The organism is Streptomyces sp. WAC05374 (genome assembly GCF_004353505.1).
Classification (GTDB): Bacteria; Actinomycetota; Actinomycetes; order Streptomycetales; family Streptomycetaceae; genus Streptomyces.
The window spans coordinates 57071-114085 of sequence record NZ_SMNQ01000003.1 but is presented as its reverse complement, the minus strand read 5'-3'; the positions used below and the strand labels follow the sequence as shown (position 1 = coordinate 114085).

At 72.8% G+C, this 57015-nt stretch carries 50 protein-coding genes, 1 tRNA gene, 2 pseudogenes and 1 riboswitch (2 of these 54 only partly in view); of the genes and pseudogenes, 34 read left to right on the top strand and 19 right to left on the bottom strand.

The window, feature by feature from the left end; genetic code table 11:
- The 9 genes from E2B92_RS08150 to E2B92_RS08110 all read left to right on the top strand — a co-directional run.
- A protein-coding gene (locus E2B92_RS08150) for a cytochrome P450 family protein (protein ID WP_126887230.1) crosses the window boundary here: on the top strand, positions 1 to 375 show its 3' end. 879 nt of this gene lie to the left of the window's left edge; only the last 375 of its 1254 coding nucleotides appear in the window; its start codon lies off the left edge, out of view; it ends in the stop codon at positions 373 to 375.
- A gap of 180 nt (positions 376 to 555) precedes the next feature.
- Positions 556 to 1464: a LysM peptidoglycan-binding domain-containing protein gene (locus E2B92_RS08145; protein WP_235023730.1), complete on the top strand. Its 909-nt coding sequence runs from the start codon at positions 556 to 558 to the stop codon at positions 1462 to 1464.
- 253 nt (positions 1465 to 1717) lie between these two features.
- A riboswitch (cyclic di-AMP (ydaO/yuaA leader) is annotated at positions 1718 to 1893 on the top strand.
- A 4-nt stretch (positions 1894 to 1897) separates the two neighbouring features.
- A complete protein-coding gene (locus E2B92_RS08140) occupies positions 1898 to 2587 on the top strand; it encodes a LysM peptidoglycan-binding domain-containing protein (protein WP_126887228.1) in 690 nt (229 codons plus the stop codon).
- Positions 2588 to 2840: 253 nt separating this feature from the next.
- Positions 2841 to 4127 carry a phosphopyruvate hydratase gene (gene eno / locus E2B92_RS08135; RefSeq protein ID WP_126887227.1) on the top strand — a complete coding sequence of 429 codons (1287 nt, stop codon included), beginning with the start codon at positions 2841 to 2843 and terminating at the stop codon, positions 4125 to 4127.
- A gap of 95 nt (positions 4128 to 4222) precedes the next feature.
- Positions 4223 to 4693, top strand: a complete 471-nt coding sequence (locus E2B92_RS08130; protein ID WP_126887226.1) for an FtsB family cell division protein — start codon at positions 4223 to 4225, stop codon at positions 4691 to 4693.
- A 14-nt stretch (positions 4694 to 4707) separates the two neighbouring features.
- Complete coding sequence (locus E2B92_RS08125; RefSeq protein ID WP_126887225.1) at positions 4708 to 5244, top strand: DUF501 domain-containing protein; 537 nt, start codon at positions 4708 to 4710, stop codon at positions 5242 to 5244.
- Entirely contained in the window at positions 5241 to 6161 is a 921-nt protein-coding gene (locus tag E2B92_RS08120) for a Ppx/GppA phosphatase family protein (RefSeq protein ID WP_126887224.1), read from the top strand. The genes E2B92_RS08125 and E2B92_RS08120 overlap by 4 nt, the downstream gene beginning before the upstream one ends.
- Before the next feature lie 381 nt (positions 6162 to 6542).
- Positions 6543 to 7925 carry an NAD(P)/FAD-dependent oxidoreductase gene (locus E2B92_RS08115; protein ID WP_126887223.1) on the top strand — a complete coding sequence of 461 codons (1383 nt, stop codon included), beginning with the start codon at positions 6543 to 6545 and terminating at the stop codon, positions 7923 to 7925.
- Between the two features lie 289 nt (positions 7926 to 8214).
- Positions 8215 to 9519, top strand: coding sequence for an SAM-dependent methyltransferase (locus E2B92_RS08110; protein WP_126887222.1), 1305 nt, complete (start codon positions 8215 to 8217; stop codon positions 9517 to 9519).
- Positions 9520 to 9583: 64 nt separating this feature from the next.
- On the opposite strand, the gene E2B92_RS08105 is transcribed toward E2B92_RS08110, so the two are convergent.
- Positions 9584 to 12112, bottom strand: coding sequence for an ABC transporter permease (locus E2B92_RS08105; protein ID WP_126887221.1), 2529 nt, complete (start codon positions 12110 to 12112; stop codon positions 9584 to 9586).
- A gap of 75 nt (positions 12113 to 12187) precedes the next feature.
- Complete coding sequence (locus E2B92_RS08100) at positions 12188 to 12958, bottom strand: ABC transporter ATP-binding protein (protein ID WP_126889290.1); 771 nt, start codon at positions 12956 to 12958, stop codon at positions 12188 to 12190.
- 401 nt (positions 12959 to 13359) lie between these two features.
- Here E2B92_RS08100 and E2B92_RS08095 point away from each other — a divergent pair.
- Positions 13360 to 13441, top strand: a tRNA-Leu gene (locus E2B92_RS08095).
- Between the two features lie 170 nt (positions 13442 to 13611).
- On the top strand, positions 13612 to 14490 hold the full coding sequence (locus tag E2B92_RS08090) for a Bax inhibitor-1/YccA family protein (protein ID WP_126889289.1): 879 nt from the start codon (positions 13612 to 13614) through the stop codon (positions 14488 to 14490).
- A gap of 73 nt (positions 14491 to 14563) precedes the next feature.
- On the opposite strand, the gene E2B92_RS08085 is transcribed toward E2B92_RS08090, so the two are convergent.
- Positions 14564 to 14794 (bottom strand): DUF4287 domain-containing protein, encoded by a 231-nt coding sequence (locus E2B92_RS08085; RefSeq protein WP_126889288.1) that lies wholly within the window; start codon positions 14792 to 14794, stop codon positions 14564 to 14566.
- Positions 14795 to 14893: 99 nt separating this feature from the next.
- Between E2B92_RS08085 and E2B92_RS08080 the strand changes: the two genes are divergently transcribed.
- Positions 14894 to 15241, top strand: coding sequence for a hypothetical protein (locus tag E2B92_RS08080; RefSeq protein WP_126889287.1), 348 nt, complete (start codon positions 14894 to 14896; stop codon positions 15239 to 15241).
- On the opposite strand, the gene E2B92_RS08075 is transcribed toward E2B92_RS08080, so the two are convergent.
- From E2B92_RS08075 to E2B92_RS08065, 3 genes are all read right to left on the bottom strand, one after another.
- Positions 15225 to 16112, bottom strand: coding sequence for a hypothetical protein (locus E2B92_RS08075; RefSeq protein WP_185923801.1), 888 nt, complete (start codon positions 16110 to 16112; stop codon positions 15225 to 15227). The two genes, E2B92_RS08080 and E2B92_RS08075, sit on opposite strands and share 17 nt — an antisense overlap.
- A gap of 359 nt (positions 16113 to 16471) precedes the next feature.
- The gene (locus tag E2B92_RS08070) at positions 16472 to 17692 is read right to left on the bottom strand and encodes an acetyl-CoA C-acetyltransferase (RefSeq protein WP_126889285.1); all 1221 of its coding nucleotides are present in this window, start codon (positions 17690 to 17692) and stop codon (positions 16472 to 16474) included.
- Positions 17693 to 17981: 289 nt separating this feature from the next.
- Positions 17982 to 18983 (bottom strand): SGNH/GDSL hydrolase family protein, encoded by a 1002-nt coding sequence (locus E2B92_RS08065; RefSeq protein ID WP_235023729.1) that lies wholly within the window; start codon positions 18981 to 18983, stop codon positions 17982 to 17984.
- A 104-nt stretch (positions 18984 to 19087) separates the two neighbouring features.
- On the opposite strand from E2B92_RS08065, the gene E2B92_RS08060 reads away from it, so the two are divergent.
- On the top strand, positions 19088 to 20473 hold the full coding sequence (locus tag E2B92_RS08060) for a cystathionine beta-synthase (RefSeq protein WP_126889334.1): 1386 nt from the start codon (positions 19088 to 19090) through the stop codon (positions 20471 to 20473).
- A 367-nt stretch (positions 20474 to 20840) separates the two neighbouring features.
- Here E2B92_RS08060 and E2B92_RS08055 read toward each other — a convergent pair whose 3' ends face one another.
- Positions 20841 to 21263 carry a hypothetical protein gene (locus E2B92_RS08055; RefSeq protein ID WP_126889335.1) on the bottom strand — a complete coding sequence of 141 codons (423 nt, stop codon included), beginning with the start codon at positions 21261 to 21263 and terminating at the stop codon, positions 20841 to 20843.
- 150 nt (positions 21264 to 21413) lie between these two features.
- Here E2B92_RS08055 and E2B92_RS08050 point away from each other — a divergent pair, with 150 nt between their 5' ends.
- A complete protein-coding gene (locus E2B92_RS08050; protein WP_126889336.1) occupies positions 21414 to 22259 on the top strand; it encodes a MurR/RpiR family transcriptional regulator in 846 nt (281 codons plus the stop codon).
- A 189-nt stretch (positions 22260 to 22448) separates the two neighbouring features.
- Entirely contained in the window at positions 22449 to 23009 is a 561-nt protein-coding gene (locus E2B92_RS08045; RefSeq protein ID WP_185923804.1) for a hypothetical protein, read from the top strand.
- A gap of 13 nt (positions 23010 to 23022) precedes the next feature.
- On the opposite strand, the gene E2B92_RS08040 is transcribed toward E2B92_RS08045, so the two are convergent.
- From E2B92_RS08040 to E2B92_RS08015, 7 genes and pseudogenes are all read right to left on the bottom strand, one after another.
- Positions 23023 to 23397, bottom strand: a complete 375-nt coding sequence (locus tag E2B92_RS08040) for a hypothetical protein (protein ID WP_126889337.1) — start codon at positions 23395 to 23397, stop codon at positions 23023 to 23025.
- An 8-nt stretch (positions 23398 to 23405) separates the two neighbouring features.
- Positions 23406 to 23933: a roadblock/LC7 domain-containing protein gene (locus E2B92_RS08035; RefSeq protein WP_126889338.1), complete on the bottom strand. Its 528-nt coding sequence runs from the start codon at positions 23931 to 23933 to the stop codon at positions 23406 to 23408.
- Positions 23934 to 24306: 373 nt separating this feature from the next.
- A pseudogene (locus E2B92_RS33350) lies at positions 24307 to 24972 on the bottom strand (transcriptional regulator); the annotation flags it as partial.
- Entirely contained in the window at positions 24969 to 25388 is a 420-nt protein-coding gene (locus E2B92_RS33345) for a hypothetical protein (RefSeq protein WP_443070272.1), read from the bottom strand. The pseudogene E2B92_RS33350 and the gene E2B92_RS33345, both read right to left, overlap by 4 nt.
- Positions 25374 to 25613 (bottom strand): annotated as a pseudogene (locus tag E2B92_RS33340) (hypothetical protein); the annotation flags it as partial. The gene E2B92_RS33345 and the pseudogene E2B92_RS33340, both read right to left, overlap by 15 nt.
- Positions 25614 to 25777: 164 nt before the next feature.
- Complete coding sequence (locus E2B92_RS08020) at positions 25778 to 27130, bottom strand: APC family permease (RefSeq protein ID WP_126889515.1); 1353 nt, start codon at positions 27128 to 27130, stop codon at positions 25778 to 25780.
- Between the two features lie 38 nt (positions 27131 to 27168).
- Positions 27169 to 28491, bottom strand: coding sequence for a diaminopimelate decarboxylase (locus E2B92_RS08015; protein ID WP_126889516.1), 1323 nt, complete (start codon positions 28489 to 28491; stop codon positions 27169 to 27171).
- Positions 28492 to 28665: 174 nt separating this feature from the next.
- Here E2B92_RS08015 and hutU point away from each other — a divergent pair, with 174 nt between their 5' ends.
- The 4 genes from hutU to hutI are packed head-to-tail and all read left to right on the top strand — an operon-like array spanning position 28666 to position 34206.
- Positions 28666 to 30330 (top strand): urocanate hydratase, encoded by a 1665-nt coding sequence (gene hutU / locus E2B92_RS08010; RefSeq protein WP_126888949.1) that lies wholly within the window; start codon positions 28666 to 28668, stop codon positions 30328 to 30330.
- Between the two features lie 56 nt (positions 30331 to 30386).
- Entirely contained in the window at positions 30387 to 31577 is a 1191-nt protein-coding gene (locus E2B92_RS08005; protein ID WP_126888952.1) for an allantoate amidohydrolase, read from the top strand.
- Entirely contained in the window at positions 31568 to 32941 is a 1374-nt protein-coding gene (locus E2B92_RS08000) for a formimidoylglutamate deiminase (RefSeq protein ID WP_185923774.1), read from the top strand. Before E2B92_RS08005 ends, E2B92_RS08000 begins: the two co-directional genes overlap by 10 nt.
- Positions 32942 to 32958: 17 nt before the next feature.
- Positions 32959 to 34206 carry an imidazolonepropionase gene (hutI, locus tag E2B92_RS07995; protein ID WP_126888950.1) on the top strand — a complete coding sequence of 416 codons (1248 nt, stop codon included), beginning with the start codon at positions 32959 to 32961 and terminating at the stop codon, positions 34204 to 34206.
- Positions 34207 to 34360: 154 nt separating this feature from the next.
- Here hutI and E2B92_RS07990 read toward each other — a convergent pair whose 3' ends face one another.
- Complete coding sequence (locus tag E2B92_RS07990; RefSeq protein WP_126888951.1) at positions 34361 to 35224, bottom strand: immunity 49 family protein; 864 nt, start codon at positions 35222 to 35224, stop codon at positions 34361 to 34363.
- Positions 35221 to 38244 carry a hypothetical protein gene (locus E2B92_RS07985; RefSeq protein ID WP_133087441.1) on the bottom strand — a complete coding sequence of 1008 codons (3024 nt, stop codon included), beginning with the start codon at positions 38242 to 38244 and terminating at the stop codon, positions 35221 to 35223. Before E2B92_RS07985 ends, E2B92_RS07990 begins: the two co-directional genes overlap by 4 nt.
- A gap of 110 nt (positions 38245 to 38354) precedes the next feature.
- Here E2B92_RS07985 and E2B92_RS07980 point away from each other — a divergent pair, with 110 nt between their 5' ends.
- The 10 genes from E2B92_RS07980 to E2B92_RS33760 all read left to right on the top strand — a co-directional run bounded on the left by E2B92_RS07980 (position 38355) and on the right by E2B92_RS33760 (position 49741).
- Positions 38355 to 39467, top strand: a complete 1113-nt coding sequence (locus E2B92_RS07980) for a CapA family protein (RefSeq protein ID WP_126889218.1) — start codon at positions 38355 to 38357, stop codon at positions 39465 to 39467.
- Positions 39468 to 39530: 63 nt separating this feature from the next.
- Positions 39531 to 40394 (top strand): LLM class F420-dependent oxidoreductase, encoded by an 864-nt coding sequence (locus tag E2B92_RS07975; protein WP_126889219.1) that lies wholly within the window; start codon positions 39531 to 39533, stop codon positions 40392 to 40394.
- Between the two features lie 121 nt (positions 40395 to 40515).
- Positions 40516 to 42114 (top strand): ABC-F family ATP-binding cassette domain-containing protein, encoded by a 1599-nt coding sequence (locus tag E2B92_RS07970; RefSeq protein WP_126889220.1) that lies wholly within the window; start codon positions 40516 to 40518, stop codon positions 42112 to 42114.
- 23 nt (positions 42115 to 42137) lie between these two features.
- Positions 42138 to 42830 carry an aspartate/glutamate racemase family protein gene (locus tag E2B92_RS07965; protein WP_126889221.1) on the top strand — a complete coding sequence of 231 codons (693 nt, stop codon included), beginning with the start codon at positions 42138 to 42140 and terminating at the stop codon, positions 42828 to 42830.
- A gap of 239 nt (positions 42831 to 43069) precedes the next feature.
- Positions 43070 to 44155 (top strand): GNAT family N-acetyltransferase, encoded by a 1086-nt coding sequence (locus E2B92_RS07960; RefSeq protein ID WP_133087440.1) that lies wholly within the window; start codon positions 43070 to 43072, stop codon positions 44153 to 44155.
- A gap of 11 nt (positions 44156 to 44166) precedes the next feature.
- Positions 44167 to 45393, top strand: coding sequence for a glycosyltransferase (locus E2B92_RS07955; protein WP_133087439.1), 1227 nt, complete (start codon positions 44167 to 44169; stop codon positions 45391 to 45393).
- Positions 45390 to 46187 carry a polysaccharide deacetylase family protein gene (locus E2B92_RS07950; RefSeq protein ID WP_126889370.1) on the top strand — a complete coding sequence of 266 codons (798 nt, stop codon included), beginning with the start codon at positions 45390 to 45392 and terminating at the stop codon, positions 46185 to 46187. The genes E2B92_RS07955 and E2B92_RS07950 overlap by 4 nt, the downstream gene beginning before the upstream one ends.
- Before the next feature lie 140 nt (positions 46188 to 46327).
- Positions 46328 to 48208, top strand: a complete 1881-nt coding sequence (locus tag E2B92_RS07945; protein WP_235023728.1) for a hypothetical protein — start codon at positions 46328 to 46330, stop codon at positions 48206 to 48208.
- A 13-nt stretch (positions 48209 to 48221) separates the two neighbouring features.
- A complete protein-coding gene (locus E2B92_RS07940; protein ID WP_126889369.1) occupies positions 48222 to 48632 on the top strand; it encodes a hypothetical protein in 411 nt (136 codons plus the stop codon).
- The gene (locus E2B92_RS33760) at positions 48629 to 49741 is read left to right on the top strand and encodes a glycoside hydrolase family 26 protein (protein WP_185923806.1); all 1113 of its coding nucleotides are present in this window, start codon (positions 48629 to 48631) and stop codon (positions 49739 to 49741) included. Before E2B92_RS07940 ends, E2B92_RS33760 begins: the two co-directional genes overlap by 4 nt.
- Here the strand turns inward: E2B92_RS33760 and E2B92_RS07930 are convergent.
- From E2B92_RS07930 to E2B92_RS07920, 3 genes are all read right to left on the bottom strand, one after another.
- Entirely contained in the window at positions 49716 to 51773 is a 2058-nt protein-coding gene (locus E2B92_RS07930) for a lipopolysaccharide biosynthesis protein (RefSeq protein ID WP_235023756.1), read from the bottom strand. The genes E2B92_RS33760 and E2B92_RS07930 overlap by 26 nt on opposite strands.
- A 46-nt stretch (positions 51774 to 51819) precedes the next feature.
- On the bottom strand, positions 51820 to 52983 hold the full coding sequence (locus E2B92_RS07925; RefSeq protein ID WP_260604445.1) for a DegT/DnrJ/EryC1/StrS family aminotransferase: 1164 nt from the start codon (positions 52981 to 52983) through the stop codon (positions 51820 to 51822).
- Positions 52984 to 53111: 128 nt separating this feature from the next.
- Entirely contained in the window at positions 53112 to 54008 is an 897-nt protein-coding gene (locus E2B92_RS07920; RefSeq protein ID WP_126889144.1) for an RNA polymerase sigma factor SigF, read from the bottom strand.
- 240 nt (positions 54009 to 54248) lie between these two features.
- Here E2B92_RS07920 and E2B92_RS07915 point away from each other — a divergent pair, with 240 nt between their 5' ends.
- The 5 genes from E2B92_RS07915 to E2B92_RS07895 form a co-directional block, all read left to right on the top strand.
- A complete protein-coding gene (locus E2B92_RS07915; RefSeq protein ID WP_126889143.1) occupies positions 54249 to 54617 on the top strand; it encodes an STAS domain-containing protein in 369 nt (122 codons plus the stop codon).
- 149 nt (positions 54618 to 54766) lie between these two features.
- Positions 54767 to 55336: an ATP-binding protein gene (locus tag E2B92_RS07910; RefSeq protein WP_126889142.1), complete on the top strand. Its 570-nt coding sequence runs from the start codon at positions 54767 to 54769 to the stop codon at positions 55334 to 55336.
- A 134-nt stretch (positions 55337 to 55470) separates the two neighbouring features.
- Positions 55471 to 56127 carry a peptidase gene (locus tag E2B92_RS07905; protein WP_126889141.1) on the top strand — a complete coding sequence of 219 codons (657 nt, stop codon included), beginning with the start codon at positions 55471 to 55473 and terminating at the stop codon, positions 56125 to 56127.
- 4 nt (positions 56128 to 56131) lie between these two features.
- Entirely contained in the window at positions 56132 to 56929 is a 798-nt protein-coding gene (locus E2B92_RS07900; protein WP_133087437.1) for a COG1470 family protein, read from the top strand.
- On the top strand, positions 56926 to 57015 hold the 5' end (the start) of the coding sequence (locus E2B92_RS07895; protein WP_126886825.1) for a neocarzinostatin apoprotein domain-containing protein. The gene runs 966 nt beyond the window's last position; 90 of the gene's 1056 nt are visible here — the first part of the coding sequence; it begins with the start codon at positions 56926 to 56928; the stop codon falls past the right edge of the window. Before E2B92_RS07900 ends, E2B92_RS07895 begins: the two co-directional genes overlap by 4 nt.

The following is a 57015-nucleotide window of genomic DNA, read 5'->3' as shown; positions in this document are numbered from 1 at the left end:
GTGGAGCTGGCGACGTGGCGGTTCGCGACCGAGCCGCTCACCCTCGGCGGCGAGCGGATCGCGGCCGGCGACCCCGTCCTCGTCGTCCTCGCCGCCGCCGACCGCGACCCCGGGCGGTTCGACGAGCCGGACACGCTCGACCTGGCGCGGCGGGACAACCAGCACCTGGGGTACGGGCACGGCATCCACTACTGCCTGGGCGCGCCGCTCGCCCGGCTGGAGGGGCAGACCGCGCTGGCGACCCTGCTGACCCGGCTGCCCGACCTGAGGCTTGCGGTGGATCCGGCGGATTTGCGCTGGCGTGGCGGGCTCATTATGCGGGGACTGCGTACGCTCCCGGTCGAGTTCACCCCTTTTGCGAGCACCGCTGACTGACGGTCCGTCACTTCTGTGATCTTCGCGTAATCTCCGGTGCATCGACTTGTGACTGACGTTCGGATGCCGCTACGTTCACCGTCACCTCAGCAGTCACGCGAAAGGCAGCACCGCATGCGCTCCGGGAACGGCCGGCACCGACGACCCCGTCAAGCCCCCGCCATCGTTGTCGCGGCAGGGGTGACCGGATCCGCCATCGCGCTCCCGCTGCTCGGCGCGGGCTCCGCGTCGGCGGCCGACGCCGCCACGTGGGACCGCGTGGCCGAATGCGAGTCCGGCGGCCTGTGGAGCGCCGACCTCGGCAACGGCTTCTACGGCGGTCTCCAGATGTCGCAGGAGACCTGGGAGTCGTACGGGGGCCTGGCCCACGCCGCGCGCCCCGACCTCGCCAGCCGCGCCGAGCAGATAGCCGTCGCCGAGAAGGTCTACGCCGCCACGGGCGTGAAGTCCTGGGAGACCTGCGCCCCCATCGCGGGCCTCGGCGGCACCACCGCTCCGGACGCCGACCCCACCGCCACGGCCCCGGCCGCGCCCGGGACGACGGACCCGGCCGAGACGCTCGAGGACCCGGACGCGCCCGAGGCCTCCCGGCCGGCCGACCCGCTGCTCCCCACCGAGCCCGCGCCGGAGGCGCCCGGTGCGCCGCAGACGCCCGCGCCCGGCACCGGCAAGCACCGGGGCGAGCCCGCCAAGGAGGAGGCGCCGGTGACGGAACCGGTCGCCCCCGCGGACCCGACCGCTCCGGCCGCCCCCGCCGACCCCACGGCACCGGCCGTCCCCGGCGCCCCGCAGGGCGAAGGCACCCTCGAGCCCACGGACCCGGCAGAGGCGGGCAATACGGGCACAGACCGCGAAAAGGGCGCACATCCCTCGCGCGGTGACGGGGCGACACGTGACCCGGGCAGCGTCAGCCCCGGCGCGTACACGGTCCAGCCGGGCGACAACCTCTCGGTCATCGCCGAGCAGCAGGAGGTCCCCGGCGGCTGGCCCGCGCTCTACGAGGCCAACCAGGACACCGTGGGGGCCGACCCGGACCTCATCCGTCCCGGTCAGAGCCTTGAACTGACGGCGGATCAGCGGAAGGAATGAGACGTATGTCCACTTCTGTGTAAGTGAGACATGAATCTCTTCGGCCTCATGGACGGGGCAGGGTCGTCCGAACCGCACAATCCGCCCTTCACCTGCGTAAACGCCCGTCAAGGGCGGGGCGATAGGGGCGGATTGGACCCAATGTCCGTCTTTGAACTTCGGAGACGTCTCTGTCTACGGTCGTGACCGCTCGCCACCGCGGGCCCCTACGACCGGAACGCCGAATCCTGCCGCCGGTCGACGGGAACAGTCGTCGCTTCACGCGCCGAAGGCAGGAGCGGGGGACCCAAGGTAAGTGCCGGGCCCGGCCATGGAGACATGGCGCGGACCGGCTTGGGGTGAAGCCGCGCGCACCGCACGGTGCCGCGCGGCCGGGCAGCTCACGTCCGAACCCGACAGCTCACCTCGCAGGCGTCGGTGAGGAGATGTCCCCATGCTGTTCTCCGGCAAGTCCAAGCACCGTCGCCCCTCCAAGGCCGCCCGGTTCGCCGCGTTCGCCGGCATCACCGGTGCCGCCGTCGCCGCCCCGCTGCTGGGCGCCACGTCCGCCTCGGCCGCCACCGCCGCCGAGTGGGAGAAGGTCGCCCAGTGCGAGTCCGGCGGCAACTGGTCCATCAACACCGGCAACGGCTACTACGGCGGGCTCCAGTTCTCGGCCTCCACCTGGGCCGCGTACGGCGGCACCGCGTACGCCGCGACCGCCGACCAGGCGTCCAAGTCGCAGCAGATCGAGATCGCCGAGAAGGTCCTCGCCGGCCAGGGCAAGGGTGCCTGGCCGCACTGCGGCGTCGGCCTGTCGAGCGCCGCGTACCAGGGCGGCGGCGAGCAGGCCCAGCCGCAGCCGCAGCAGGAGCGTGCGGCCGAGCAGCCCACCACCCGCAGCGAGCAGCGCACCGCCCCGAAGGCCGAGAAGAAGGCCGCGCCGAAGACCGTCACCACCCCGACCGGCAAGAAGGTCGAGAAGGGCGACGGCGAGTACAAGGTGAAGGCCGGCGACACGCTCAGCACCATCGCCACCGCGAAGAAGGTGGCCGGCGGCTGGGAGAAGCTCTTCGAGCTGAACAAGGACATCGTCGACGACGCCGACCTGATCTACCCGGGCCAGCAGCTCCACCTGAGCTGACCCCACCCAGGGCCACCCCGGCCCGGCGTGCCCTTCCCCCGTGCGCGCCGGGCCGGGGTTCTCGTCTTCCCCAGCGTTACCGGCCGGTAAGTTTCATGGCGTTTCGCCCGCAATGCAGCCTCGTGAGCCCTTTTTCGTCCCAGGAGGCGGGCGTCGGCTGGTCACGGCCCCCCGGCCGGTTAGGCTCTTGCCGCAAGGCCAAAGAGACCCTGCACCACCACGCGTCACATCTTGCGTCACATCCCAGAAGGAGATGCTCGTGCCGTCCATCGACGTCGTCGTAGCCCGGGAAATCCTGGACTCCCGAGGCAACCCCACGGTCGAGGTCGAGGTCGGCCTCGACGACGGCAGCACCGGCCGTGCTGCCGTCCCGTCCGGTGCCTCCACCGGTGCGTTCGAGGCCCTCGAGCTCCGCGACGGTGACAAGGACCGCTACCTCGGCAAGGGTGTCGAGAAGGCCGTCCTCGCCGTCATCGAGCAGATCGGCCCGGAGCTCGTCGGCTACGACGCCACCGAGCAGCGGCTGATCGACCAGGCGATGTTCGACCTGGACGCCACGCCGGACAAGTCGTCGCTCGGCGCCAACGCCATCCTCGGCGTCTCCCTGGCCGTCGCGCACGCCGCCTCCGAGGCGTCCGACCTGCCGCTCTTCCGCTACCTCGGCGGCCCGAACGCGCACCTGCTGCCCGTTCCGATGATGAACATCCTCAACGGCGGCTCGCACGCCGACTCCAACGTGGACATCCAGGAGTTCATGATCGCCCCGATCGGCGCGGAGTCCTTCTCCGAGGCGCTGCGCTGGGGTGCCGAGGTGTACCACACCCTCAAGAAGGTGCTGAAGGACAAGGGCCTGTCGACCGGCCTGGGCGACGAGGGCGGCTTCGCCCCGAACCTGGACTCCAACCGCGCCGCCCTCGACCTCATCCTCGAGGCCATCAAGCAGGCCGGCTACGCCCCGGGCAAGGACATCGCCCTGGCGCTCGACGTCGCCGCGTCCGAGTTCTACAAGGACGGCTCCTACGAGTTCGAGGGCAAGTCCCGCTCGGCCGCCGAGATGACGGACTACTACGCCGAGCTCGTCGAGGCGTACCCGCTGGTCTCCATCGAGGACCCGCTGTTCGAGGACGACTGGGAGGGCTGGAAGGTCATCACCGAGAAGCTGGGCTCCAAGGTCCAGCTCGTCGGCGACGACCTGTTCGTCACCAACCCCGAGCGCCTGGCGCGCGGCATCGAGGAGGGCGCCGCCAACGCCCTGCTCGTCAAGGTCAACCAGATCGGTTCGCTGACCGAGACCCTGGACGCCGTCGAGATGGCCCAGCGCAACGGCTTCAAGTGCATGATGTCGCACCGCTCCGGCGAGACCGAGGACGTCACCATCGCCGACCTGGCCGTCGCCACCAACTGCGGCCAGATCAAGACCGGTGCCCCGGCCCGCTCCGAGCGCGTCGCCAAGTACAACCAGCTCCTGCGCATCGAGGAGATCCTCGACGACGCCGCCGTGTACGCGGGCCGCAGCGCCTTCCCGCGCTTCAAGGGCTGATCTTCCGTAGCAGCCTCCGTACGTCCCCGGCCACGGTCCCGTACCGTGTCCGGGGACGTACGTACGTAACGGGCAAGGGGAGGCGGGTACAGCACATGGCCCGGGACCGGTTCTCCACCGCGACCAGGCTGCGGCTGCTCGGCGAGCAGACCGCCGCCCGCGTCTACCGCTCCCAGACCCGCCGGCAGGCCCGCCGCTCCCGGCTGACCGGACGCGCGGCCTTCCTGGCCCTGGTCGTCTGCTCCATGGTGGTCGCCCTGGCCTACCCGATGCGCCAATGGGTGTCCCAGCGCGCCGAGATCGCCGAACAGGAGCGGCTGGCCGCCGAGGCGGGCGAGCGCGTCGAACGGCTGCGCGACGAGAAGGCACGGCTCCAGGACGACGCGTACATCAGGCGCCTCGCCCGCGAGCACCTGCACTATGTACTCCCCGGGGAGACCGGCTACACGGTCATCGACCCCGACGCGGTGCGCCAGCGCCGCACCGACCAGGGCGCGGCCGACCGCCCCTGGTACTCCAACCTCTGGGACGGCGTGGACACCGCCGACCGCACCGACCGCAAGTAGAACCCAAGGCAGGCATGGAAACGCCCCCTCCGCAGACCGAACGCACCGAGCCCACCGAGGCGGACATCGCGGCGTTCGAGGAACAGCTCGGCCGCCCGCCGCGCGGCCTGCGCGCCATCGCGCACCGCTGCCCGTGCGGCAACCCGGACGTGGTCGAGACCGCGCCCCGGCTCCCGGACGGCACGCCGTTCCCGACGACGTACTACCTCACCTGCCCGCGCGCGGCCTCCGCGATCGGCACGCTGGAGGCGAACGGCGTCATGAAGGAGATGACCGAGCGGCTCCAGAGCGACCCGGAGCTCGCCGCCGCCTACCGCGCGGCGCACGAGGACTACATCGCGCGCCGTGACGCCATCGAGGTCCTGGAGGGCTTCCCGAGCGCGGGCGGCATGCCGGACCGGGTGAAGTGCCTGCACGTGCTCGTCGGCCACTCGCTGGCCGCCGGGCCGGGCGTGAACCCGCTGGGCGACGAGGCCATCGCGATGCTGCCCGAGTGGTGGGCCAAGGGGCCCTGCGTCACCGCCCACCGGGACGAGGAGGCCGGCGCATGACCCGCGTCGCCGCCATCGACTGCGGGACGAACTCCATCCGCCTGCTCGTCGCCGACGTCGACCCCGTGAGCGGTGAAGTCACCGACCTGGACCGGCGGATGACGATCGTCCGGCTCGGGCAGGGCGTCGACCGGACCGGCCGGCTCGCGCCCGAGGCGCTGGAGCGGACCTTCGCGGCCTGCCGCGAGTACGCCGCCGTCATCAAGGAGTACGGCGCCGAGAGGCTGCGTTTCGTGGCGACCTCGGCCTCGCGCGACGCCGAGAACCGCGACGACTTCGTCCGGGGCGTCAAGGACATCCTGGGCGTGGAGCCGGAGGTCGTCACCGGTGACCAGGAGGCGGAGTTCTCCTTCACCGGGGCGACCAAGGAGCTGGCGGACTCCGGCTCGGGGGAGTACCTGGTCGTCGACATCGGCGGCGGCTCCACCGAGTTCGTGGTCGGCCGCACGCACGCGCGTGCCGCCCGGTCGGTCGACATCGGCTGCGTACGCCTGACCGAGCGTCATGTGCGCAGCGACCCGCCGTCGGAGGCGGAGGTGGCGGCGATCCGGGCGGACGTCGAGGCGGCCCTGGACCTGGCGGAGCAGACCGTTCCGCTGCGGGACGCGGAGACGCTCGTCGGGCTGGCCGGTTCGGTCACGACCGTCGCGGCGATCGCGCTGGGGCTGGCGGAGTACGACTCGGCGGCCATCCACCGCTCGCGCATCCCGTACGAGCGGGTCGCCGAGGTCACGGCACGGCTCCTGGCGGCCACGCACGACGAGCGGTCCGCGATCCCGGTGATGCACCCGGGCCGGGTGGACGTGATCGTCTCCGGCGCGCTGGTCCTGCTGGCCGTCATGGAGCGGACCGGGGCGCGCGAGGTGGTCGTCTCCGAACACGACATTCTGGACGGAATCGCCCTCTCGCTCGTCTGATCCGGGCCGCGCCGGCGCCCGATCCACGCGTCGCCGGACAGCGCGTCGGAAAAGTTCGTGAAGTTCTTCACAAGGAAAAGGGCCCTGAGGGGGGCCAGGGAGCCTTCCAACGGCCTCCGGAGCCCCCTTCGGGGCCCTTTCACAGGCGCGTACGCCACCCTCGGCTGTGTTTCGTAGGTGTGAACTCCAGTGGTGGTCCACGGTTAAAAGGTGCTCGCCGCCGCAGTTCAACGGGGGTGAACAACGTCTTCCGTTACACCGTGGTTCCCCTCGGGCGCCATGACCTCGGTCACGCGGGCCGCGCAGTGTAGCAGAGGTCTCCCAGAACCTTGTGAAGGGGCGCACGAGCGACCCCCCTCCAGCGGGTGGATACTCGATGGCATGAGCACCACGGAGCGTCCCAGGATCCTCGTAGTAGGCGGTGGGTACGTAGGCCTGTACGCAGCTCGGCGCATCCTCAAGAAGATGCGCTACGGCGAGGCGACCGTCACGGTCGTCGACCCCCGGTCGTACATGACCTACCAGCCCTTCCTGCCCGAAGCCGCCGCCGGCAGCATCTCGCCGCGGCACGTCGTCGTCCCGCTGCGACGCGTGCTGCCCAAGGCCGAGGTACTCACCGGCCGGGTCACCACCATCGACCAGGACCGCAAGGTCGCCACGATCGCGCCGCTCGTCGGCGAGGCGTACGAGCTGCCCTTCGACTACCTGGTCATCGCGATGGGCGCGATCTCCCGCACCTTCCCGATCCCCGGCCTCGCCGAGCAGGGCATCGGCATGAAGGGCATCGAGGAGGCCATCGGCCTGCGCAACCACGTCCTCGAGCAGCTCGACAAGGCCGACTCGACCACCGACGAGGAGGTCCGCCGCAAGGCGCTGACCTTCGTCTTCGTGGGCGGCGGCTTCGCCGGCGCGGAGACCATCGGCGAGGTCGAGGACCTGGCCCGCGACGCCGCGAAGTACTACAAGAACGTGAAGCGCGAGGACATGCGCTTCATCCTGGTCGACGCCGCGGACAAGATCCTCCCCGAGGTCGGTCCCAAGCTCGGCGCGTACGGCAAGGAGCACCTGGAGGGCCGTGGGGTCGAGGTCTACCTCTCCACGTCCATGGACTCCTGCGTCGACGGCCACGTGGTGCTGAAGAACGGCCTCGAGGTCGACTCCAACACCATCGTGTGGACCGCCGGCGTCAAGCCGAACCCGGCGCTCGCCCGCTTCGGCCTCCCGCTGGGCCCGCGCGGCCACGTGGACTGCGCGGCCACGCTCCAGGTGCAGGGCACGGACTACATCTGGGCCGCCGGCGACAACGCGCAGGTCCCGGACCTCGTCGGCCGCAAGGCCGGCAACGAGAACGCCTGGTGCCCGCCGAACGCCCAGCACGCGCTGCGCCAGGCCCGGGTCCTCGGCGACAACGTGATCTCCGGCATGCGGGGCTTCCCGCAGAAGGAGTACAGCCACGCCAACAAGGGTGCGGTCGCCGGTCTCGGCCTGCACAAGGGCGTCGCGATGATCGTCATGGGCAAGATGAAGATCAAGCTCAAGGGCCGTCTCGCCTGGTACATGCACCGCGGCTACCACGGCATGGCGATGCCGACCTGGAACCGGAAGATCCGCGTCTTCGCGGACTGGACGCTCGCGATGTTCCTCAAGCGCGAGGTCGTCTCGCTCGGCGCGATCGAGTCGCCGCGCGAGGAGTTCTACGAGGCCGCCAAGCCGGCTCCGGCCGCGGCGAGCGCGTCGAAGCCGGAGAAGGCCAAGGCTTCCTGACCGCTCCCCCCTGGTCACCTCCGTGAGAGGCCGCCCGCCATCCGTGGTGCGGGCGGCCTCTTCGGCGTTCCCGGACGGGGGCTCCGGTGGCCGGGTGCGGAGCTCGTGGCCGGTGCGGAGACGCGGGCCGGGGGCTCCGGTGGGCTGAGGGGGTGTCAGGGCGCGCGGCCGGGGTGAACGGCTCGCTTTTTGCCGTCGCATTGCCCCGTTTCGGGACTGTGTCCGCACGCCCCGGGTGTTTTCGTGGTGTTGAGCATTTCTGGGATCCCTCATCACGGAGGTGTGCTCCATGGCCGACGCCGCGTCGCGGCTCACCGCGCTCGCCGAGGACCTGCTGGGTGTTCCGCTCCCGCTCGCGATCCGCGCCTGGGACGGCAGTGAGGCGGGGCCGCCGGATGCGCCCGTCCTGGTCGTACGTCACCGCCGGGCGCTGCGGCGGCTGTTGTGGAAGCCGGGGGAGCTGGGGCTCGCCCGCGCCTGGGTCGCCGGGGAGCTCGACGTGGAGGGCGACCTGTACGAGGCCCTCGACCGGCTCGCGGGGCTGATCTGGGAACGCGGCGCCGACGCCAAGGACGCCGTGCACGCCCTGCGCGACCCCAGATTCCGTGCCGCCGCCCGTGGCCTGCTCCACATCGCCGGGCCCTTCCCGCCGCCCCCGCCGCCCGCCGAGGAGGTCCGCCCGCGCACCGGGCCCCTGCACACCAGGCGGCGCGACAGGGCGGCCATCAGCCACCACTACGACGTCGGCAACGACTTCTACGCGCTGGTCCTCGGCCCGTCCATGGTCTACTCGTGCGCCTACTGGACCGAGGTCGGCACCCTCGAGGAGGCGCAGGCCGCCAAGCTCGACCTGATCTGCCGCAAGCTCGCCCTGAAGGAGGGCGACCGGCTGCTCGACGTGGGCTGCGGCTGGGGCTCGATGGCCATCCACGCCGCCCGCGAGTACGGCGCCCGGGTCGTCGGCGTCACCCTCTCCACCGAGCAGGCCGCCTACGCCCGCAAGCGCATCGCCGACGAGGGGCTGACCGACCGGGTCGAGATCCGCGTCCAGGACTACCGGGACGTAGGGGACGGCCCGTACGACGCGATCTCCTCCGTCGGGATGGCCGAGCACGTCGGCCGCATCCGCTACCGCGAGTACGCCGACGACCTGTACGCGCTGCTCAGGCCGGGCGGCAGGCTCCTCAACCACCAGATCTCGCGCCGCCCGGAGAAGGACGAGGCCGCCTACCACGTCGACGCCTTCATCGACCGGTACGTCTTCCCCGACGGGGAGCTCGCGCCCGTCGGCCGCACCACCTCCGCGCTGGAGGAGGCCGGGTTCGAGGTCCGCGACGTCGAGGCCATCCGGGAGCACTACGCCCTCACCCTGCGGCAGTGGGTGACCAATCTGGAGGACCGCTGGGCCGAGGCCGCGCGGCTCACCTCCCCCGGCCGGGCCCGGGTCTGGCGCCTGTACATGGCGGCCTCCGCCGTCTCCTTCGAACGCAACCGCATCGGCGTCAACCAGATCCTCGCCGTACGGACGCCCGGGGACGGGGCCTCGGGGCTGCCGCTGCGGCCGCGCACGTGGGACGAGCGCCCGGGCGGCTGAGCCGCCGGTACGCCGAGGGCCGGGCCCCGTGACGGGAACCCGGCCCTGTGCCCCTTCCCGGGGGCTACTCGGCCTTGATGGCGTTGAGCATGTTGAGCCTCGCGGCGCTGCGGGCCGGCCACATCGCGGCCAGGACGCCCACCAGCGCGGCGAGCACCAGGAAGATCCCGATCCGGTCCCACGGGATGACCAGCGCGTAGCCCGGCAGGTCCGACTTGATGGTCTGGCCGATCGCCCAGCCCAGGAACGAGCCCAGGCCGATGCCGACGACCGCACCGAAGACCGAGATGACCACGGCCTCCAGCCGCACCATCCGCTTCACCCGGCGCCGGTCCAGACCGATCGCCCGCAGCATGCCGATCTCCTGCTGGCGCTCGAAGACGGACATGGCCAGGGTGTTGACGACGCCCAGCACCGCGATGATCAGCGCCATCGCCAGCAGGCCGTACATGATGTTCAGCATCATGTTGATCATGCCGCCGAACTGGTCGCGGATGTCCTGCTTGTCCATCACGTTGATCGCCGGGTTGTCACCGAGCGCGTTGACCAGGGCCTTCTCGTTCGCCGCGGTCTGACCGCCGTCCATGGTCACGAAGATCTGCGGGATGTACGGCTTGGTCTCGTGCGGGGCGACGACCTTGGTGTCCACCAGCACGGGCGAGAGGAACTCGCTGTCCTTGTAGACCGCGCCGACCTTCAGCGAGCCCTTCTTGTCGTCGTTGAACGTGACCGGCAGCGTGTCGCCGACCTTCCAGCCCTGCTTGGCGGCCGTCTTCTCGGCGACCGCGATCCGCCCGTCGCCGAGGGAGTCCAGCGAGCCGTTGACCACCTCGACCTTGAGGACCCGCTCGATGTCGCCCGGCGTGATGGCCGACGCGGAGACGAACTCGTCCTTGATCTCGAAGTACGCGGACTGCTGCGGCGAGACCGCCGCGACGCCCGGCGCCTTCTCCAGCGCGGCCAGCGCGGACTGGTCCAGGTCGCCGCCGCTGGCCATCACGACCATGTAGTCGGCCTTGATCTGGTCCGTGGTCATCTTGTCCAGCGCCGTGCCGACCGTGACGCCCAGCACCGACAGTCCGGTCACCAGCGTCAGGCCGATGGCCAGCGCGGAGGCGGTGGCGCCGGTGCGGCGCGGGTTGCGCACGGCGTTCTGGCTCGCCAGCTTCCCGGACACCCCGAAGGCGCTGATCAGCAGCGGGCGTACGAGGGCGATGACCGGGCGGGACAGCAGCGGGATCAGCACGATCACACCGACCAGCGCCAGGAACGCGCCACCGGCGATCGTCCACCGGCCGTCGGAGCCGGCCGCGGCACCCGCCACGATCAGGGCGGCGCCGGCGGCGGTGAGGAAGCCGCCGATGGAGTTGCGCACGACCAGGGACTTGGTGGTCGCCACCGCGTGGACGCTGCTCATCGCGGCGACCGGCGGGATCTTCGCCGCCCGGCGCCCGGGCAGCCACGCGGCGAGCATCGTGATCAGGACGCCGACCCCCAGCGCGGACAGCAGCGGCGTCGTACCGATGACGAGCGGCCCGTCGGGCACCTTCATCCCGAAGGCGGCCATCCCGGAGCGCAGGCCGGCAGCCAGGCCGATACCGAGGGCGAAACCGACCACGGAGGCGACCAGGCCGACCACACCGGCCTCGGCGAGCACCGAGCGGGTGATCTGCTTGCGGGAGGCACCGACGGCACGCATCAGCGCGAGTTCCTTGGTGCGCTGCGCGACCAGCATGGTGAAGGTGTTGGAGATCAGGAAGACGCCGACGAAGAGCGCGATGCCGGCGAAGCCCAGCAGCATCTGGTTGAGGCCGCTCAGCCCCTCCTCGATCGACTTCGCCTGCTCGTCGGCGAGCGCGGCGCCCGTCTGGGCCTCGGCGTTCTCCGGGAGGAGCGGCTCCACCGCGTCCAGGATGCGGCTGTCGTCGGCGCCGGGCGCGGCGGTGACGGTCAGGCTGGTGAAGTAGCCGGGCTTCAGGTACAGCTTCTGGGCGACGGAGGTGTCGAAGAGGACCAGGCTGCCGCCCGCGTTGACGGCGCCGTCGTCGGTGGTGAAGACACCGGCGAGGGTGTACTCCTTGACCGGCCCGTTCGTGGCGACGCGGACCGTGTCGCCGACCTGGTACGCGCCCTTGGCGGCGGTGTCCTTGTCGAGGGCGATCTGGTCGTCCTTCACCGGGCCGGAGCCCTCGGTGAAGTCGTAGGCGGAGTCCTTGCCGCCCTTGCCGGGGGCGAAGTTGGCGCCCTTGTTGGACCAGCCGACGCCGATCAGCTTGCCGTCGGGGTCGGCGACCCCGGCGAAGCCGTCCACGCGTCCGGTGACGGAGGCGACCCCCTCCAGCTTGCCGATCCTGTCGACGGTCGCCTGGGAGAGGCCGGGCTCCTGCTTGGCGTCGTTCGCGTCGGCGTACGAGGTGACGGCGACGGCGACGTCGTCGTAGCTCTTGGCCGACTGGTTGCGGAAGGCGTTGGACAGGGTGTCGGTGAAGACCAGGGTGCCGGAGACGAACGCCACGCCGAGCATCACGGCGAGCACGGTCATCAGCAGCCTGGCCTTGTGCGCGAGCACGTTGCGCAAGGCGGTACGGAACATGAGGTGTGAGTCCTGGGGTGAAGGGGGAACGGCGGGGGTCCGGGGCGGGCGCGGGGCGGCGCGCCCCGGCGGGCGTCAGCTCGTGCGGCCCTTGGCGTCGAACTCCTTCATGCGGTCGAGCACGCCGTCCGCCGTGGGGCGCAGCATCTCGTCGACGATGCGGCCGTCGGCGAGGAAGATCACGCGGTCCGCGTAGGAGGCGGCCACCGGGTCGTGGGTGACCATCACGACGGTCTGCCCCAGCTCGCGGACCGAGTTGCGCAGGAAGCCCAGCACCTCGGCGCCGGAGCGGGAGTCGAGGTTTCCGGTCGGCTCGTCACCGAAGATGATCTCGGGGCGGGATGCGAGCGCGCGCGCCACGGCGACGCGCTGCTGCTGGCCGCCGGAGAGCTGCGCGGGCCGGTGGCCGAGGCGCCCGGACAGGCCCACCATGTCGATGACCTTGCGCACCCACTCCTTGTCGGGCTTCCGGCCGGCGATGTCCATGGGGAGCGTGATGTTCTCCTGGGCGGTCAGCGTCGGCAGCAGGTTGAACGCCTGGAAGATGAAGCCGATCTTGTCGCGGCGCAACTGGGTGAGCTGCTTGTCCTTGAGGGAGCCCAGCTCCGTGTCACCGATGCGGACCGAACCGCTGCTGAACGTGTCGAGTCCGGCCACGCAGTGCATCAGCGTCGACTTGCCGGAGCCCGAGGGGCCCATGATCGCGGTGAACTCGCCCTGGTGGAAGTCCACGGTGACCCGGTCCAGGGCGACCACCTGGGTCTCGCCCTGTCCGTAGACCTTGGACAGATCCGTGGCGCGGGCGGCTACCGCGGTGGCGCGGTACGCGGTGGAGGTGGTGGTCACGTGGGGGCTCCTGTCGGGACTGTTCTTCGGGGACCCGTCCATCGTCATCGCCGCTCACCCCGCCGGGCGTCCGTCCGCATGCCCGTATCCGGGGCAGCCTGGAGTCGGACCGGGGGGCCCGCCCCTCCTCCTGAGGTATGACGGCACCCCTGAGACGCCGCCCGGCGTCGGGGGCGGACCGGGCGGGTCCCCGACCGGGTGACACCGGGCGGCGACTTTCCGTCATTCCTTTGCGTACGTCTTTGCGCCCGCGAGCCCCTTGAGCCTGGCTCGAAACCGCGTCCACCAGCACTGACGCACCCTCAGACGTCAATAAAATAAGACAACATCGGGTCATCGTTCCGCTGTTCGGGGGACGCGCCCCGATAGGCTCATGTGCCAACGCGGAGCCGCGGGGTAACGCCCGGATGGTGGAATGCAGACACGGCGAGCTTAAACCTCGCTGGCCTTCGGGCCGTACCGGTTCGAGTCCGGTTCCGGGCACTCCCGTCCTCCCACGGGAGCGGTCCCACAAAGAAACCGGACGACCGGCAGGATTCAGCCACCGGCGCATGTGACGGGAGTGAAAGATCCTCCCCGAGCACTAGGGTGTTTCTTTTGCTTGCCCATTACTCTTGTCCTAAGGCCGCGCACGGCGGCCATGGAGGAGTGAGATGAGGAGCAGCAACCCGGTCTTCTCGCGACGGGGGTTCAGCCGCGACAACGGCTATGCGGGCTTCAACGCGCAGCAGCCGCAGGCCGGGGGCCCCGCCGCTGGAACCAACCCGTACGCGACGAACCCGTACGCGACCAACCCCTACGCGCAGGACGCCCAGCTCGGCGCCCCCGCCCAGGCCCCGGCGCGCCCGGGCGCGATGACGATCGACGACGTGGTGTCCCGCACCGCGATGACGCTCGGTACGGTCTTCGTCACCGCCGCGCTCGCCTGGTTCCTGCTGCCGGTCGACCCCGAGAACCTCAACAAGTCGTACGGCATCGCGATCGGCGCGGCCCTCGTGGCCTTCGTCTTCGCGATGATCCAGTCCTTCAAGCGCAAGGCGTCCCCGGCGCTGATCCTGCTGTACGCGGCCTTCGAGGGCGTCTTCCTCGGCGTGATCTCCAACGCCGTCTCGACGTACCTCTCGCCGGGCGTCGTCCCGCAGGCGGTGCTGGGCACCATGGCCGTCTTCGCCGGTGTGCTCATCGCCTACAAGATGCGCTGGATCCGCGTCACCCGCCGCTTCTACGGCTTCGTGATGGCGGCCGCCATCGGCTTTGTCCTGCTGATGGCGGTGAACATGCTGTTCGCCGTGTTCGGCGGCGGTGACGGCCTCGGCTTCCGCAGCGGCGGCCTCGGCATCCTGTTCGGTGTCATCGGCATCATCCTCGGTGCGTGCTTCCTGGCCCTGGACTTCAAGCAGGTCGAGGACGGCATCACCTACGGCGCTCCGCGCGAGGAGGCGTGGCTGGCGGCCTTCGGCCTCACCATGACGCTGGTCTGGATCTACCTGGAGTTCCTGCGGCTCCTGTCGATCCTCCAGGGCGACGACTGACGCCACTGATCACAGCGAAGGGCCCGTCCGGCATCGCGCCGGGCGGGCCCTTCGCCATGATGAGCCCCGCCCGTCAGAGCAGCTTGCGGGCGGCCCGCCTCAGGTCGTACTCGTGGATGATCGCCTTGGCGTGTCCGTAACTGAGGTCGTGCTCGCCCCGGAGCCAGCTCACCTTCTCCTCGAAACGGACGAGGGAGGGGCCTTCCTCGACGGTGCGCAGCCACTCGGACACTTGCCGGCCCGTGCAGTGGGGAATGCGGGAGAGCAGATTTCGGTGGGTCTCTTCGGAGAAGACATGGGACATCGGCGCCTCCGGACGCTGTGCGCGTGTGCTCCTTCACGTCACCGTGCCTGAGCGTTCGCCCGTTGGCAACAGTCCCGTCGCGGCGCGTAGGGTCGCGGCGTGCTCGATACGACAGAACTGACCGCCGCCGTCGAACGCCTCGCCGACCGGCTGCGGGCCGCGCCGCAGAGCCGTCTCCAGCGGGGCGCGGCGGCCGACGGGCTGGCTCTGGCCAGGGACTTGGCGTTCCGGGCGCAGCGGCTGGAGAACCCCCGCACACCCCCGCGGACCATGCCGGACGCCGGGCTGTTCGCGGTCGCGGACCAGCTTGTGGTGGCCTGCAACGATTTGGCGGAAATTCTGCGAACGGCCCCGGCCGGCTCCCCGCCCCGGCGGGAGGCGCTGCGGCGGGAGCTGGACGAGGCCGTGGCGGCGGTGCGGCGGACGGCGGCTACAGCGACGCTATGACGCGGTCCGCCAGGACGTAGACGCTCTCCGCGTCGGCGCCGCTGCCGCACGAGAAGGTCAGGGCGTACGCGCCCGACACCCCCGACCCGCCCAGCAGCACCGGCGTCTCGCCGCTGCGCAGCGCGTCCGCGAGGCGCTCGGCGGTCTCCCGGTGCCCGGGCGTCATGCACAGGGTGGTGCCGTCGGCGAAGACGTACACGTCCAGGGTGCCCAGCGGCCCGGGCCGCACGTCGGTGAGCGCCGTGCGGCTCTCGGCGAGCTCCTCCAGGCGGGCCACGGTGCGCTCGTGGTCGGTGACCACGGGCGTCTGGACCGGCACGAAGTCCGGGTGGGAGGGGTGGCGGCGACGGGCCGCGGCCAGCTCGGGGGAGTCCTCGGGGAACTGGTTGTCGGTGATGCCGGGGAAGTCCGGCAGCTCCGCCAGGGCGTCCAGGTCGTCGAGACCGTCGGCGTACTCGGCGTAGTCCGGACCGAAGTCGGTGGCGTCCATGGCGTCCAGACCCGCGAAGTCCGCCTGGCGCGGCACGAAGAACGGGCCGTCCTCGCCCGTCCCGGCCGCCGTGCCGCCGCCCAGCGGGCCGAGGAGGGTGGCGGGGCCGTCGGCGGCGTCCCGCGCCTCCTGGGCGGCCCAGAAGGCACGCGCCTCGGCCAGCTCACGCTCCCGCTCCTCCGCGAGGGCCTCGGCGACGGCCGCGCGTATGTCCTCGGTGGTGCGGGCGTGGGGCACGGTGGGGGTCCGGCCGGTCGTGTTCGCGGCGGCGAGCTCCGTGCGCAGCGCGGTGACCTGCTTGCGCAGCCCGTGGGCGGCGTGCAGGGCAGCGGCACCCACGGCCGTGGCGGTGGCCGTGGTCAGCAGCAGGGCGAGAGACATGGCGCTCACTGACTTACTCCCGGTTTCAATCGATCCCCCGCACTTCCTACATCAGCTTGTCGTGCCCCCGCGCCCCCTGTCAGTGCATTACGTCACGAATTGGACAGGTCTTTTGCCTCGTGGATTTCCCGGATAGCTGCCCTGACCTGCACAAACAAATCTCCCCCGGGAGATAGGTCACATCCTGGGGGAGATTCGGTCACGGCTGGGACGCGGCAGGGTTGGCCGGGGCGCGAGGCGATTTCCCCGGCCGGGCCCTCAGCCGCGCGCTGCTTGTGGTCGCGTTCCGCTTCGCCACCGCTGCGGGCAGGGGCCGTCCGAGGAACGAGGACGGCCCCTACCCTCCGCTACGGCTCAGCTCAGCTCAGCCGCTCGATGACCATGGCCATGCCCTGGCCGCCGCCGACGCACATGGTCTCCAGGCCGAACTGCTTGTCGTGGAACTGGAGGCTGTTGATCAGCGTGCCGGTGATCCGGGCGCCGGTCATGCCGAAGGGGTGGCCGACGGCGATGGCGCCGCCGTTGACGTTCAGCTTCTCCAGCGGGATGTCCAGGTCGCGGTACGACGGGATGACCTGGGCGGCGAACGCCTCGTTGATCTCCACCAGGTCGATGTCGCCGATGGTGAGCCCGGCGCGCTTCAGCGCCTGCTTGCTCGCCTCCACGGGGCCGTAGCCCATGATCTCGGGCGACAGGCCCGAGACGCCCGTGGACACGATCCGCGCGAGCGGGGTCAGGCCCAGCTCCCGCGCCTTGGTGTCGCTCATGATGACCAGCGCGGCGGCGCCGTCGTTGAGCGGGCAGCAGTTGGCGGCGGTCACCAGTCCGTCGGGACGGAAGACCGGCTTCAGGCCCTGCACGCCCTCCATGGTCACGCCGGCGCGCGGGCCGTCGTCCTTGCTGACGACGGTGCCGTCGGGGGTGGTGACGGGGGTGATCTCCCGCTCCCAGAAGCCGTTCTTGATCGCTTCCTCGGCGAGGTTCTGCGAGCGGACGCCGAACTCGTCCATGTCCTGGCGGGTCACGCCCTTCAGGCGCGCCAGGTTCTCGGCGGTCTGGCCCATCGCGATGTACGCGTCGGGAATCAGGCCGTCCTCGCGCGGGTCGTGCCAGTCGGTGCCCTCCTGCTCGGCGCGGGCGGCGGTGCGGGCCTCCGCCTCGGCGAACAGCGGGTTGTGCGTGTCGGGCAGGCCGTCGCTGGTGCCCTTCACGGAGCGGGAGACCATCTCCACACCGGCGGAGATGAAGACGTCGCCCTCGCCCGCCTTGATGGCGTGCAGGGCCATGCGGGACGTCTGCAGCGAGGAGGAGCAGTACCGGGTGATGGTGCAGCCGGGCAGGTGGTCCATGCCCATCTGCACGGCGACGATACGGCCCAGGTTGTGCCCCTGCTCGCCGCCGGGCAGGCCACAGCCGAGCATCAGGTCGTCGATGTCACGCGGGTCGAGCTCGGGCACCTTGGCGAGCGCGGCCTGGATGATCGTGGCGGTCAGGTCGTCCGGCCGCAGGTCCTTCAGCGAGCCCTTGAAGGCCCGGCCGATGGGGGAGCGGGCGGCTGAGACGATCACGGCTTCGGGCATCACGGCTCCAGAGGGGCGAGGGGCAGGACTGAGAGGGAAGTTACCTGTACGTACCGCTCGGGTCACCGGGGTGGGCGTGTGATGCGGACCGCATTTCTAAGCGCTCGCTCAGTTCCCGGGGCCGTACCCCGCCACCCTGCGCCTTCCCCCGCACGGCGGATCCACCCCGGGGGGGCGGGGGCGGGCCCGCCGGAGGGCGCGACCGGCCGAGCATGGGGCGCCCGGGGCGTGGGGCCGACCGGGGCGGCCCGGGCGGCCGTGGGCGGCACGCCCAGCGGGCCGTGGCCCGTCAGGGGCGGGCGTCGCGGAGGGGCGCCGGGTCCTGGACGGACGGCAGACGGCGCCGGCGCCGGTGCTTGAGCAGCGCCCAGGGCGCGCGGGCACCGGTGACCTCCGTACCGGCCTCCTCCGCAGCCTCCGCCGCGGCCTTCGCGACCGGCAGCATGCCCTCCCGGCGGTCCGCCTCCAGCCGGTCCGTCTCGGGCCACACGCCCAGCACCGCGCACAGGGTCGGCAGCACCGCCATCGCCGCCGTGGCGTACCCCTCGGCCGAGGGGTGGTAGTTGTCCGCGCCGAACATCTCGCGCGGGTTCGCCGCGAACTCCGGCCCCAGCAGGTCACCCAGCGACACGGTGCGGCCGCCCTGTTCCACGACCACGATCGTCTGGGCGGCCGCCAACTGGCGCGACGCCCGCCGCGCCAGCCACCGCAACGGTTGGTACACCGGCTCGATCGTGCCCAGGTCGGGACAGGTGCCGACCACCACCTCCGCCCCCGCCGTACGCAGCCGCCGCACGGCCGTCGCGAGGTACCGCACCGACTCCGTCGGGGGCATCCGGTGCGTCACGTCATTCGCCCCGATCATGATCACGCACACGTCGGGCACCCGGCCCGGATGGGCCAGCAGCAGCGCCACCTGCCGCTCCAGGTCGTCGGACCTGGCCCCCGGCAGGGCGACGTTGCGCAGCTCCACCGGGCGCTCCGCGACCGCCGCGAGCCCGGAGGCCAGCAGCGCGCCCGGCGTCTGCCCCGCCCGCCGCACCCCCTGCCCCGCCGCCGTGGAATCACCCAGGAGGGCGAGTCGCAGGGGCTCCGGACCGCCCGTGTAGCCCCGGCCGTACAGCCCGTCCGCGCACGGTGGCAGCGGTGCCACACCGCCGCCCACGGATCGTTTCGCGAGCTGCACCTCGGCCAGCAGCACCCCGACCGCGGCCGCCCCCAGCAGCCCGATACCGCCGCCCCCGTACGCCGCGCCGGCGGCGATCCGCCGTGCCACCCTCGCCCTCGACATAGGGGCAGCCACCTCCTTGTTGCCGTACAAGAGCTAAGTGCCCCGTAACCGCCTCCGACTACGCATACGCTGGCTGGACCATTACGGAGACCCCGGAGACTACGGTGCAATACCACGACTCGATGATCAGCCTCGTCGGCAACACCCCGCTGGTGAAGCTCAACAGTGTGACCGAGGGCCTTGAGGCCACCGTCCTGGCCAAGGTCGAGTACTTCAACCCGGGCGGTTCGGTCAAGGACCGCATCGCCCTGCGCATGATCGAGGCGGCCGAGGAGAGCGGCGCCCTGAAGCCCGGCGGCACGATCGTCGAGCCCACGTCCGGCAACACGGGCGTCGGCCTCGCCATCGTGGCCCAGCAGAAGGGCTACAAGTGCATCTTCGTCTGCCCCGACAAGGTGTCGACCGACAAGATCAACGTGCTGCGGGCGTACGGCGCCGAGGTCGTCGTCTGCCCCACCGCCGTGGACCCGGAGCACCCGGACTCGTACTACAACGTCTCCGACCGCCTGGTCCGTGAGACGCCGGGCGCCTGGAAGCCGGACCAGTACTCCAACCCGAACAACCCCCGTTCGCACTACGAGACCACCGGTCCCGAACTGTGGGACCAGACGGACGGGAAGATCACCCACTTCGTCGCCGGCGTCGGCACCGGCGGCACCATCTCCGGCACCGGCCGGTACCTCAAGGAGATCAGCGACGGCAAGGTCCGCATCGTCGGCGCCGACCCCGAGGGCTCCGTCTACTCCGGCGGCTCCGGGCGGCCGTACCTCGTCGAGGGCGTCGGTGAGGACTTCTGGCCCACCGCCTACGACCGGACCGTCACCGACGAGATCGTCGCCGTGTCGGACAAGGACTCCTTCCAGATGACCCGCCGCCTCGCCAAGGAGGAGGGCCTCCTCGTGGGCGGCTCCTGCGGCATGGCGGTCGTCGCGGCGCTGCGCGTCGCCGAGGGGCTCGGCCCCGACGACGTCGTGGTCGTCCTCCTTCCCGACAGCGGCAAGGGCTACCTTTCCAAGATCTTCAACGACGAGTGGATGGCCGATTACGGCTTCCTGGAGGACTCCGGCCCGTCCGCGAGCGTCGGGGACGTCCTGCGCCACAAGGAGGGCGACATCCCCAAGCTCGTCCACATGCACCCCGAGGAGACGGTCGGCGAGGCCATCGACGTCCTGCGCGAGTACGGCGTCTCGCAGATGCCCATCGTCAAGCCGGGCGCCGGCCACCCCGACGTCATGGCCGCCGAGGTCGTCGGCTCCGTCGTCGAACGCGAGCTGCTGGACGCCCTGTTCACCAAGCGCGCCTCCCTCGACGACCCGCTCGACAAGCACATGAGCCCGCCGCTGCCCCAGGTCGGCTCGGGCGAGCCGGTCGCCGACCTGATGTCCGTCCTGGGCACGGCCGACGCGGCGATCGTGCTGGTCGAGGGCAAGCCCACCGGTGTGGTGAGCCGTCAGGACCTGCTCACCTTCCTCGCCAAGGACGGCAAGTAGCCACAACGGGGCAGGGCTTCGCACGATCGGTACGAGCGCGACATGTTGCGGCAGCACCCGCTTAACACGCGTCGTGCACTGTAATACCCAACGGCGTCACGGACTTCCGGAGCGGCTCCCGGACCTCCACGAACGCCACGGACGCGGAGACCGGCCCTGACCCGGGCCCGTGTCCCACGCGGGGACCGCCGTCGTCCCGCCCCCCGGCAACGGGGGTGCGGCGGTCCCCGCGCCACACCTCCCGTCACGGGTCTCCCGTTGGGCGTCCCCCGTCGGGTGCCTCCCGTTACGCGTCTTCCGTGGGGTGTCTCCCACTACGCGTCCCCGTTACGCGTCTCCCGTTACGCGTCTCCGTCACGCGTCTCCGTCACGCGTCCGCGTCCCGGCGGTGCCGCCGGGACACCCCCCGCAGCGAGTGCGCCACATTGACGCCGACTATGCCGGCCCAGGTGACGAGCAGGCCCTTCAGCCCGGCGTTCACCGCGCCGATCGCCGTGAGCGGGACCGCCAGGATCAGAGAGACGATGGCGAAGCCGAAGCGCTCGCCGAAGTTCTCCCCGACCGGCGGGCCGCCGCCGGGGCGGGCGCCCCGGGCCACGATCATCTGCTGCTCGGCGACCTGGCGGCGGACCCGGCGGTCGACCGTGGCGTCCAGGCGGTGCTCCACCTTCTCCAGGAACGACTCGACGAGGGCCGACTCGTACTCCGTCCCCAGCTCGCGCCGGGCCTGAAGGGTGGCGTCGAGCTCTTTCTCGAGCTCCTTCTCGAGCTCCGTGTCGCGGGTTTCCATGCGTGCCACGGTACGGAGCCGCGACCGCCGTGTCGCTGGGGCTAGCCCCCCTCTTCGTCCCCCTGGGTTCCCCCTGCCGCTTGCTCGGCTGCATATCGTCATGCAGAGTCATCCGTGACTGAATAGGTGGCTCGGGAACAGGGGGACGGCATGAGCGACAGCCCTGCCGCACGGTTGCAGGCGCTCTTCGAGGGGCACCGGCTGACGCCCACGCAGCGCCGGATCGCCCACTCGATGGTGCGGCGCGCCGGCGACGTACCGTTCCTGTCCAGCGTGGAGCTGGCCGAGCTGGCCGGCGTCAGCCAGCCGTCCGTCACCCGCTTCGCGGTGGCGCTCGGGTTCGACGGCTACCCGGCGCTGCGCAAGCACCTGCGCGAGGTGGCCCCCACCGAGCGGGCCGCTGGAGCGGCGGGCGAGTCCGCGTACAACGAGTACCAGCAGGCCGTGCTGGGCGAGATCGAGAACCTGAAGCACCTCGCCGGGCTCCTCGCCGACCCCGAGCCGGTGGAGCGCGCCGGGCGGCTGCTCGCCTCCTCGCGCCCGCTGCCGGTGCTGGGCCTGCGTGCCGCCTCCTCCCAGGCGCGCGGCTTCGCGTACTTCGCGGCCAAGGTCCACCCGGACGTACGGCTGCTCGACGAGGGCGGCACGATGCTCACCGACCGGATCGACGCCGCCGTGCGGGCGGGCGCCACCGTGCTGCTGTGCTTCGCGCTGCCCCGGCACCCCCGCGAGGTCGTGGACGCCCTCGCGTACGCCCGCGACGCCGGGCTGACCGTCGTGACCGTCGCCGACTCCGCGTTCGCCCCGGTCGCCAAGCACAGCGACCTGCTGCTCCCGGCGGCGGTCGGCACCGGGCTCGCCTTCGACACGGCGTGCGCGCCGATGCTGCTGGGGCGGGTGCTGCTGGAGGCCATGTGCGACGGGCTGCCGGACGCCCAGGCACGGCTGGAGGAGTTCGACACGGCCGCCTCCGCGCGCGGCCTGTTCGTGGAGTGACGTCCGGCCGGGTCTCCACGGGTGCTGGTCCGTGGAGTGACGTCCGGCCTTGCCTCCACGGGCACCAGGGGGCGCCCCGCCGGGCTTCCCCTGGTGCCCGCGCGGGCAAGGGGCCGTTTCTCAGCGGACCTTAAGGATCGGGCGCTACTCTCCCGCCGCACCGTAGAGGCCGTGAACAGGGAGGCGGACGTGGCTCGCGGAGGGCAGGCACTGGCGAGAGTGGCCGTGGTCGTACGGGCGGGGGCCGCGCCCCTGTGGTGGGCGGGGCTGACGGCCGCCGGGGCCGGGGCGCTGCTGCCCGGGCTCACCGGGCGGCGCATCGGGCTGCTCGCCGGGGCCGCGCTCTTCCTGGTGACGGCCGCGGCCGTGGCCCTGGCGCGGCGCGAGCGCCACACCCGGCTGGCCGCGGACGCCACCCGGGCCGCGCGGGCGGACTTCCTCCAGGACCGCGCCGTGACGCTGAGGGCCTGGCGGCGCGCCCACCGCTGGTGGCTGCTGGGCGCGTTCGCCGCCGCCGTCGCCTCGTCGTTCGCGCTGCCCGGTGCGGGCGGGCTGTGGCTGGCGGGGGCGGGCGCCGGGCTGTGGCTCAAGGCCCTGTGGATCGGCCACCGGGAACGTACCGAGGACCGCCTGTGGTGGGTACGCACCGACCGGCTCGGCAGGGGACCGGCCGGCAAGCCCGTCACGGCGTACCGGACGACGGGTATCGCGGCGGGCGACGCCGCGCCCGGCGGGGCACGGCGCCGCTGAGCGCACGGCCGTATCAGACCTCCAGTTGGGCCTCGATCTGCCGGAGCTGGTGGCGGGCCATCGCCAGGTTGGCCCTGTCCTTCGCCAGCGCCAGGTAGAGGAACAGGCCGTTGGTACCGCGGCCCTTGAGGAGCCGGATCAGGTGGTACTGCGTGCCGAGCGTGATCAGGATGTCCTCGATCTCCTCGTTCAGACCGAGCATCTCCATGGTGCGCACCTTGGCGCGCACGACGTCGGTGTTGCCGGCGGCGGCGACCGTCAGGTCGAGGTCCTTGCCACCGCCGATCGTGCCGAGGGCCATGCCGCTGGTGTAGTCGACGAGAGCCGCGCCGATGGCACCGTCGATGACGGTGGTGGCTTCCTTGAGGGTCGCTTCGGTGTTCGCCATGGGTCTTCTCACGCTTCCTTCGGTTTGTGGGACGGTCTGTGGGCAGGGAGGGGTGGAATGGCTGGACGGGCCTCCCGGAGGGGGTCGCTCGGGGCCGTACGCCGGTGCAGGGCGCCGTCGACCAGCTCGCCGACGCGGGCGCTGGAGCGCCGGGCCTCCAGGTGGAGCCGGCCCACATTGATGCGGGGTTCGGCGAGCAGGGTCAGTACGGCGGAGGCGCCGGCCGCGTACGTAGCGACGTAACCGTGCTCGCCACGGACCAGCAGCTCGCGGAATCCGCCCTGTCCGGTGGCCTCGGTGAGCCGCAGCGCCACGCCGAGCGCGGCGGCGGTGAGCGCGGCGACGCCCTCCGCGGCGTCCGCGTCCGCCGTGTCGCGGGCCAGGACCAGGCCGTCGGCGCTGGCCGCCAGCGCCCCGGTCACCTGGGGGACGCGGGCACGCAGACGCCTGAGCTCGGCGAGCACTTCGGCTTCGGCCGCCGTCATGAGCTGTCTCCTCTCGCTCCTCTCGGCGCGTTGGCGCAAGGCGCGCCTCATGAGCGGGTACGGGGCGTACGGGTGGTCACAGATGGGCCTCCAGGGCGTCACGGAGCCGGCGGAGCAGGGCGATGTCCGGGTCGGACGGGAAGTGTGCGGGGTCGTACGGGGCGAGCTCGGGCGCGTACGGGGCGGGTTCGCGTGGGTGGGGCTCACGCGGGTGGGGCTCGTACAGGTGCGGCTCGCGCGTGGGCAGGCGGTGCGTGGCGGCGTGGGACGGCGCAGCTTCGTGCGGGGCGGCCTCGTGCGGGGCGACAGGGTGCGGGGCGGTCTCGTGCGGGGCGACACGGTGTGGGGCGGTGTCGTGCCCGGGCAGGACGTGGGGCGGGGCGGTCTCGTGCCCGGGCAGGAGGTGCGGTGCGGTGTCGTCGGGCGCGGTGTCGTGCGGGGGTGGTGGTTCGAGGGGGAACGACATGTGCGGGGCCGGTTCGTGCGGGGTGTCCACGAGGCCGGCCGCCGCCAGCCGCCGGATCTCCAGCAGGGTGTGGAACGCCGGCCGCCCCAGCGCCCACGCGAGCTGCGCGGGGGTGCGGGCGCCGTCCGCGTAAGCCAGCAGCACGCGCTGACGGGCGGTCACCGTCTGGCCGGGCGCGGCCGTGCGCGGGACGACGGGCGCGGTGTCGACCGAGGGGTAGGGCCACACGCTGTCGAGCAGCTCCCGGCGCCGCAGCGTCTCGCGTTCCACACTGGCCGCCGACACCGGGCGTACGGGTCGTACGGCGTGCGAGCCATGGGCGACGCCGTACTGGAAGCGGGCCGGGCCCCGGCCGGGCGCGAGGGCGAAGAACGCGGCGTCGAACAGGGCGCCCAGGTGGCATATCTCCAGCTCACCGGCGGCTATCCGGTCGTGCCGGGGCCGCCGCCCGCCCGCCGTCAGCAGAACGTCCGGCCCGGGCGCCACGGGGCTCTCGGCGTGCACGACCCGTCCGTCGACGAGGTACAGCGTCCCGTGGTCGCGCACCATCGCCCCGGTCGCCCGCTCGTGGGCGAGCCGCAGCAGCATCGGTGACACCACCGCTCTGGTGGCCTGTGCGCTCATACCAGTACCAGCCGCTCGGCCAACTCCCGCAGGCGGAGGCGGGCCAGGGCCAGGTTGCCGGTGGAGCGGTCCAGCCACAGGTGGAGGAAGACGCTGCTGTCGAAGGTCGTCTCGACGAACCGCAGCACGTGGTAGGCGGTACGGGTGGTGACGATGACGTCCTCGACGGGCGGGGCCTTCGCGTCCACGCCGCCGGGGACGCCGCCCGGGACGCCGCCGGGGATGCCGCCGGGCAGGGCCGGGAGGAGGGCGGGGACGCCACCCGGCACGGCGGGCAGGCCGCCACCCGGCACGGACGGGAGCGCCGGGAGCGCCGGAAGTCCCGCAGCGGCGCCCGCCGCCCGCGTCTCCAACCGCGTCTCCGTCCGGTTCTCCCCCCGCGTCTCCGCCGCGCCCGGGGCCGTCCCCGCCGGCAGCGCCGGGGTCGCGCCGTGGCCGGCCCCCGCGGACGGCGCGCCGGCGTCCCGTGCCGGTAAGGCGTCGGGGGCGAACGACTCGTACTCCGCCGCCGCCCGGGCCAGCTCCGCCGTCTCCGCCGCCGTCGTCTCGTGGTCGCCCACGGGCGAGTGGCCGGCCGTACCGAGGGCGAGGCCGCTGGTCCAGTCGACGAGTGCCGCCCCCAGCGCGCCCGGCAGGCTCATCACTTCGCGCAGGCACTCGTCGATTCCGGGCACGCGGGCTCCCCTCCCAGTTCGCCGTTGCGTCGCTCTAGGCTGTGACCACGACGCTACGCAACGTTCGCACACCTGGTGGGAGTTCTGGCATTTTCCGCAGGAACGTGCCCCCGACCGGATAAGGTCGCCGGTTACGCCTCTCCGCGGGTCCTCATCACGAGCTTGTTGACGGCCCACAGCGCCACGCCGATCGCCACCAGCACGCCCGCCCGGATGTAGACGTCCGCGTCCCGGTCGGCCAGTGGGCTGGCCAGGATCAGCGAGGTGATCGCCCCCAGGACCGGCAGTACCGTCGGCGTACGGAAGTGGTCGTGCGCGACCCGGTCACGGCGCAGTACCAGTACCGCGATGTTGACCACCGCGAAGACGCACAGCAGCAGGAAGGCCGTGGTGTCGCCCAGGCCCTCGATCTCGCCCGTGGAGACCAGGCCGATGGCGAGCAGCGAGACGAAGACGATCCCGACCACGGGGGTGCGGCGCACGGGCAGGACGCGGCCCATGGCGCGCGGCAGGATGCGTTCGTTGGCCATGCCGTAGCAGAGGCGCGAGGCCATCATGATGTTGATGAGCGCCGAGTTGGTGACGGCGAACAGCGCGATGAGCGCGAACGCCTTGGGCGGGAAGTCCAGTCCGCCGGCCTTGACGACCTCCAGCAGCGGGCCGCTGGACCTCTCCAGTGTGCGGTGGTCCACCAGGAGCGACGAGACCAGCGCCACCAGCACGTAGAGAGTGCCGGTGACCGCGACGCCCAGGAAGATCGCCCGGGGGAAGGTGCGGACAGGGTCCCGGGTCTCCTCCGCCATGTTGACGGAGTCCTCGAAGCCGACGAACGCGAAGAAGCCGAGCGCCGTGGCGCCCAGCACGCTGGTGATCAGCGCGTACCCGGTGCCGGTCGCCTGGAACTCGCCCAGCCGCGACGGTTCGCCGCCCCCGGTCAGCACCGCCCACGCGCCGATGGCGAGGATGATCGCGAGGCCGGTCAGCTCGACCAGGGTGAGGACGACGTTCGTCTTCACGGACTCCGACACGCCCCGCAGGTTCAGCGCGGCCAGGGCGAGGATGAAGAGGATCGCGACCAGTGTGGGCGGGACCGCGTCGGTGAACTCGGCGAGGTAGTCGCCGCTGAACGCGCGGGCGGCGGCGCTCGCGGACGACAGGCCCGAGCACATCACCATGAAGGCGACGATGAAGGTCAGGAAGGGGACCTTGAACGCCTTCTGGGTGTAGAGCGCGGCGCCGGCCGCCTTCGGGTACTTGCCGACGAGTTCGACGTACGACGCCGCCGTCAGGATCGCGACGACGAACCCGATCACGAAGGGCAGCCAGAGCGCGCCCCCCACCTTTCCGGCCACCTTGCCGGTGGTGGCGTAGATGCCGGTGCCCAGGATGTCGCCGATGACGAAGAGGATGAGGAGCCGCGGCCCGATGACCCGCTTGAGCGCCGGCTCCTCCTGGGCCCCCGGGGGCTGTTCGGTGGTGGTCATGGGGTGGTTCTGCCCCTGCGGTCCCGGGTGATGCCCGATCAGTCCCGGAGCAGCACGTCCGGGTCTCCGCCGCCCGCCTCCGCGACGATCTCCGCGACGGTCTGCGGCGGGCGCACGGTCGCGAAGCGGACGGAGCCGTCCTCGCGGGCCACGAACCCGTACACCCCCGGCCGGGCGAGGGAGTTGTACGCGTAGTGGTGCGCGAAGTAGTACGCCCCGGTGTCCAGGGCGGCCACGATGTCGCCCGGTGCGAGCAGCGGCAGCGGGCGCCGGACGGCCAGCAGGTCGCCGGCGAAGCAGGCCGGCCCGGCCACGTCCTGGTCGACGAGCGGGCCACCCGCCTTGGGCATCCCCGTGGCGTCGTACGCGGCGATCCGCAGCGGCCAGGAGACGGGGTCGTACACCGTGCGGGTGGCGACCTGGACGCCCGCGTGCGTGACGGCGATGGGCCGCGAGCCGGACGTCTTGGTGTACTCGACGCGGGCCAGGACGGTGCCGTGCTTGGCCAGCAGCGACCGGCCGAACTCGGTGACCAGGCCGTACCGCCCGTCGAACAGCCCCGGGACCTCGGCGGCCAGGAGCCGGGCGTACTCCGCGTACGTGGGCGTCTCCTCGTCGGAGGCGAAGTTCACCGGCAGGCCGCCGCCGATGTCGAGGGTGTCGACCTGGCGGCGCCCGGCGGCCGCGTTGATCTCCTCGGCCAGCTCGTACACCTCCCTGATGCCGGTGACCAGCAGGGACAGCGGCAGGCCCTGCGAGCCGGAGTGGGTGTGCAGGCGGGTGAGCCAGGGCCGGTCCAGGTACGCGCGGACGACGCGGGCGCGGGCGCCCTCGTCGCGCAGGGCGACGCCGAACTTGGAGGTGGCGGTGGCCGTGGACAGGGCGTCGATGGTGCCGCCGCCGATCTGGGGGTTGACGCGCAGGCCGATCGGGGAACGGCTGGGCGTCTCGTGCAACAGGGCGTCGAGGCGGGCCAGCTCCTGCGGGTTGTCGGCGTTCACGGCGATCCCGAGGGCGAGGGCCTCGCGCAGCTCGGCGGGGGTCTTGGCGGGGGAGTCCAGCACGATCCGGTCGGCAGCGACGCCGGCGGCCCGGGCCAGGGCCAGCTCGCCCGGGCTGGCGACCTCGGCGCCGAGACCCTCCTCGTACAGCAGCCGCAGCACGGGGACGAGCGGGGAGGCCTTGACGGCGAAGGCATGGAGGACGGGCGCGTCGGTGACATCGGCGAAGGCGGCGCGGAGGGCGGCCGCGGAGGCGCGGACGCCGGTGATGTCGAGGAGGGCGGCGACGGGTTCGGTCCCGGTCAGGAGGGCTTGGTCGACTGCTGCTCGGACGGCCTGGTCGCGACGGTCTGAAGCCATGTCCTCCAGCCAATCATCCGGCGCCGGGCGCCGCAGCCGTTGACTACATCTATTCAGCACGCCAGTATGTGAATATCTACTCTGCAGTCGCTGGTCCGGACGGACACCCCGCCCGCCCCGCGACCCGCCCGCGATCGGTCACCCGATCCGCACCCATCCGAGGAGGCATCCCCCATGTCAGGACCCCGCCCCGTACGGGCCCCGCGCGGTACGGAACTGAGCGCCCTGGGATGGCAGCAGGAAGCCGCCCTGCGGATGCTCCAGAACAACCTCGACCCCGAGGTCGCCGAGCACCCCGACAAGCTCGTGGTCTACGGCGGCACCGGCAAGGCCGCCCGCGACTGGCGCTCCTTCGACGCCATGGTCCGCACCCTGAGGACCCTCAAGCAGGACGAGACGATGCTCGTCCAGTCCGGCCGCCCCGTCGGCGTCATGCAGACCCACGAGTGGGCGCCCCGCGTCCTGATCGCCAACTCCAACCTGGTCGGCGACTGGGCGAACTGGGAGGAGTTCCGCCGCCTGGAGCACCTCGGCCTGACCATGTACGGCCAGATGACGGCCGGCTCCTGGATCTACATCGGCACCCAGGGCATCCTCCAGGGCACGTACGAGACGTTCGCCGCCGTCGCCGCCAAGAAGTTCGACGGCACCCTCGCCGGGACGATCACCCTCACCGCCGGCCTCGGCGGCATGGGCGGCGCCCAGCCGCTCGCCGTGACCATGAACGACGGCGTCGCCATCTGCGTCGACTGCGACCCGCGCGCCATCGAGCGCCGCATCGAGCACCGGTACCTGGACGTCAGGGCCGACTCCCTGGAGCACGCCCTCCAGCTCGCGGTCGAGGCCCGCGACGCCCGCCGCCCGCTCTCCATCGGCCTCCTCGGCAACGCCGCCGAGCTGCTGCCGCGCATGCTGGCCGAGGGCGCGCCCATCGACATCGTCACCGACCAGACCTCCGCCCACGACCCGCTCTCCTACCTCCCCGTCGGCGTCGACTTCGACGACATGGCGTCGTACGCGGCCAAGGACCCGGCGGGCTTCACCACCCGCGCCCGGGAGTCGATGGCCCGGCACGTCGAGGCCATGGTCGGCTTCATGGACGCGGGCGCCGAGGTCTTCGACTACGGCAACTCCATCCGGGGCGAGGCGCAGCTCGCCGGCTACGACCGGGCGTTCGCCTTCCCCGGCTTCGTCCCCGCGTACATCCGCCCCCTGTTCTGCGAGGGCAAGGGCCCCTTCCGCTGGGCCGCCCTGTCCGGCGACGCCGCCGACATCCACAGGACCGACAAGGCGATCCTCGACCTCTTCCCCGAGAACGAGTCGCTCGCCCGCTGGATCAAGATGGCCGGCGAACGCGTCCACTTCCAGGGCCTGCCCGCCCGCATCTGCTGGCTCGGCTACGGCGAGCGCGACCGCGCCGGCGAACGCTTCAACGACATGGTCGCCTCCGGCGAGCTGTCCGCCCCCCTCGCCATCGGCCGCGACCACCTCGACTGCGGCTCCGTCGCCTCCCCCTACCGCGAGACCGAGGCCATGCTGGACGGCTCCGACGCCATCGCCGACTGGCCGCTCCTCAACGCCATGGTGAACGTCGCCTCCGGCGCCTCCTGGGTCTCCCTCCACCACGGCGGCGGCGTCGGCATGGGCCGCTCCATCCACGCCGGGCAGGTCACGGTCGCCGACGGCACCCCGCTCGCGGGCGAGAAGATCCGCCGCGTCCTCACCAACGACCCCGGCATGGGCGTCATCCGGCACGTCGACGCCGGCTACGACCGCGCCGAGTCGGTCGCCGACGAGCGCGGCGTCCGCGTCCCGATGCGGGAGGGTGACGAAGCGTGACCGGCACCACGGGCGCACACCCGCCCACCGGCGCACACCCGCCCTCCTTCCACGAGATGTGGGCCGAGCTCGCCCCCATCGGCCGCCACACCGGGAGCGGTGGCTACCGCCGCTACGCCTGGACCGGCGCCGACGCGGACTGCCGCACCTGGTTCCAGGAGCAGGCCGAGGCGCGCGGGCTCACCTACGAGACCGACCGCAACGGCAACCAGTGGGCCTGGCTCGGCGACCCCCTCGGCTCCGACGCCGTCGTCACCGGCTCCCACCTGGACTCCGTCCCGGACGGCGGCGCCTTCGACGGCCCGCTCGGCGTCGTCTCCTCCTTCGCCGCCCTCGATGAACTCCGCCGCCGGGGCGCCCGGTTGAGCCGGCCGCTGGCCATCACCAACTTCGGCGACGAGGAGGGCGCCCGCTTCGGCCTCGCCTGCGTCGGCTCCCGCCTCACGGCCGGGCAGCTCACGAAGACGGCCGCGTACGCACTGCGCGACGCCGACGGCATCACCCTCCCGCAGGCCATGGAGGCGGCCGGGTACGACCCGGAGGCCATCGGCCCGGACCCCGAGCGCCTGGCCCGGATCGGCGCGTTCGTCGAACTGCACGTCGAGCAGGGCCGCGCCCTGGACCTGACCGGCGACGCCGTCGGCATCGCCTCGGCCATCTGGCCGCACGGCCGCTGGCGGTACGACTTCCACGGCGAGGCCAACCACGCCGGCACCACCCGGCTGGCCGACCGGCGCGACCCGATGCTCACGTACGCCGAGACCGTCCTGGCGGCCCGCCGCGAGGCGGAACTCGCGGGCGCCGTCGCCACCTTCGGCAAGATCGCGGTCGAGCCCAACGGCGTCAACGCCATCCCCTCCCTCGTACGCGGCTGGCTCGACTCCCGGGCCGCCGACCAGGCGACGCTCGACACCGTCGTGTCGGGTATCGAGGCGGCCGCCCGGGAAGCGGCCGACCGCCAGGGCATCGACCTCACCGTCGTCCGGGAATCCTTCACCCCCGTCGTCGAGTTCGAGCACGCCCTGCGGGACGAGCTGGCCAAGATCCTCGGCGGCCAGGTACCGGTCCTCGGCACCGGCGCCGGACACGACGCGGGCATCCTGTCGGCCTCCGTCCCCACCGCCATGCTGTTCGTCCGCAACCCCACGGGCGTCTCCCACTCCCCGGCCGAGTACGCGGCCGAGGACGACTGCGCGGCCGGCGTCCATGCCCTCGCCGACGTACTGGAGGGCCTGGCGTGCCACTGACCTACTGGGCCGAACACGCCTGGCTCGGCACCCTCCCCCAAACTCTCGGCTCCGCTGGAGCAGGGGGGACCCCCGTCGAGCCCGGCGTGGCGCTCGACGTCTCCGACGGCCGCATCACCGCCGTACGCACCGGCGTCCTCACCCCGCCGCGCGGCGCCGTCACCCTGCGCGGCCTGACCCTCCCCGGCCTGGCCAACGCGCACAGCCACGCCTTCCACCGGGCCCTGCGCTCCACCGTCCAGGTCGGCTCCGGCACCTTCTGGACCTGGCGCGAGGTCATGTACCAGGTCGCCTCCCGCCTGACCCCCGACAGCTACTTCGCGCTCGCCCGGGCCGTGTACGCGGAGATGGCGCTCGCGGGCATCACGGCCGTCGGCGAGTTCCACTACCTGCACCACGCGCCCGGCGGCACCCCGTACGCCGACCCCAACGCCATGGGCGAGGCGCTCATCGCGGCGGCAGGCGAGGCGGGCATCCGCATCACGCTGCTCGACACGGCGTACCTGTCCTCCGGCTTCGGCGAGCCGCCCAACGAGCACCAGCGCAGGTTCTCCGACGGCACCGCCGAGGCGTGGGCCGAGCGCGCCTCCCTCCTCAAGGAGCGCGAGGGCGTACGCGTCGGCGCGGCCGTCCACTCCGTGCGCGCCGTCCCCGCCGAGCAGCTCTCCACGGTCGCCCAGTGGGCCACCGGCCGCCAGGCGCCCCTGCACGTCCACCTCTCCGAGCAGACGGCCGAGAACGACGCCTGCCTGGCCGCCCACGGCTGCACCCCCACCCGGCTGCTCGCCGACCACGGCGTGCTGGGCCCGCGCACCACGGGGGTGCACAACACCCACCTCACCGACGAGGACATCGCCCTGCTCGGCGGTACCGGCACCGGCACCTGCATGTGCCCGACGACCGAACGGGACCTCGCCGACGGCATCGGCCCGGCCGCCGCCCTCCAGCGCGCCGGCTCGCCCCTGTCGCTGGGCAGCGACAGCCACGCGGTGATCGACCTGCTGGAGGAGGCGCGGGCGATGGAGCTCGACGAGCGCCTCCGCTCCCGCACCCGGGGCCACTGGACGGCCGCCGCGCTCCTGCGCGCCGCCACCGCCGACGGTCACGCGGCCCTGGGCTGGCCCGGCGCCGGGCGCCTGGAGGCCGGGGCGCTCGCCGACTTCACGACGATCGCCCTCGACACGGTCAGGACAGCGGGACCGCTGCCGCGTCTGGGAGCTGAGACAGCGGTATTCGCCGCGTCGGCAGCGGATGTGCGCCATACGGTCGTGGGAGGCCGCCATGTCGTACGGGACGCGGCCCACTCCCTGATTCCCGACGTACCCCGAGCCCTCGCGGAGTCGATCGCCGCGCTGCACGGCTGAAGGAGAGATCGCGCACCATGAACAGCGGCAACGAGACGACGAACACCCCTCCGGCGACGGCCGCCCCCGCGACGGCGAACAACACCGTCGCGGCGACGGCCACCGTCATCACCAACATCGCCAGCCTGGTCACCAACGACCCCTCCCTCGGTGATGGATCCCCCCTCGGACTGATCCAGGACGCGGCAGTCGTCATCGACGGCGACCGCGTGGTCTGGATCGGTGAATCAAGCAAAGCACCCGCCACTGACAATCGTGTCGACGCGGGCGGCCGGGCCGTGATCCCCGGATTCGTCGACTCCCACTCCCACCTGGTCTTCGCGGGCGACCGCACCGCCGAGTTCAACGCCCGCATGTCCGGGCAGCCGTACGCCGCCGGCGGCATCCGCACCACCGTCGCCGCGACCCGCGCCGCCACCGACGAGGCGCTCGAGGCCAACCTCACCCGCTACCTGGGCGAGGCGCTCCGCCAGGGCACGACCACCTTCGAGACCAAGTCCGGCTACGGCCTCACCGTCGAGGACGAGGCCCGCGCGCTGCGGATCGCCTCACGCCACACCGACGAGGTCACCTACCTCGGCGCGCACATCGTCTCCCCCGACCACGCCGACGACCCGGCCGGTTACGTCGACCTCGTCACCGGCCCGATGCTGGACGCCTGCGCGCCGTACGCCCGCTGGATCGACGTGTTCTGCGAGAAGGGCGCCTTCGACGGCGACCAGGCGCGCGCGATCCTCACCGCCGGCAAGGCCCGGGGCCTGCACCCGCGCATCCACGCCAACCAGCTCTCGTACGGCCCCGGCGTCCAGCTCGCGGTCGAACTCGACGCCGCGTCCGCCGACCACTGCACGCACCTGACGCAGGCCGACGTGGACGCCCTGGCGAGCGGCGACACGGTCGCCACGCTCCTGCCGGGCGCCGAGTTCTCCACCCGCGCCGAATGGCCGGACGCCCGCCGCCTGCTCGACGCGGGCGTCACGGTGGCCCTCTCCACGGACTGCAACCCCGGCTCGTCGTTCACGTCCTCCGTGCCGTTCTGCATCGCGCTCGCCGTACGCGACATGGGGATGACCCCCGACGAGGCCCTCTGGTCCGCCACGGCCGGCGGCGCGGCCGCCCTGCGCCGCACCGACATCGGCCGCCTCACCCCCGGCGCCCGCGCCGACCTCACCCTCCTGGACGCCCCCTCCCACGTCCACCTCGCCTACCGCCCGGGCGTTCCCCTGGTGACGGGCGTCTGGCGCCGCGGCGAGCGGGTGCTCTGACACTTCCGGTGCCACGCGAAGCCCCCGGGGCGGGCCCGGGGGCTTCGGCGTGTCACCTGCGCCAACTGCCCTGGATCTCGGTGTCCCGGGCTCACACCTTCCGCGACCGCTCGCGGTGGGGCGGCCTCCCCTGTCACTTCCGAGCGGTGCTCGTTCAGGTGGCGAACTCCCCGACCCAGTCTCGGTTCAGGAGATGCACGGGGAGGTAATCCGAGGAAACGTCGATGGGGAAGCCGCCGTCGTATGCGAGGCACGTCATTGCGAGCGGCCCAATCGCCCACAGACCTCTGACGTCATGGGTGCGGTCCTCTGTCGCACTCCAATACGCCCGGTGCAGCTCAAGGGTCTCCACCAGAGCGGCGTTGAACCCATCGTGATCCCGCTTCACGAAGCGGTAGAAGAGGTTGATCGGCGGATAGGAGATCTGCTGCAACCAGTCACGCGGTGCGATCCGTACGGCATCCGGGAGGGACTGCCGGAACGCCAGGGTGAGCGCCTCCACCATGTCCCCCTGCCGGTGCGACCAGTACGCCTGCAAAGTTGCCACCCAGTGGTGGAGATACTCGTCGTGCTCCGTTCCTGACGCCCGGAGGCGTTCCAGGGGAACATCGCACAACTCGGTCATCCGCTGCTGGTCACGGCAGATGACGGCGTACCAGAAAGCTTCGAGCCAGTTGGGCGCGTTGGCGAACTTCCGTGGCCCCATGGCCGGAAGACGCCGCATCTCATGGTGGATCCGGCATTCCAGCACGCCTTCGGACACGCCGGTGACCCGGAATATGGCCGAGCCGACCTGCATCGTGTCGACCACGGCTTCCCAGGTGTCAATGCCCGATCCCCGCGGGTCAACGGCCGCGCGAGCGGCCACGCTCAACCTGACGGAGTTCCACAAAGCGTCGATCATGTGCGGCGAGGACTCCAGCGACTCGATTTTCTCGATCGCCTTGGTCCCCAGATACTCCGCGTAGCCCTCGTCGTCAGACCCGGCAGTGCCATGGCGGGGGACTGAAACGGTCACTCGGGCTCCCTGATGTCAAATTTCTGCTTCGTGTACCCAGTGTACGTACCGGTGTTGTCCTGTCCCCTGACGCATACATAGTCGAGCCGCCCCTCGCTGAGGGCTGTCTCAAGCTGCTCGGCAAGGTCTGCGTCACTCCTGTATCGCACGTCGCGACCTCTGATCTTCATCTGCTCGATGATGTCGAGGAAGTAGGGACGCGAGCCCTGCGAGTGTCGTACACCGTTGATTGTTCTGTCCCCGAGCGGTGTCTTGACATGACTCTTCGCCTCTATGACGACGTATCGGTTTCCATGTCGCCATACTTGATCGAACTGGTCCTTACCGTTTGCCGGGCCATGGAGATCGAGTTCGATCGCACCTGGATAGGTGTCGGGGACCATGTGCTTGCGTGCAACAGCCTCACCATAGGCCTCACTCGCTTCCGTGTATCGGGCATGCGGGCCTCTGTGCTCGGCGGCGGCTTCGTCGAGCGCGGTCTTCAGCTCATCCGTCGGGTTGGTCTTGTATGCCTTTCGGGCCTCACCATGTGCATCGTGGTACGGCTTGTCATCAGCGATGGCCTTATGGCGTGCATCGGCCAATTCATGGAGTTCAGCCAGAGCGCGCGGTGGAACCAACTTGGGCTCCACCTCAATGGGCTTCGGATCGAGGTAGTCGGGAGGAAGCGGCGGCGCAAGCTCCGACTTTGCAACGTACGTATGGTCGGGGAGCCGGATGAGCTGCGGTGGAACCAGGCCGGATTCGTCTGGAAGAACCCGGAGGCGATAACCGTTGATCCGGTAGTGCTCTCTTCGGTAGACCAGGTCGTTGTTCGCCCGCCACACCTGGTAGTCCTTGATGGCCAGACGTTCGGCATCGGAGTACTTGCGCGCGTCTTCTTTGTACGCGGGTACAGGGGGGCCGTCTGATCCGTCAGCGGCCCTGCCCGGCGAGGGCGGGGCGTCACCGGCGTGTGCGGCGTCCGCCGCACTCCGTGCCGCCTCGTCGAGGTCGCCCAGATCCGGAATGTCAGGGTGGGTGGCGAGGGCATCATCGACAGCGCCGCCGGGCAGTCCGTTCCCAGTCGTGTGGCCTCTGAGTGGGGTCTGGTCGCTGCCCCGGCCCGCTCCAGAGGCTTCCGAGCGGCCGGGGGCGGCGCCGCCGCCAAGCTGTCCGCCGGACGGGGCGTTGCCCGAGCCCGCGGCGTTGCCATGAGGGCGGTCACCACCCCCCGACGTGCCGTCCAGACTGTTCGCCGGCATCCGGCCCCCCGCGCCGCCACCTGGCAGGTCGCTACCCGCCCGAGCCGTGTGGCCCTGCGGTGCCTCCCGGTGAGCCCCCCGCACGTCGTCCCCGGCGCGGCCCACGTCCCCGGGCGTGCCGTCCGGGGTGTGGCCCGGCCGGGGTGTGTCGTCCGGGGCTGTGGCGCCCGCGGTGACCAGGGCGGGTTGGCGGGCAGGGGTGCCGACGCGGCGGGTGTCCGCGGCGGCGGCCGGGGGGTGTTCCGGCGTCGCGTCCTTGGCGTGCTGGAGCAGCGTGCCGTCCGCGTCGTACAGGTTGCCCCCGGGGTCGAGGTAGACGGTGTCGCCGGCCGCGTCGGTGTGTTTGACCGTGCCTTCGGGCAGCGCGATGGTGCCGTCGGTGACCTTGAGGGTGCCCTCCGGGACGGGGGTCGCGCCGGGTGGGGCCGGGGTGCCGGCGGGGAGGCGGACCATGCCGTCGCCGAAGTCGATGGAGCCCGGCGGGACCGGGGTGCCGTCCGGGAGACGGACCGTGTCACGGGGGAGCTCGACGACACCCGGCGGGAGCGCCGCGCCGTCGGGGAGGCGCAGGGTGCCGTCGGGCAGGAGCGAGGCGCCGGTGGGCAGCTCGACCATGCCGGGCGGGAGGCTGACATCGACGTGGCCCATGCCTCGCAGGCCCCCCATGACATCGCCGATCCTGGACAGGCTCGCGGCGGCGCCCTTGAAGAGGTACGTCGCCGGGTCGAGTGCCCGCCCCGCCCTGCCGGCGAGGGAAAGGGCCTTGGCGGCCGTGCCCGCCCTGCCCGCGCCCGACACCGCGCCTCCGGCACCGGCCGTGAAGACGGTGCTGAGCGCGTTGAAGGTGACCGCGCCGCCCGCCCGGGCGGGGTTCTCGCCCCACTGGTCCCAGGCCACGAACGCCTTGCCCGCCTCCTTCATCGCCGTACGCGAGTCCCGCAGCCAGGCCGGGAGTTCCTCGTCCGGCACCGAGGCGTACAGGGAGCCCGCGACCGGGGTCACGCTGATCGCCACACCCGTGGCGACCATGCCCAGGCCCTTCCACGCCTGTCCCGCCTCGTCCCAGCCGTGGACGCCGACGAGGGTGCCGAGGCTGCTGACCGTGGCCCACACGCCGTCGACGAAGAAGCCCTCGAAGAAGTCGCCGGCGTGTTCCCACACCTGCCACCCCGGGGTGGATTCGGCCACCGCGTCGCCCCACGGCAGGCTCTCGGCCTGTTTGAGCGTCTCGGCGTCGTAGCCGTACATGCCCGGCTGGTGGGAGCCGTCGTCGGTGGCGAGAGGAGTGCTGCCGTCGACCAGGGCGACGATCGTGTTGTAGCAGGCCCTTTCCGCGGCCTGGAACCGGGTCCAGACCTCGGCGATCCGGTTCCGGCGGTCGAGGTTCTCCTCGATCAGGTCGCCGTCCTCGCGCCAGGTGTCGTCACCGGCGATCCGGTCACGGAAGTTCGCGGCGTCGAGCCGCAGTTCGTCCAGTGCGGCCACCAGGGGACGGATGTCGTCGGCGTACGTGCCGAGGGCGCCCGCGATGACGCACAGGTCGGAGCCGACCTCAAGGGCCTTGTCCTGGACCGGTTTGGTCGTGGCGAAGAGGTGCTCCGCCTCCGGCGCCCTGTAGAAGGCCCGCAGTCCGCCGAAGGAGGTGTGGACGTCCCCGGCGGCCGTGGAGATTCCGGTGCCCGCGCCGGACAGGGCCTTCACCTTGGCGGCGAGTTCCGCCTCGTCGCCGGTGAAGACCGGGACTTCCGCCGGGTCGACCGGTGCGTCGCTGCTCAACTCGTCGTTCCCCCGAGACGGACGAATGGATCATGTGTGCGACATGACTATCAAGTCCGTCGTCACGGGTGCAATCAGCAATCGCGCCAGTCCCGGCCTAACCTGGAACCATGACCGCCGGTGCGGTGACGCTGTTCCTCTGCGGTGACGTGATGCTCGGCCGCGGGGTGGACCAGATCCTGCCCCGGCCCGGGGCGCCCGCCCTCAAGGAGTCCTACATCCGGGATGCCCGGGCGTACGTCGAGCTCGCCGAGGCGGCGAACGGGCCGGTTCCGTGGCCCGTCCCGCCCGCGTGGCCGTGGGGGGACGCCCTGCGGGTGCTGGACGGGGCGGCTGTGGACGTGCGGGTGGTGAACCTGGAGACGAGCGTCACCGGAGACGGGGAGTTCGCGCCCGGGAAGGAGGTGCACTACCGGATGCACCCCGGGAACGTGCCGTGTCTGGCCGCCGCCCGGCCCGATGTGTGCGTGCTGGCCAACAACCACGTGCTGGACTTCGGCCGCCGCGGGCTGGAGGACACGCTCGACGTCCTCGCCGGCGCCGGGCTGCGGGTTGCCGGCGCGGGGCGGGACGCGGAGGAGGCGTGGCGGCCCGCGGTGGTCGACGTGGACGGCCGCCACCGGGTCGTGGTCGTCGCCTTCGGGACGGAGTCCAGCGGCATCCCGCCCGACTGGGCCGCCACCCGGGACCGGCCCGGTGTCGCCTTCGTGCCGGAGCCCACGTACGAGGCGGCGGCCGCCATCACCGGCCGGGTACGGGAGGCCGTGCGGCCCGGCGACGTGGTGGTCGCCAGCGTCCACTGGGGCTCCAACTGGGGGTACGCCGTGGGGCGCGAGCAGGTCCGGTTCGCGCACGCGCTGGTCGACGGCGGCGTGGACGTCGTGCACGGGCACTCCTCGCACCACCCCCGCCCCCTGGAGCCGTACCGGGGCGGGCTGGTGCTCTACGGCTGCGGCGACTTCATCGACGACTACGAGGGCATCACCGGCTACGAGCAGTTCCGGGACGACCTCCGGCCGCTGTACCTGGTGACGGTGGAGCCCGGCTCCGACCGGCCGCCCGCCGTGCGGATCGTCCCCCTCCAGGCTTGGCGCATGAGCCTGCGCCACGCGTCCCGCGAGGACGGCGAGTGGCTGCGGGCCACCCTGGACCGCGTCAGCCGGGGCTTCGGCGCGCGTGTCGGCCTCGATCCCGACGGCACCCTCGTCGTAAAATCCCGCTGATCCCCACACACGCACAGCCTGCCGGCCCCCGGCAGGCTGTTTTCGTCTGCCCTGGAGGCGTTCATGAAGCTCGGTCTCACCTGCCCCCGGTTCGTCTGGCCCGGCGGCGACGCCGCCATCGCGGCGCGGTTCGCGGACGTCGCGCGCGGCGCGGAGGAGGCCGGGCTGGACAGTTTCTGGGTGATGGACCACCTCTTCCAGATACCGAACTTCGGTGCCGCCGAGGACCCCATGCTGGAGGCGTACAGCGCCCTGTCCTACGCGGCCGCCCTCACCCGTCGCGTCACTCTGGGAACGCTCGTCACGTGTGTCACGTACCGTCAGCCCGGGCTGCTGCTGAAGCAGGTGACCACCCTGGACGTGCTGTCCGGCGGGCGGGCGGTGCTCGGGATCGGGGCCGAGTTCCACGAGGAGGAGCACCGGGGGCTCGGGTTCCGGCTGCCGCCGGTCGCCGAGCGGTTCGAGCGGCTGGAGGAGACGCTCAGGATCGCCAAGCGGATGTGGACCGCCGAGGACACCCCGTACGAGGGGCGGCACTACCGTCTGGCCCGTACCCTCAACTCCCCCCAGGCCCTCTCCCGGCCGCACCCGCCCATCCTCATCGGCGGCAGCGGCGAGAAGAAGACGCTGCGGCTGGTCGCCCGCTACGGCGACGCCTGCAACCTCTTCCTCGGTGCCGACGTCACCCGCAAGCTGGGGGTGCTCCGGGCGCACTGCGAGGCGGAGGGGCGGCCCTACGAGGCGATCGAGAAGACGCTCCACATGCGGGTGCCCGAAGGGCAGTCCGTGGGGGAGAGCGTCCAGCGCTGCGGGGAACTCGCCGGGCAGGGCATCGACCACGTCATCGTCGCCATGCCCGACCCCTCCACGGACGCCTCCCTCAGCCACCTGGCCGAGCTCGCCCGGCAGGTGCGGAGCGCTTATTGAGATGCGGCCGGCGGCGGGCTCGTCGTACCCTCGTCGGCATGTCTATGCCCCGGATCTCCTAGCTCAGGACACACGCCCCACGCCACCCGTGTGTCCTTCTGCTGATCCGGAGCGTCAACTCATGCTTACCGTTCGTGGTGCCGACGTGCGCGTCGGCGCCCGGCTGCTGCTGGCCGGCATCTCCTTCCACATCGCGCCCGGCGACCGTATCGGCCTGGTCGGCCGCAACGGCGCCGGCAAGTCCACCCTCATGAAGGTCCTGGCGGGCCGGGAGCGCCCGGCCGCCGGGGACGTGGTCGTCACCGGCTCGGTCGGCCACCTCGCCCAGGACCCGCGCGCCGCCGACCCCGCCACGACCGTCACCGACCGCATCCTGTCCGCCCGGGGGCTGGACCGGGCGGTGCGGGACCTGCGTGCCGCCGAAGCCGCCCTGGCCCAGGCCCCGGCCAAGGGCCTGGACCGTGCCATGGCGGCCTACGCCCGCGCCGAGGCGGAGTTCCAGGCGCGCGGCGGGTACGCCGCCGAGGCCGAGGCCGCCCGGGTCGCCGCCGGGCTCGGGCTGCCCGGCCGGGTGCTGGACCAGCCGGTCGGCGAGCTGTCCGGCGGCCAGCGGCGCAGGGTGGAGCTGGCCCGCATCCTGTTCTCCCGCCACGACACCCTGCTGCTCGACGAGCCGACGAACCACCTCGACGCCGACTCCGTCGGCTGGCTGCGCGACTTCCTCACCGGTCACCCCGGCGGGCTCGTCCTGATCAGCCACGACACCGACCTGCTCGCCGCCACCGTCAACCGGGTCTTCCACCTCGACCCCCACCGCGCCACCCTCGACGTGCACAACACCGACTGGCGGGCCTACCTCGACCAGCGCGCCGCCGACGAGCGCCGCCGCGCCCGCGAGCGGGCCAACGCCGAGCGGAAGGCGGCCGCCCTGCGCACGCAGGCCGACCGGATGCGCGCCCACGTCGCCACCGCCACCGCCGCCAAGAACATGGCGCGCCGGGCCGACAGGATGCTGGCCGGCCTGGAGCCCGCCCGGCGCACCGGCAAGGTGGCCCGCATCCGGCTGCCCGAGCCGGCGCCCTGCGGCCGGATGCCGCTCGGCGCGGTGTCCCTGACCAAGGCGTACGGCTCCCACCAGGTCCTCACCGGGGTGGACCTGGCCGTCGACCGGGGCAGCCGCCTGGTGGTCCTCGGCCACAACGGCGCGGGCAAGTCCACGCTCATGAAGATCCTCGCGGGCCGGGAGGAGCCCGACGCGGGCCGGGTGGTGCGCGGCCACGGGCTGCGCCTCGGCTACTTCGACCAGGAGCACGGCACCCTGGACGCCGCCCGCTCGGTCCGCGACAACCTGGCGTCCGCCGCACCGCACCTGACGGACGGTGAGGTGCGCCGGGTGCTCGGCGCCTTCCTGTTCGGCGGCGACGACGCGGACAAGCCGGCCGGGGTCCTCTCGGGCGGCGAGAGGACCCGCCTCGCCCTCGCCCGCCTGGTCCACTCGGGCGCCAACGTCCTCCTCCTGGACGAGCCGACCAACAACCTCGACCCCGCCTCCCGCGACGAGGTCCTCGCGGCCGTCTCCGCCTACCCGGGTGCCCTCGTGATGGTCACCCACGACGCCGGTGCCGTGGAGGCGCTGCGCCCGGAGCGGGTGCTGCTGCTCCCCGACGGTGACGAGGACCTGTGGAGCGCCGACTACGCCGAGCTGGTCGCCATGGAGTGAGACGATCATGGCAACCTGGCCCGATGAGAACCATCGGACTGATCGGCGGCATGAGCTGGGAATCCAGCGCCGAGTACTACCGGCTGCTCAACGAGCTGGTGCGCGAGCGCCTCGGCGGGCTGCACTCCGCGCGGTGCATCCTGCACTCCGTCGACTTCGCGGAGATCGAGCGCCTCCAGGTCTCCGGTGAGTGGGAACAGGCCGGGGAGGTGCTCGCCGAGGCCGCCCGGGGGCTGGCGGCGGCGGGCGCGGACCTGTTGCTGATCTGTACGAACACGATGCACAAGGTGGCCGGGCAGGTGGAGAGCGCCGTGCCCGTGCCGCTGCTGCACCTCGGGGACGCCACCGCCGAAGCGGTACGGGCGGCGGGGCTGAGGACGGTGGGGCTGCTGGGCACGGCGTTCACCATGGAGCAGACCTTCTACCGCGACCGGCTCGCCGAGCACGGGCTGACCGTGCTGGTCCCCGAGGCGGAGGGGCGGGCGGAGGTGCACCGGATCATCTACGAGGAGCTGTGCCTGGGCCTCGTGAAGGACGCCTCCCGCGCCGCGTACCAGCGGGTCATCGACCAGCTCGTCGCGGACGGCGCGGAGGGCGTCGTGCTGGGCTGCACGGAGATCGAGCTGCTGATCGGGCAGGAGCACAGCCCGGTGCCGGTCTTCCCGACGACCCGCCTGCACGCCGAGGCCGCCGTCACGGCCGCACTCGCCCCGTGACGGCGGCGGACGGCCGCCTCGCGCCGTGACGGCGGCGGACGGCCGCACTCGCCCCGTGACGGCGGCGGACGGCCGCACTCGGCGCACCGATCGCCCCTTTGGTCACGTGATCACCACACTTCCCACTCCTTCACGGATCGGTCACAAGATGGGCGACTAGCCCTGTCACGGCGGGTTTTCGCCCGGTACCGTCCTTTACCGGCACGACACAGGGGGAGACCGGGGGCCGGGGGGCGCAGGTGAGTGCTGTACGCACGCATGTCGTGAAGCCGGGGGAGCTGGACCAGGAGCAGCGCGACGTCTGGCGCGAACTGCGCGCCAAGTCCGGCGCCCCCGCGAACCCGTTCATGGAGCCCGAGTTCACCCTCGCCGTGGGGCGCGTACGGCCACGGGCGCGGGTGGCCGTGCTCCGGGAGGGCGACGGGACCGCGGGGTTCCTCCCGTACGAGGAGGGGCCCCTGGGGCACGGCCGGGCCATCGGGCTCGGCGTGTCCGACTGCCAGGGGGCGGTGCTGCGCCCGGGACTCGGGCTCACCGCCCGGGACCTGCTGCGCGGCTGCGGGCTGACCGTCTGGGAGTTCGACAACCTCGAGGCCGGGCAGACGCTGTTCACCGCCGGCGCCGCCGGGGAGTCCGCCTCGCCCGTGATCGACGTGGGCGAGGGGTACGCCGCGTACGAGGCACGCCTGCGCGTCCGGTCGCCGAAGTTTCTCAGGACCACCCTCGCCAAGGAGCGGCGCCTCGGCCGCCGCGCGGGCGACGTGCGGTTCGTGTTCGACGAGCGGGACCCCGGGGCGCTGCGCACGCTCATGGCGTGGAAGTCGGACCAGTACCGCCGCACGGGCCGCCGCGACCGGTTCGCCCAGGAGTGGATCAGCGCGCTGGTGCGGGACCTGCACACCACCCGCGCGCCGGGCTGCTCCGGCGTCCTGTCCGTCCTGTACGCCGCCGGTCGCCCCGTCGCCGCGCACTTCGGGCTGCGCTCCCGCACCGTGCTGTCCTGCTGGTTCCCGGCGTACGACCCCGCGTACGCCACCTACTCGCCGGGCCTGGTCCTGCACCTGCGCATGGCCGAGGCGGCCGCGGCGGCGGGCATCGGGACGCTCGACCTCGGCCGGGGCGCGGCCGAGTACAAGGACGCCCTCAAGACGGGCGAACTGCGGGTGTACGAGGGCGCCTCCGTCCGGCCGGGAGTGCGGGCCGGGCTCCACTGGCTGAGCCGCGAGCCCGCCCGCCGCGCCCACCACTACGTCCGCGACCGGCCCCGGCTCGCACGGCTCGCCCGGCGGACGCTCACCCGGGCCGGCCGGCTCCGCCGCCGCTGAAGGAGGCCCTCATGCCCATCGCCGTCGCCGACATCGACCTGGACGGGCTGGACGGGGACGTCCTGTCCTTCCGGTGCGCGGACGACCCGCACGGCCCGGTCCACGCCCTCGTACGGCTCCGGGGCCGCCCCCTGGGCACCGTCCTCGGCCACGTCCCGCCCGGCGCCGACCCGGCCCGCACCGTCGCCGCGCTCGCCCGCCGGCGGCTCGCGGACCACCCCGAGCCACCGCCCGAGACCTACCGCGACCTGCCGCGCACCACCGTCGTCGTCGCCACCCGCGAACGCGCCGGGCAGCTCGCCCGCGCCCTGGACTCGCTGCTCGCCCAGGACCACCCCGACTACGGGATCGTCGTCGTCGACAACGCGCCCCGCACGGGCGCCACCAGGGAGCTCGTCCGGCGCGCGTACCCGGCCGTGCGGTACGTCCGCGAGGACGTGCCCGGCCTCGCCGCCGCCCACAACACGGGCGTCGCCGCCGCCGACGGCGCCGTCCTCGCCTTCACCGACGACGACGTGGTCGCCGACCCGCACTGGCTCACCGCCCTCACCGGGCCGTTCGCCGACGACCCGCGCATCGGCTGCGTCACCGGGCTGATCCTGCCCGCCCAACTGCGCACCCCCGCCCAGATCCTGCTGGAGAGCCACGGCGGCTTCGCCAAGGGCTTCACCGCCCGCACCTATGACCCGGCCCGCCCGCCCGCCGACCAGCCGCTGTTCCCCTTCACCGCCGGCAGCTTCGGCTCCGGCGCCAACATGGCGTTCCGCGCCACCGCCCTCAAGGGCGTGGGTGGCTTCGACCCGGCCACCGGCACCGGCACGCCCGCCAGGGGCGGCGACGACCTGTACGCCTTCGTCGCCGTCCTCGCCGCCGGGCACCGCCTGCACTACACGCCCGACGCCCTCGTCCGGCACCACCACCGCGAGACCTGGCAGGACCTGCGCGACCAGGCGTACGGCTACGGCGCCGGCCTCACCGCGTACCTCACCGCCCTCGCCGTCCGCCGCCCCGCGCTGCTGCCGGCGCTCCTGGCCCGTCTGCCGCGCGGGCTCGCCCACGCCCGGGCGATGACCGCCGCACGGGGCGGCACCACCACCACCGCCGCACCCGGCGAGCACGGCGGCCAGGGCCACCCCTGGCCGCGCAGCCTCTCGCGACTGGAACGGCGCGGAATGCTCTACGGGCCGCTCGGGTACGCCCGGGCCCGGCTGCGCACCGGACGACTGGAGGCGAGATGAGACCCCGGATACCGGTCCTGCTGTACCACGCCGTGATGGACGACCCACCGCCGTGGATCGCCGAGTTCACCGTCACGCCGAGGGAGTTCGCGCGGCAGCTCGACGCGGTCGTGGCGAGCGGCCGCACGGCCGTTCCCCTCTCCGCGCTCGCCCGCCACCTGGCGGGGAAGGGCGGCCTGCCGCCCCGGCCCGTGGTGCTGACCTTCGACGACGGCTTCGCCGACCTGCCCGGCCCCACCGCCGAGGCGCTCGCCGCCCGCGACCTGCCCGCCACCGCCTACCTGACCACCGGGGCGATCACGCCGGGCCGCGCCAGCCTCCTGCCGCCCGCGCCGATGATGGACCTGGCCGAGGCGCCGCTGCTGGAGCAGTACGGGATGGAGGTCGGCGCCCACACGGTCACCCACCCGCAGCTCGACACGCTGAACCCCCGCGAGCTCCGGCGCGAACTGCGCGACTGCAAGGCGGTCCTGGAGGACGTCCTCAACCACGAGGTGGCGCACCTCGCCTATCCGCACGGGTACAACAGCCCGGCGGTGCGCCGGGCGGCGCGCGACACCGGGTACGCCTCCGCCGTCGCGGTGCGGCACGCGCTCAGCTCGGATGCGGACGACGCGTACCGCATCGCCCGGCTGATCGTGCGCCGCACCCACACCGTCGCCGACGTCGAGGGGTGGATGGCCGGGCGGGGCGCGAGGACCGCGCCGTACCCGGACTCCCCGGCGACGGTCGGCTGGCGGCTGTACCGCCGGACCAGGGCGCTGGTCCGGGGGAGGGCCGAGTTCGCGGGCTGAGTCCGCGCGCCGAGTCCGCGCGACGACCCGTCAGGGCGGGCGTCCTGGGTTTATCCACAAGAACCGCCAATAGCCGCCCAGATGCGAAGGACATTCCTATACTTCGCTGAAGCGGCCACATTCGTGGGGGGAGTGGCACCGTGCAGCAGCAGCAACGCGCGCCCGTGCCGGTCGCGGACGGGCCGGCCGGTGAGGAGCGGACGGACGCCCGCTCCGGCGCGCCCCCGCCCGAGCACAGCCGCCGCCACCTGCCCTGGCAGACCGTCCTGAGCTGGCTGCCGCTGCTCCTGGCCGCCGCTTGCTGGGCGTACGCCCTGCCGCGCACCGGCTTCCGCGACATCGGGGACTACGGGCTGCTCGACCGGTTCCCGCCGGCCTACTACGCCGCGCTCGCCGCCCTGACGGCCGGGTTCGTGGTCACGCTGCGCCGCGCGGGGACGGCGCCACGGTGGCCGGCGGCGTACTGCGTGGCGATGCTGGTGGCGCTCAAGGCGCCGCCCGCGGTGCTGTACGACGGCGTCCGGTACGCGTGGGCGGCCAAGCACGACGAGGTGATCACCCGGCTGCTGGCCCAGGGCACGGTCCACCCGTACACCGAGCTGTCGGGCGGCATGGCGGCCTACGACCAGTGGCCCGGGTTCTTCTCGCTGAACGCCGCGCTCGTACGGGCCTTCGGCGTGGAGGCCGCCGCCTCCTACATCAACTGGGCGCCGGTCGCCCTCGGCCTGCTGACGCTGCCCGTGCTGGTGCTGATCTACCGCACCTTCAGCGACGACTGGCGGCTGGTGTGGACCGGGGTGTGGATCTTCCAGCTCGCCAACTGGGTGGGCCAGGACTACCTCTCCCCGCAGGGCTTCTCCTACCTGCTCCACCTGACCGTCCTCGCCGTCGTCGTACGCCACTTCGTACGGCCGGGCTCGGCCGGGCCGCTGCGCGACCGGGCGCGGCTCGACCCGGCGGCGGCGACGGTCCCGCCGCCGACCGGGAGGCGGCAGCGCGCGGTCTGCGTGCTCTTCCTCCTCCCGCTCCTCGCGGCCATCAACGCGTCCCACCAGCTCACACCCGTGATGCTGTGCGCCACGCTGTTCGTCCTGTGCCTCACGCGCCGCTACCGCAACATCGGGCTGCTCGCCGTCGCCGGCGTCCTCATGCTCGTCTGGGATCTGACGATGGGCCGTGTGCTCTTCCTGGAGACCCTGAGCACGCTGCGCGACTCGGCCGGAGACCTGCTGGGCAACTCCCGCGCGGGGTACGCCGGTGAGCCCACCGGGCCCGGCCCGGAGCTCGTCGGCACGGCCAACATCCTGATGGTGCTGGTGCTCGCCGCCCTCGCCGGCACGGCGGTGGTGCTGCGCCGCAAGCTGGTCCGCAGCGCCCTGCCGCTGCTGCTGGCCGCCGCCGCGCCCCTGCCGATGTTCGCCGTCAACGACTACGGCGGCGAAATGCTCTTCCGCGTCTACCTGTTCGGGCTGCCTGGTACGGCGTTCTTCGCCGCCGCCGCGCTCGTCCCGGCGGCCGGCGCCACCGGCCGCTCCGCGCGCACCGCCCGGCGGGCCGCCGCCGTCGCCCTGCCGGTGGCACTGATCGCCCTGCCCGCCGGGTTCCTGCCCTCGTACTACGGCAAGGAGGGCATGCACTACGCGCCGCCCGCCGAGGTGGCGCTGGTGAAAAGGGCGTACGACCGGGCTCCGGCGGGCTCGCTGATCCTGGCCACGACGGGGTCGTTCCCCGGCGCGTACACCCGCTACGACCAGTACGAGCGCTGGTTCTTCACCGAGCAGGAAGTGCCGGAGAACCTCACCATGCTCAAGGACCCGGCCGGGTACCTGGCGCGCGGCATCCCCGAGGGGCGCCGGGCGTACGTGATCCTCACCCCGACCCAGGAGAAGGCCGTCATCGGGGAGGGCTACCTGCCGCCCGGCGGCTTCGACCGCCTGACGGCCGGCCTCATGGGCTCGCCGCTCTTCCGCGTGGTGGAGCGGAGCGAGCACGGGCTCGTCCTGCAACACGTCCCACGGTGACAGGGAGGTCGCCATGCAGCCGCATCGTGTCCGGCTCGGCAGCACATGGCCCAGAGCGGGGCTCGCGGCCTCCGGCTGGCTCGCCCTCGGCGCCACCGCGCTGCCGGGCGGCTCGCCGCTGCGCTGGGTCCCCGTCCTGCTCTTCGTCGGCCTCGGGCCGGGGCTCGCCCTGCTCCATCCGCGGCCCGCCCGGCTGCGGCCGGGTGCCCGGCTGGAGGCCCTGGCGCTGGCCGCGCCGGTCAGCCTGTCGCTGGCCACGGTCACCGCGACCGGGCTGTTCCTGGTGGAGGGGTACTCCACCACGGCGTTCCTGGTGGCGCTGGCCGCCTTCGCGACGGTGGCCGCCGCCCTCCCCGGCGTACCGCTGCCCGCGGCGACACGTGGCGCGGCCGGACGGGCGCGACCCGACGGGCCGGACCGATGACCGGGCGGGGCGCCCGCGGGTCCCGGGCCGGCACGTACACCGCGCTGGTGCTGGCCGTCGTCGGGGCGCTGCTCGTCGGACTCGGCGTGTGGGCGGCCGCCCGGCCGGACGGCACCGCGGACGGTCTGCCGCGCGACGCCGCCTCCGGTGACGTGCCCCGGGGGCCGTGCGCGCCGACCGCCTCGCTGGAGCCCCCGTGCGGGGCCTGGTGGGGCGCCTATGTGCCGTACGCGGCGAACGGCTCCCTCAAGGACGCGGTGCTGTCGTTCGAGGAGCGGATCGGCCGCAGGCTGGACCTCGTCTACAACTACCACGACATGTCGGACACCCCGCTCGACGGACAGCTCCTCACGCCCGACGAGCAGGAACTGGGCCGCGACCGGCTGCTGATGCTGGCGTGGGAGTCCACCGTCTGGACCGAACCCCACCACGCCAACTGGACCGAGCGGCAGCTCGGCTGGAAGAACATCGCCTCCGGCGCGTACGACGAGGAGATCATCGACCCGCAGGCCCGCCGCATCAAGGCCTACGGCAAGCGCGTCTTCCTCTCCTTCGACCAGGAGACCGACTTCCGCATCAAGGAGGGCGCCGGCACCCCGGCCGAGTTCGTCGCCGCCTGGCGCCACCTCCACGACCGGTTCGAGGAACTGGGCGTGGACAACGTGGTGTGGGTGTGGACCGTGTCCGGGTACCTGGGCCACGCCGAGCAGATGAAGCGGCTCTACCCGGGCGACGACTACGTCGACTGGATCGGCATGGACCAGTACAACTACTACCTCTGCCACACGTCGGCGAACTGGCTCGACTTCGAGCGCAGCCAGCGCCCGTCCGCCGACTGGCTGCGCGCCCACGTCTCCGCCGGCAAGCCCCTGATGCTGGCCGAGTTCGCCACCGCGCCCGACCCGAGCCGGCCGCAGCGCCAGCGCGACTGGTACGCGCGGATCCCCGAGGTCGCGCCCACCCTGCCCCGGGTCAGGGCACTGGTCCACTGGAACCGGCCGGTGCCCGGCGAGGGGTGCGACCTGACCGTCAACGAGGGCCCCGCGCTGGAGGGTTACCGCCTGGCCGGCCAGGACCCGTACTTCAAGCAGCCCGTCCCGCCCCGGTAGACCGCCCCCGGCGGCGGCCCGCCACCGGAGCCACCAGGGCCACCAGTGCCGCCGCGGCCACGCCCAGGAACACCGGCAGCGCGGCCGCCGCGAACGCGTCCTGCGCCGCCCACCCCGCCACGGCCAGCACCCACACCACGCCCGCCACGACCCGCCCGTCCACCCCGAGGGCCCACAGCGCCACCGCCGCCAGGCCCAGGCACAGCACCTGGAGCACGAACGGCAGCCCGCGCAGCACCGCCTCCGGCCCGGCCACTCCCGGCAGCCCGGCCACCCCCGCGCCCAGTCGCGCCAGCACCCCCGCCCCCGGCCCGCCCGCCGCCTCCGGCCGGATGCCCACCAGCATCGGCGCCGAGTGCAGGGCCGCGACGGTCACCAGCAGCGCCGCACCGGTCAGGAGGCGACGCGGCCGCTCCAGCGAGACGGCCGCGCAGTACACGACGACCAGCAGAATCCCGGCCGTGACCGTGACCGGCGGCAGCACCTGGAGCAGCTCGGCGCCCGTCAGGCGGCTCCGCCCCGCGTCCCGGGCCCCCGCGAGCGGCACCCAGAACAGCCCGGCGGCCAGGGCCAGCAGCAGCCACAGCCACCCGGCGAGCCACCGCTCACCCCCGCCCGCGGCGGGCCCGGCCTCCCGGACGTACACGGGCAGCCCGAACGCGGGCGTCGCCGTGTCGTGCCCGCCGCCCAGCGGCGCGCCCCCGGGGTACCCGCCGCGTGCCCGGTCCCGCTCTGCCGCCCGCCGCGCCCAGTCGGTGCCGAACTCCGGCGGACGCGTCCGCCCGCGCCGCCGCCCCGGGCGCCCGGGCTCGCGCCCCAGCAGCGCCCCGCGCAGCCCCGGCACGGCCGGCAGCGCGACCACCACCATGGACAGCAGCATCGCGAGCCCCGCGCCGGCGATCCCGGCCGGGCCCATCAGCACGGCCGCGCTGCCCAGGACCAGCACGCACATCGCGCCCTGCACCGCGGCGAGCACGCCGGTGCGGCCCTGCACCCGCAGGACCCCGATGTAGAGCTCCACCGCGACGCGCGGCAGGGCGGCGGCGGCCAGCAGCCGCAGCACGAGCGTGCCGTGCTCGGCGTACGCGGGCCCGAACGGCGTGAGGATCTGCGGCGCGAAGACCACCAGTACCAGCACCACCGGCACCAGCAGCAGTGCCATCCGGCGCAGCGCGCCGCGCACGCCCTCCGCGAGGCTGCCGGGGCTGTGCGAGGCGTGCGCGGTGAGCGACGAGGCCATGTTGATGGCCATGAACTCCATGGTCCCGCCGACCGTGTACGCGGTGTAGAAGTAGCCGTTGTGCGCGGAGTCGAAGCGGACCGCGACCATCACCGGCAGCAGGTTGATCATCGCCAGGCTGAACAGCGCGCCCACCGAGTCCCCGGCGAGGAACCGGCCCATCTCCCGCGGCGTGGGCGGCTCGCGGTGCCGGTCGGCGGCGGCCTGGCGCGGGATGAGCCGGCGGAACACCAGCCAGCCCAGCGGCAGGACGGACAGCGCGATGGCGGCGGCCCACGAGACGAAGACGCCCAGGACCGGCAGCGCGCCCGCGAACGCGACCAGCAGCAGCAGCTTCCCGGTGGAGAAGACCGCGTTCCCGACCGGCACCCACACCGCCTTGCGCAGCCCGGTCAGCACACCGTCCTGGAGCGTCAGCAGCGCCCACGCCACGCACGCCACGGTGAAGAACACCCCGGCGGCCGGCCCCCGCAGCGGCGCGTACGACGGCCCCCACAGGTCCAGGGTGGCCAGGAACGCGACGCAGGCCACGGCCACCACCAGCGAGCTGACCGCGTACGCCCGCCACACCAGCGGCCCGGTCGCCCGCCCGGCCCGGGGCACGTACCGCACGACCGCGCCGATCATGGTCGTGGCGGTGACCGAGGAGAGCAGCCGCATGGCGGCGATGGCGGCGGAGCCCTGCCCGACGGCCTCCTCGGTGTAGTAGCGCGCGGCGACCAGCCAGAAGCCGAGGCCGAGCGCGGCGGAGACACCGGTGGAGAGCATCAGGGCGTAGGCGTTGCGGAACATCGAGTCGCCGCTGGGCCGCGCGGCGGTGGCGGGCCGGACCGCCGTGTCAGTCACCGTACGGCGGTGCGGGCCGGGCGCCCGAGGCGCGCAGGACGCCGAGGGTCACGTCCGCCCGCAGCGGGTCGGCGGGCAGGGCGTGGCGGGCGAACCAGCGGGCGGCCTCCGGCGCGGGCGACACGTCGGTGAAGGGCGCGCCCGCGTAGTCGTCCAGCGGCGGGTCGTACAGGTAGCCGGTGGTGACGCGGGCGCGGGCGAGGGCGGCGATGGCCGCGTCCCGGTCGGCGACCAGCAGCGGGACGCGGAACAGCGGCTGGACCGGGCCCGTCGCCAGGGCCCAGGGCGTCGCGAGCAGCTTCTCGGTGCCGGCGCGGTGGGCCGCGAGGGTGGTGCCGAGGCGGCCGAGGAGCCGTTCGGTGCGCCGCAGCCGGACGCGTCCGGGCGTGAGGCGGTAGTCGTGCATGTCGACCCGCACCCAGGGGTGGAAGGGCCCGAGGGCGGGGGCCCGGGCCGTCGCGGCTTTCAGCCCGCCCGGGCGCAGCGGCATCCGGATCTCCTGGCGTTCCACCGCGCCGAGCAGCCGCATCGCGGCGCGGGCGGCCCCGGCCAGGCGCAGCCCTCGCACGGCGGCCTCGGCGGAGGGGCGCAGCGCGTAGGCGAGTTCGGCGCCCGCGCGGGCCGGGCGCAGCAGCGCGTCGCGGGCCCGCTCCAGGCCGGCACGGAGGGCCGGGTCCCGTACCGCCAGGAAGCCGCCGGCCTTGGCGCCGGTGTGCTTGGAGAGGCTGAAGACGGACGCGTCCCCGTACGTGCCCACGGGCCTGCCGCCGATCTCGCTGCCGATCGCGTGTGCCGCGTCCTCCAGCAGCGCGATGCCCGACTCGGCGCACCGGGCGGCCAGTTGCGGGGCCGGGTCGGGGTTTCCGTACAGGTTGGTGGTCAGGACGGCGGACAGCCCGCGCCAGACGTCCTCGGGGACGGCGGCGGCGTCGATGGTGGCGTCGTGCGGTCGCAGCGGGGCCTGTACGGGACGGAGGCCGGCGGCGAGCACGACGAAGAAGATGACGTCGTCGTTGACGGGGGACATGAGCACCCGGCCGCCGGGCGGGCAGAAGTGGCGCAGCGCCACGTACAGGCCGAGCCGGCAGGACGGCACGTACAGGCACTCCCTGCCGAGGCGGGCGCGCATCGACCGTTCGAGAGCGGCGTACACCATGTGATTCCCCCCCTGAACCCCGGGCCAATGTCGCCCAATCGGGACGACCCCGTCAAGAAGGCGGCAGGACAGGCGGAAGGGCCCGTCCCTTGACGGAACGGGCCCTTCCGACGGGCCTGCCGGGGCGGTCACTCGTCCAGGGTGAGACCCTTGCGGAGCTTGCCCAGGGTGCGGGAGAGCAGGCGGGAGACGTGCATCTGCGAGATGTTGAGCTCCTCGCCGATCTCCGACTGCGTGAGTCCGGCGACGAAGCGCAGGGAGAGGATCTTCCGGTCGCGCGCCGGGAGGGAGGCGATCAGCGGCTTGAGGGACTCGATGTACTCGATGCCCTCGAGTCCGTGGTCCTCGTAGCCGATGCGGTCCGCCAGCGCGCCCTCGGTGTCGTCCTCCTCGGGCTGCGCGTCGAGCGAGCTGGCCGTGTAGGCGTTGCTCGCCGCCATGCCCTCGAGGACCTCGTCCTTGGTGATCCCGAGCTTCTCGGCCAGTTCGCCCACGGTGGGCGAGCGGTCGAGCTGCTGGGACAGTTCGTCCCCGGCCTTGGCCAGGTCGAGGCGGAGTTCCTGGAGCCGGCGCGGGACGCGTACGGACCAGGAGGTGTCGCGGAAGAACCGCTTGATCTCTCCCACGATGGTTGGCATCGCGAAAGTGGGGAACTCGACCCCTCGGCTGAGTTCGAAGCGGTCGATGGCCTTGATGAGACCGATGGTGCCGACCTGGATGATGTCCTCCATCGGCTCACTGCGGGAGCGGAACCGGGAGGCGGCGAACTTGACGAGTGCGAGGTTCAGTTCGACCAGCGTGTTGCGGACGTACGCGTACTCGTGCGTCCCTTCCTCGAGGGTGTCGAGGCGCGCGAAGAGCGTCTTGGACAGGGCCCGCGCGTCGAGCGGTTCGACCTCGTCGTACGGGGGGATGTCGGGCAGTCCGAGCTCGTCGGTCCCGAGCTGCTCGTAGGTGTCGATCTGGTGGGGCGGAGTTGCCGACGGCGCGTGGGGGGTACGCGTTTCGTCGAGCCGGGGTGACATGGTCTCCTCCATCGTTCTCGGCATATGGCCGCCGATGCCGAAAGAATGTGGCTGCGGTGTGCGGCGCCTCCAAAGCCGGCCGTGTTGGTTGTGTCCCTACTAGCCCTACCCGCTTCGCACGGATCGTTGCAAGTGTCAATTGTCCCACATGCCCGGTTTGTGGTTAAGTCTCGACTACCGGCTGCCCGACAGAAGGCGTAGGGTTCTACCGACTCAACGGCATCGGCGAAGAGGGACGGCATGGACCGCGGGACGGTCGGCAGCGCGAATCAGGGCCGACTCAAGGTCGGGGTCCGGACGGAAGGCCGCAGCGAAGTACTGACGCCGGCGGGTGAGCTCGATCACCACACCGCCGAGCTGCTGCGCGACCCGCTGGACGCCGCACTCGAACAGGGCCGCACACGCCTGGTGATCGACTGCTCGCAGCTCGCTTTCTGCGACTCCACCGGGCTGAACGTGCTGCTCGGGGCCCGCCTGAAGGCGGAGGCCGCGGGTGGAGGGGTGCATCTCGTCGGGATGCAGCCCGTCGTGGCCAGGGTGTTCGAGATCACGGGTGCGGAGGCGGTATTCACCGTCCACGACTCGCTGGAAGCGGCGCTTGCCGACTGATGCGACAAAGCGGGTGTTGTCCCGGAGCGGACGGGCAGAAGAACCCCGCGGCGACTGTACGGAGGGGCTTCACACTCTCTGTGACTGCCCTGTGGCTGCTCTGTGACGACGTAATGGCGACTTGGTGAATTCGGTGAGGTGAAGCGCTGATGGGTACCACCCAGCAGCATCCGCCGAGCGATCTCGGCCCCCAGGCGGAGGGCTCCGGCCTCGCTGCCGGTGCCGCGCTCCCGGCTGCCTCCGCCGCGTCCACCACGCCGGAGGTGAGGTCCGACATGTCAGGTGCGGCGTCCGGGGCGCCTCCCGCGGGACGCCGGACACGGCGGCTCTCGCTGGGCAGTGCCAGCGGGATCGTTCCGCTCGCCCGGGACTTCACGAGGCAGGCGCTCTACGACTGGGGCTGGCTCCCGGCGGCCACCGCCGACCGGCGGGCCGCCGCGGAGGACGTCCTGCTCGTCGTCTCCGAGCTCGTCACCAACGCGTGCCTGCACGCCGAGGGCCCCGAGGAGCTGCGCGTCTCGCTCGACGCCAAGGTGCTGCGGCTGGAGGTCGAGGACCGGGGCGCCGGTCAGCCGGCACCGCGTCAGCCGCACCGGGCCGGCCGGCCCGGCGGGCACGGCATGTTCATCGTCCAGCGCCTCTGCCTCGACTGGGGCGTCGTCCGGTCCACCGGCATGCCGGGCAAGACGGTCTGGGCGGAGCTCGCGGCACCCGCCTGACACCGGCGGGCGGTTGTCCGGCGGTACTCATGGAGCACGGCGATACGCCGTGCTCTTTCTCTTCCCTCCCCAACGTCACCGGCGTACCTTGAGCGCCAATCTGATGAGCCGTCAGACATTGGGGTGATCTCGAGGTGTCATACCAGAAGCGGACGACTCCGGCGCTGGCGGCGGCGCTCACGGGTGCGTTGGTGCTGCTCGCCGCTCCCGCGGCCCACGCCACCGTCGTGGACGTGGACTACGCGTGCCGGACGCCGATCGGGCCCAAGGGGGCGGTGTCGCCCATCGACATCACGAGCGTGCGGAGCGGCAGCGGACACAAGCTCACCATGACCTTCCGCAAGGGCGTCTCCTCCAGCCCGGTCGAACTCGGCAAGGGGGCCATGAGCCCGAGCGCGGTCATCCGGATCGGCGGCGCGGACAGCGGGACGCTCACCGTCACCGGACCGCCCAACGCCGAGGCCATCCCCGCCAACACCCCCATCAAAATCAGTGACCTGACGGGTACGTACACCCCCCGCAAGAGCGGCAAGGTCACCTTCACCGCCGGGGTGCTGACCATCAAGGCACTCGGTACGACCACCACGTGCACGCCCAAGAACGACCCCAAGCCGTCACTGGAGCTGGACGTCACGGCGCCGGGAGCGGCCACCGCGCCGTCCGGGACCGGGCAGTTGCCCCGGACCGGGCCGCTCGACTCCGCGGTCGCGCTCGGCACGCTCGGCGGCACGGTGCTGCTCACCGGCGCGGCCGGGGCGCTGTGGCTGACCCGCCGGACCCGCCGGGTGTGATCGCGTGCGCGCCCGCGCCGTGGCCGCCGCCCTCACCGCCGTACTGGTCCCGGCGACGCCCGCCGCGCCCGCCGCTTCCGCCGAGCCCGTGGCGGCCGAGGGCCGGCCGTACCTCTACCTGGAGGGGCCGCCCGGCACCGTGCTCCAGGACACCCTCTCCCTCACCAACCCCGGCCGCCGGCCGCTCACGCTGCGGCTGCGCGCCACCGCACCCTGGGTCGCCTTCGCGGCCAACCCGGTGACCGTGCCGCCCCGCACCCGCGCCGACGTGCCGTTCTCCGTCACCGTCCCGCCCGACACCCCGCCCGGCGACCACACGGGCGCCCTGCTCGCCAAGGGCGGGACCGGGGGCGACGTGACCGTGCCGGTGCGGCTGCGGGTGGGCGGGCCGCGACTGGCGGCGCTCACCGTCGAGGACGTCCGGATCACGGGCGAGGCCATCCACTACACGCTGGTCAACCGCGGCAACACCGTTCTCGAACCACGGCTGGCGGTACGGGCGGAGGGACTGTTAGGTGAGGTGCTGCACCGCCCGGAGCGCCCGCTGCGGCTGGAACTGCGGCCGGGCCGGCGGGTGGGGCTGAGCGAACCGTGGGCGGGCCGGGACCGCCCGGCCCTGGACCGGGTCACCGTCCGGCTGGACGCCACCGCCGGGGACGGCACGCGGGCGGGGGCGGAGGCGACCGGCACCTTCGGCACCCGGTGGGCGGGCGGGGCGTCGGCGGCCGCCGTGGCGGCGGCGGGCGCGGTGACGTGGCGGACACGGCGCCGGGGACGCGGGGCGAGGGGAGCGGACGGGTGAGGGCGTACCGGTGGGCGGCGGCCGTACTGGCGGCCTGCGTGCTCCTCGTGCCGGCCGCGCCGGCCGCCGCCGTCGCGCAACGGGAG

Excerpts from the sequence above, each read along its gene's own strand:
- E2B92_RS08055 (WP_126889335.1), bottom strand. The coding sequence starts at position 21,263 with ATGGAAACCCGCGACACGGAGCTCGAGAAGGAGCTCGAGAAAGAGCTC.
- E2B92_RS07915 (WP_126889143.1), top strand. The coding sequence starts at position 54,249 with ATGGACCGCGGGACGGTCGGCAGCGCGAATCAGGGCCGACTCAAGGTC.
- E2B92_RS07950 (WP_126889370.1), top strand. The coding sequence starts at position 45,390 with ATGAGACCCCGGATACCGGTCCTGCTGTACCACGCCGTGATGGACGAC.
- E2B92_RS08065 (WP_235023729.1), bottom strand. The coding sequence starts at position 18,983 with ATGTCGAGGGCGAGGGTGGCACGGCGGATCGCCGCCGGCGCGGCGTAC.
- E2B92_RS08015 (WP_126889516.1), bottom strand. The coding sequence starts at position 28,491 with ATGGCTTCAGACCGTCGCGACCAGGCCGTCCGAGCAGCAGTCGACCAA.
- E2B92_RS08075 (WP_185923801.1), bottom strand. The coding sequence starts at position 16,112 with ATGTCTCTCGCCCTGCTGCTGACCACGGCCACCGCCACGGCCGTGGGT.
- E2B92_RS07970 (WP_126889220.1), top strand. The coding sequence starts at position 40,516 with ATGCTTACCGTTCGTGGTGCCGACGTGCGCGTCGGCGCCCGGCTGCTG.
- E2B92_RS08020 (WP_126889515.1), bottom strand. The coding sequence starts at position 27,130 with ATGACCACCACCGAACAGCCCCCGGGGGCCCAGGAGGAGCCGGCGCTC.
- eno (WP_126887227.1), top strand. The coding sequence starts at position 2,841 with ATGCTCGTGCCGTCCATCGACGTCGTCGTAGCCCGGGAAATCCTGGAC.
- E2B92_RS07940 (WP_126889369.1), top strand. The coding sequence starts at position 48,222 with ATGCAGCCGCATCGTGTCCGGCTCGGCAGCACATGGCCCAGAGCGGGG.
- E2B92_RS08120 (WP_126887224.1), top strand. The coding sequence starts at position 5,241 with ATGACCCGCGTCGCCGCCATCGACTGCGGGACGAACTCCATCCGCCTG.
- E2B92_RS08105 (WP_126887221.1), bottom strand. The coding sequence starts at position 12,112 with ATGTTCCGTACCGCCTTGCGCAACGTGCTCGCGCACAAGGCCAGGCTG.
- E2B92_RS07910 (WP_126889142.1), top strand. The coding sequence starts at position 54,767 with ATGGGTACCACCCAGCAGCATCCGCCGAGCGATCTCGGCCCCCAGGCG.
- E2B92_RS07920 (WP_126889144.1), bottom strand. The coding sequence starts at position 54,008 with ATGTCACCCCGGCTCGACGAAACGCGTACCCCCCACGCGCCGTCGGCA.
- E2B92_RS08005 (WP_126888952.1), top strand. The coding sequence starts at position 30,387 with ATGTGGGCCGAGCTCGCCCCCATCGGCCGCCACACCGGGAGCGGTGGC.
- E2B92_RS07965 (WP_126889221.1), top strand. The coding sequence starts at position 42,138 with ATGAGAACCATCGGACTGATCGGCGGCATGAGCTGGGAATCCAGCGCC.
- E2B92_RS08085 (WP_126889288.1), bottom strand. The coding sequence starts at position 14,794 with ATGTCCCATGTCTTCTCCGAAGAGACCCACCGAAATCTGCTCTCCCGC.
- E2B92_RS07925 (WP_260604445.1), bottom strand. The coding sequence starts at position 52,983 with ATGGTGTACGCCGCTCTCGAACGGTCGATGCGCGCCCGCCTCGGCAGG.
- hutU (WP_126888949.1), top strand. The coding sequence starts at position 28,666 with ATGTCAGGACCCCGCCCCGTACGGGCCCCGCGCGGTACGGAACTGAGC.
- E2B92_RS08040 (WP_126889337.1), bottom strand. The coding sequence starts at position 23,397 with ATGGCGAACACCGAAGCGACCCTCAAGGAAGCCACCACCGTCATCGAC.
- E2B92_RS08125 (WP_126887225.1), top strand. The coding sequence starts at position 4,708 with ATGGAAACGCCCCCTCCGCAGACCGAACGCACCGAGCCCACCGAGGCG.
- E2B92_RS08050 (WP_126889336.1), top strand. The coding sequence starts at position 21,414 with ATGAGCGACAGCCCTGCCGCACGGTTGCAGGCGCTCTTCGAGGGGCAC.
- E2B92_RS07980 (WP_126889218.1), top strand. The coding sequence starts at position 38,355 with ATGACCGCCGGTGCGGTGACGCTGTTCCTCTGCGGTGACGTGATGCTC.
- hutI (WP_126888950.1), top strand. The coding sequence starts at position 32,959 with ATGAACAGCGGCAACGAGACGACGAACACCCCTCCGGCGACGGCCGCC.
- E2B92_RS08035 (WP_126889338.1), bottom strand. The coding sequence starts at position 23,933 with ATGAGGCGCGCCTTGCGCCAACGCGCCGAGAGGAGCGAGAGGAGACAG.
- E2B92_RS07975 (WP_126889219.1), top strand. The coding sequence starts at position 39,531 with ATGAAGCTCGGTCTCACCTGCCCCCGGTTCGTCTGGCCCGGCGGCGAC.
- E2B92_RS07955 (WP_133087439.1), top strand. The coding sequence starts at position 44,167 with ATGCCCATCGCCGTCGCCGACATCGACCTGGACGGGCTGGACGGGGAC.
- E2B92_RS08115 (WP_126887223.1), top strand. The coding sequence starts at position 6,543 with ATGAGCACCACGGAGCGTCCCAGGATCCTCGTAGTAGGCGGTGGGTAC.
- E2B92_RS08130 (WP_126887226.1), top strand. The coding sequence starts at position 4,223 with ATGGCCCGGGACCGGTTCTCCACCGCGACCAGGCTGCGGCTGCTCGGC.
- E2B92_RS33760 (WP_185923806.1), top strand. The coding sequence starts at position 48,629 with ATGACCGGGCGGGGCGCCCGCGGGTCCCGGGCCGGCACGTACACCGCG.
- E2B92_RS08090 (WP_126889289.1), top strand. The coding sequence starts at position 13,612 with ATGAGGAGCAGCAACCCGGTCTTCTCGCGACGGGGGTTCAGCCGCGAC.
- E2B92_RS08110 (WP_126887222.1), top strand. The coding sequence starts at position 8,215 with ATGGCCGACGCCGCGTCGCGGCTCACCGCGCTCGCCGAGGACCTGCTG.
- E2B92_RS07930 (WP_235023756.1), bottom strand. The coding sequence starts at position 51,773 with ATGTTCCGCAACGCCTACGCCCTGATGCTCTCCACCGGTGTCTCCGCC.
- E2B92_RS08140 (WP_126887228.1), top strand. The coding sequence starts at position 1,898 with ATGCTGTTCTCCGGCAAGTCCAAGCACCGTCGCCCCTCCAAGGCCGCC.
- E2B92_RS08070 (WP_126889285.1), bottom strand. The coding sequence starts at position 17,692 with ATGCCCGAAGCCGTGATCGTCTCAGCCGCCCGCTCCCCCATCGGCCGG.